General features: G+C 39.7%; 31 protein-coding genes. 14 read left to right on the top strand and 17 right to left on the bottom strand.

Features of this window, described 5'->3' with window-relative positions; translation table 11 throughout:
* The 9 genes from AB7E53_RS03840 to AB7E53_RS03800 all read right to left on the bottom strand — a co-directional run.
* Window positions 1–1129: polysaccharide biosynthesis protein (locus AB7E53_RS03840; RefSeq protein ID WP_446774273.1), on the bottom strand; the 1129-nt coding region annotated here is incomplete at its 3' end.
* A gap of 105 nt (window positions 1130–1234) precedes the next feature.
* Entirely contained in the window at window positions 1235–2437 is a 1203-nt protein-coding gene (locus tag AB7E53_RS03835) for a sugar MFS transporter (protein WP_139376672.1), read from the bottom strand.
* A 107-nt stretch (window positions 2438–2544) separates the two neighbouring features.
* On the bottom strand, window positions 2545–3318 hold the full coding sequence (locus tag AB7E53_RS03830; protein WP_446774271.1) for an NIPSNAP family protein: 774 nt from the start codon (window positions 3316–3318) through the stop codon (window positions 2545–2547).
* 132 nt (window positions 3319–3450) lie between these two features.
* Window positions 3451–3975 carry a DUF1858 domain-containing protein gene (locus tag AB7E53_RS03825; protein ID WP_446774269.1) on the bottom strand — a complete coding sequence of 175 codons (525 nt, stop codon included), beginning with the start codon at window positions 3973–3975 and terminating at the stop codon, window positions 3451–3453.
* 3 nt (window positions 3976–3978) lie between these two features.
* On the bottom strand, window positions 3979–5247 hold the full coding sequence (locus tag AB7E53_RS03820) for a DUF438 domain-containing protein (RefSeq protein ID WP_446774267.1): 1269 nt from the start codon (window positions 5245–5247) through the stop codon (window positions 3979–3981).
* Between the two features lie 199 nt (window positions 5248–5446).
* Window positions 5447–5851 carry a hypothetical protein gene (locus AB7E53_RS03815; RefSeq protein WP_079684486.1) on the bottom strand — a complete coding sequence of 135 codons (405 nt, stop codon included), beginning with the start codon at window positions 5849–5851 and terminating at the stop codon, window positions 5447–5449.
* 26 nt (window positions 5852–5877) lie between these two features.
* Window positions 5878–6252 (bottom strand): hypothetical protein, encoded by a 375-nt coding sequence (locus tag AB7E53_RS03810; protein ID WP_068179539.1) that lies wholly within the window; start codon window positions 6250–6252, stop codon window positions 5878–5880.
* Between the two features lie 115 nt (window positions 6253–6367).
* Window positions 6368–6736 carry a hypothetical protein gene (locus AB7E53_RS03805; protein WP_079684485.1) on the bottom strand — a complete coding sequence of 123 codons (369 nt, stop codon included), beginning with the start codon at window positions 6734–6736 and terminating at the stop codon, window positions 6368–6370.
* A gap of 225 nt (window positions 6737–6961) precedes the next feature.
* The gene (locus tag AB7E53_RS03800; RefSeq protein ID WP_446774265.1) at window positions 6962–8614 is read right to left on the bottom strand and encodes a tetratricopeptide repeat protein; all 1653 of its coding nucleotides are present in this window, start codon (window positions 8612–8614) and stop codon (window positions 6962–6964) included.
* 697 nt (window positions 8615–9311) lie between these two features.
* On the opposite strand from AB7E53_RS03800, the gene AB7E53_RS03795 reads away from it, so the two are divergent.
* From AB7E53_RS03795 to AB7E53_RS03785, 3 genes are all read left to right on the top strand, one after another.
* Window positions 9312–9647: a YegP family protein gene (locus AB7E53_RS03795; protein ID WP_446774263.1), complete on the top strand. Its 336-nt coding sequence runs from the start codon at window positions 9312–9314 to the stop codon at window positions 9645–9647.
* Between the two features lie 454 nt (window positions 9648–10101).
* Window positions 10102–13341, top strand: coding sequence for a SusC/RagA family TonB-linked outer membrane protein (locus AB7E53_RS03790; protein ID WP_421467969.1), 3240 nt, complete (start codon window positions 10102–10104; stop codon window positions 13339–13341).
* 15 nt (window positions 13342–13356) lie between these two features.
* On the top strand, window positions 13357–15363 hold the full coding sequence (locus AB7E53_RS03785) for a RagB/SusD family nutrient uptake outer membrane protein (protein WP_350456775.1): 2007 nt from the start codon (window positions 13357–13359) through the stop codon (window positions 15361–15363).
* Between the two features lie 657 nt (window positions 15364–16020).
* Here the strand turns inward: AB7E53_RS03785 and AB7E53_RS03780 are convergent.
* Window positions 16021–19113 carry a glycoside hydrolase family 2 TIM barrel-domain containing protein gene (locus tag AB7E53_RS03780; RefSeq protein ID WP_446774261.1) on the bottom strand — a complete coding sequence of 1031 codons (3093 nt, stop codon included), beginning with the start codon at window positions 19111–19113 and terminating at the stop codon, window positions 16021–16023.
* Window positions 19114–19461: 348 nt separating this feature from the next.
* Between AB7E53_RS03780 and AB7E53_RS03775 the strand changes: the two genes are divergently transcribed.
* From AB7E53_RS03775 to AB7E53_RS03760, 4 genes are all read left to right on the top strand, one after another.
* Window positions 19462–21297 carry a ligand-binding sensor domain-containing protein gene (locus tag AB7E53_RS03775; RefSeq protein ID WP_446774260.1) on the top strand — a complete coding sequence of 612 codons (1836 nt, stop codon included), beginning with the start codon at window positions 19462–19464 and terminating at the stop codon, window positions 21295–21297.
* 150 nt (window positions 21298–21447) lie between these two features.
* Window positions 21448–23445, top strand: a complete 1998-nt coding sequence (locus tag AB7E53_RS03770; RefSeq protein WP_446774257.1) for a hybrid sensor histidine kinase/response regulator transcription factor — start codon at window positions 21448–21450, stop codon at window positions 23443–23445.
* Between the two features lie 129 nt (window positions 23446–23574).
* Window positions 23575–25029: a carbon starvation protein A gene (locus AB7E53_RS03765; protein WP_371689004.1), complete on the top strand. Its 1455-nt coding sequence runs from the start codon at window positions 23575–23577 to the stop codon at window positions 25027–25029.
* Between the two features lie 219 nt (window positions 25030–25248).
* A complete protein-coding gene (locus AB7E53_RS03760) occupies window positions 25249–26229 on the top strand; it encodes an Acg family FMN-binding oxidoreductase (protein WP_446774255.1) in 981 nt (326 codons plus the stop codon).
* Window positions 26230–26232: 3 nt separating this feature from the next.
* Here the strand turns inward: AB7E53_RS03760 and AB7E53_RS03755 are convergent, their stop codons facing one another.
* From AB7E53_RS03755 to AB7E53_RS03740, 4 genes are all read right to left on the bottom strand, one after another.
* Complete coding sequence (locus AB7E53_RS03755) at window positions 26233–26835, bottom strand: nitroreductase family protein (RefSeq protein ID WP_446774253.1); 603 nt, start codon at window positions 26833–26835, stop codon at window positions 26233–26235.
* A 56-nt stretch (window positions 26836–26891) separates the two neighbouring features.
* Complete coding sequence (locus tag AB7E53_RS03750; protein ID WP_446774251.1) at window positions 26892–27836, bottom strand: hypothetical protein; 945 nt, start codon at window positions 27834–27836, stop codon at window positions 26892–26894.
* A 140-nt stretch (window positions 27837–27976) separates the two neighbouring features.
* A complete protein-coding gene (locus AB7E53_RS03745; protein WP_446774249.1) occupies window positions 27977–28939 on the bottom strand; it encodes a hypothetical protein in 963 nt (320 codons plus the stop codon).
* Window positions 28940–28943: 4 nt separating this feature from the next.
* The gene (locus tag AB7E53_RS03740) at window positions 28944–30413 is read right to left on the bottom strand and encodes an MBOAT family O-acyltransferase (protein WP_446774247.1); all 1470 of its coding nucleotides are present in this window, start codon (window positions 30411–30413) and stop codon (window positions 28944–28946) included.
* Between the two features lie 275 nt (window positions 30414–30688).
* On the opposite strand from AB7E53_RS03740, the gene AB7E53_RS03735 reads away from it, so the two are divergent.
* From AB7E53_RS03735 to AB7E53_RS03715, 5 genes are all read left to right on the top strand, one after another.
* Window positions 30689–31600, top strand: a complete 912-nt coding sequence (locus AB7E53_RS03735) for a helix-turn-helix domain-containing protein (protein WP_446774246.1) — start codon at window positions 30689–30691, stop codon at window positions 31598–31600.
* A 571-nt stretch (window positions 31601–32171) separates the two neighbouring features.
* Entirely contained in the window at window positions 32172–34556 is a 2385-nt protein-coding gene (locus AB7E53_RS03730) for a TonB-dependent receptor domain-containing protein (protein ID WP_446774244.1), read from the top strand.
* Between the two features lie 49 nt (window positions 34557–34605).
* The gene (locus tag AB7E53_RS03725; protein ID WP_079683600.1) at window positions 34606–35655 is read left to right on the top strand and encodes a sensor histidine kinase; all 1050 of its coding nucleotides are present in this window, start codon (window positions 34606–34608) and stop codon (window positions 35653–35655) included.
* Window positions 35652–36359 carry a LytR/AlgR family response regulator transcription factor gene (locus AB7E53_RS03720; RefSeq protein WP_446774242.1) on the top strand — a complete coding sequence of 236 codons (708 nt, stop codon included), beginning with the start codon at window positions 35652–35654 and terminating at the stop codon, window positions 36357–36359. Before AB7E53_RS03725 ends, AB7E53_RS03720 begins: the two co-directional genes overlap by 4 nt.
* 70 nt (window positions 36360–36429) lie before the next feature.
* Window positions 36430–39285, top strand: a complete 2856-nt coding sequence (locus AB7E53_RS03715) for a bifunctional fucokinase/fucose-1-phosphate guanylyltransferase (RefSeq protein ID WP_446774275.1) — start codon at window positions 36430–36432, stop codon at window positions 39283–39285.
* A 166-nt stretch (window positions 39286–39451) separates the two neighbouring features.
* On the opposite strand, the gene AB7E53_RS03710 is transcribed toward AB7E53_RS03715, so the two are convergent.
* A complete protein-coding gene (locus tag AB7E53_RS03710) occupies window positions 39452–41968 on the bottom strand; it encodes a glutaminase domain-containing protein (protein WP_446774240.1) in 2517 nt (838 codons plus the stop codon).
* 6 nt (window positions 41969–41974) lie between these two features.
* On the bottom strand, window positions 41975–44251 hold the full coding sequence (locus tag AB7E53_RS03705; protein WP_446774238.1) for a GH92 family glycosyl hydrolase: 2277 nt from the start codon (window positions 44249–44251) through the stop codon (window positions 41975–41977).
* Window positions 44252–44768: 517 nt separating this feature from the next.
* On the opposite strand from AB7E53_RS03705, the gene AB7E53_RS03700 reads away from it, so the two are divergent.
* Window positions 44769–47831 carry a SusC/RagA family TonB-linked outer membrane protein gene (locus AB7E53_RS03700; RefSeq protein WP_446774236.1) on the top strand — a complete coding sequence of 1021 codons (3063 nt, stop codon included), beginning with the start codon at window positions 44769–44771 and terminating at the stop codon, window positions 47829–47831.
* Window positions 47832–47851: 20 nt separating this feature from the next.
* Window positions 47852–49447 carry a RagB/SusD family nutrient uptake outer membrane protein gene (locus AB7E53_RS03695; protein WP_446774234.1) on the top strand — a complete coding sequence of 532 codons (1596 nt, stop codon included), beginning with the start codon at window positions 47852–47854 and terminating at the stop codon, window positions 49445–49447.
* A gap of 74 nt (window positions 49448–49521) precedes the next feature.
* Here AB7E53_RS03695 and AB7E53_RS03690 read toward each other — a convergent pair.
* On the bottom strand, window positions 49522–50372 hold an 851-nt coding region (locus AB7E53_RS03690; protein ID WP_446774232.1), incomplete at its 5' end, for a GDP-L-fucose synthase family protein.

The following is a 50372-nucleotide window of genomic DNA, read 5'->3' as shown; positions in this document are numbered from 1 at the left end:
CCGTTGGAACATATTTAGTGAAAACGAACTCCAATCTTGACTTAATACGTACATCTCCTATGATAGGTACAAAACTTTGCATGGGGTACCTATCTTGTATCTCGAGTCTTAAATCATGCATGGGGGTCTCTGCATTATCAAATAAAATAAGTTGCTTCACTCGGATACTTGCCAGCAACCTGCATATCTCGCTTCCAATAGAACCGGCGGCTCCAGTAACAAGTATCACCTCCTCCTTAAGTACTGATGAAATTTCATCCATATTGATGGATATTTGTTCTCGTCCGAGCAAATCTTCTATTTTAATTTCCCTCATATGCTCGCGAGCCTTCTCCGGATTATCAAGTAATTCTACCGGAGGAGCTACAAGCAGTTCAATATTGGATTGAAGGCATACTTCAACAAATCGATTACGTTCGTGCTGCACTGTGGCATAATCCGGAAACATCACCGTTTGCAACCTCACATGAGTGAGAAGTTTCCGAAATGAATCAGGTGTACTAATAGCAAAAACGGGAAGTCCACCTATTCGCAATCCGCTTTGTGACATATCTGTAGACAGTAAACCCACAGCTACATAGGGGTGTAATGCACCGCTTCTAACCCAATTTATTAATGCTATGCTATGATTATCAGTGCCGTATATAAATAAAAGGCGATTTCCATTTAAATTACCTCCAACAAGAGTAAAATAGATACTAACCAACAAGGCCCTTACGCTGATTACCAAGAAGAAAGAGATTAGCAAATCCAGCAATACGATAGCAAGCCACTGTGAAGAAAATCCCGAATAAAGCAGGATAGCAATCAACAATATCAGTTCTTTACAAAATAATGCAGCAAGCAATCTGCTGGCTTCCTGAATTGAAGCGTGACGGATTATACCACGGTATAGTTTAAAGACAAGTTGAATAAGCAGACCTGCTCCTAAAGCAAAACAAACAAAACGATAAAGCTCTCCCCTATTAAATTGAATTTGAAGAAATGCCAAAACAAGCAAGTAAGATACAACTGCCGAAAGGAGAGATAGAGACAAATCGAGTACCAATACAATCCATCGGTTCAGATACTTCATTGTAGAGAGCCATCTTACTAACGACGAAACATAACGAACCATTCGCTGTCTCATACTTTCCTAAATTGTATTAATAGATACCGGCAGATTCGAAGTGGTATCCTCTACTAAAATAACAATATAGAACAAGAATTGTTAGTCAGCTTCAGTATACGAAAATCAAATCTTTCGGTAGCCTCGAAATGCATACAAAGCTACTACCACAAAGCAAATCAAGGGAATCAAGAAACCATTCGCCATCTCGTTTTCTCCTAAAATTCCCATGCCAACGGGAGCAATAGCTCCACCAACTATGGACATAATAAGGAAGGAAGAGGCCTTTTCCGTGTGCTTACCCAAGCTCCGTATAGCCAAAGCAAATATGGTGGGGAACATAATCGATTCAAAAAGGTAACAAGCAAACAGTGCACCTACAGAAATCCACTGCAGCTGCATCATTACAAGCACCATAGTAATGATAGCACCTAAAGCACAGGATGCAAGAAGCTTTGCTGCCTGCATACGACGCATCAACCAGCTGCCAATAATCCGGCCGGTCATAAACAATCCCATCCCTCCCAGGGAGAGTAATAAAGCCGCATCACGATTCGTTATATCAGGAACCTCTTCCGTCACATAATTGATAAAGAAGCTATTGATTCCGGTCTGAGCTGCCACATAAAAGAACAATGCGACGACACCCCATACAAAATGAGGATAATGCCACAACGAAGCTTTCCCATCATTGTCTTTTGATGAAGTGACAGATGTACTTATTACAGGCAAAGGCAATTTCATAAACAATATTGCAAGCACTAAAACGACTACTCCTATAACCAGATAAGGCAACGCAATATCTCCAGCAGAACCATCTTCCGGGAAAATAACAAGTCCCCCTACAAATGGCCCCACAATCCAACCTAATCCATTAAAGGATTGAGAGAGATTAAGCCTGCTGGCACTCGTTTCGGGCTCACCCAGAATAGTGACATATGGATTAGCCGCTGTTTCCAGACAAGTTAATCCACATCCGATTATAAACAGGGAAAACAGGAAAAAATTAAATGACATCAAAAAACTACCCGGGTAAAACATGAGAGCGCCGATTCCATAGAGTACTAATCCTAGTATTACTCCCCACCGATACCCAAACCGTTTCATAAATATTCCTGCCGGGAGTGCCATCAGGAAGTAACCACCATAGACTACGGCCTGTACCAAAGCAGAACGGGCTTTAGATATCACAAGAACTTCCTGAAAATGTTTATTTAAAACGTCTAGAATACTATGTGCAAATCCCCACAAAAAAAACAACGAGGTGATAACAATAAATGGATATAGATAAGAGACTCCTGTCTTAGTACGAACAATAGAATTTTTCATTTGGCAAATTAAATCGATTAAAGTTGGCTGTTATACCTTATATATACAGCCAACCTAAGTTATGAGGGCAAAGATAGTTTTTTAAATTTTAATAACCGAATTGTTTCTTATATTTGCGAGTATGCAAGCGGAGCAAGATAAATACTCTCCACCTTGGTTGCAGTATACGCATATTCTGGCTTAACCTTCATCTTATTCCACTCCTCACTAGATCCGAATGCTTTCCATGCTGCATCCCTGGATTCCTGATTCTTATTCCATGTAAGATACATCAAAGCCGGCATTTCGGGACCGGATAAGATATCTCCATAGCAAACTGACTGGATTCCTTTTTTATGGAAAAGATCTATTTCCTCTACATTAAACATACGGACTTTACGTCTGTTGGCATCTTCATTCGGACTTTTATAGATACGTAGCTCGTATAGCAAGCTATTCTTTTCTGCTGGTAACATAACCGGTAGCCGGTCGAAAGCTTCACATAGATAAGTATCGAAATGAGAATATACCGGAGCAGAAGCTGTTTGATCAAAATAAGTTTTGGAAGCAGCCAGATAAGTCTTATCCTCCCATATCTTTTTCTGTACCTGATGGTAAGTTTCGATGGATGGGTATACGAACAGATAGAATCGTTTTACAGCCGACTCCTCCTTAAATAATTTAAAAGCTCCAACTTTAACCTTGTATTTATTTAATGCAGGTATCAAAGCCTTTTCAAGATAGGTATCCTGAATCGAAGCATCACCCGTCATGTTATAAATACGCCATTCGTAAATCTCTTTTTTAAGTTTATTACCGGAAACAGGTAACGCATTAACTCCTTTTGCTCCTGCCAACAGTCCTGCCAGAGCCGATAGTCTGATAAAGTTTCTTCTTTTCATTAAATTAGGTTTTTTACATGATCTAATTCATGCAAAGTAAACATTAATTTCAATTAAAAAAGAACATTTTGATTCTATTATTAAATAAAAAAATCAGATACGGGATGATTCATATCTGATTTTCCTTCTGGGCTATTTCCGCATAAAATAGGTATTTACTATATCCGGGGTCACCTTTTTACTCCACGAACTATATCCTTTTTTTCTCAATGTATCTATAATCGGTGCCGGATAAAATGGGGTAAGCAATTCAAATACCTCACCAGACTTTAGGTCATCCATCGCTTTAAGGATTTTGGGCATGGGAGTATCTCCGGAATCGATAAGAGGTCTCGCATCAAAAATTACTGAAATCGGAAGTCCCTCAAAACACTCCGGGCAATCTCCAAAGTCGCCCTCTTCTTTATCAGTTACAGCCTCAGTGTCCGAAATTCCGGCTGCCCTTCTAAGCTCTTGAATCAGGTAGCCGGCATTGAGTCCCCCTACTTTAGCCGCTTGCTGTAACGTTGTAACACGGGCTACTGTTTTCCTTAGTACTGGATTTCTTAATTTTGCAAACGCCGGTGATAAAGAAAGCAGTGTATCCTCAATTTCAGGATAATCATTCAATAGTTCGGCAACCTTCATTTGAAGGGTTATAGGCAGGCGATCTTCCATATATTATCTCTTTTCGTAGGATAACAGCCGCTGATCACCCTCTAGTGCTCTTAACTGTGTAATATCCTGAGTAACTTCTATAACGCCTAGGTACTCATTATCTTTACCTCTTAATGCAGTATATTCAATATATACAAAACGGCCTTTAAAGGATGAAATCCAAAATGCAGCTTTGTTTTCTTTGCCAGATTTAAAATCGCTAATAATCTGCTCGACAATATGTACGCTTCCGGGAGGGTGACATAAACGCACATCCCTGCCAAGAATTGCTCTGTTACGCTCGAATACCCGGTTCGGACTATGGGAGAAAAATTTAACTTTATCATCTTTGTCTACAAACGTAATATCGACAGGCAATGTTACAAACAATGCCTCCAGTTCTTTGAGGGAGTAACTTCCGGAAGACAGTCGTATCGCCTCTCCTTGTATATAATTTGCACTTTTAGACCCGGTTGAATCTTGTTCTGCTTTCAACATACTTTCAGTAAGTGTTGGCGTCCATTCGTCCTGTGGGTCATATAAACAAAATCCGAATTCGGGAGTTTCAGTATAAATCTGATACCAGTTTTCGTCGGTCAGTTTATCCAGACACATCGGTAACAAAATCTCCTCTTCCTTCATTATCATACCTTCGATAGCATCTATGGCAGGTCTTAATACAAGATCGGCAACTGTTTGTACCTCTGATAAAGTAATAGAATCGCCGGTTTGCAACACCTCGTGAGCCGACTTCAGTAACAACCTTGTTTCGTCGTGTTTACCCCACATAACGGTTGGAGGACCTGTTATACCGTATTTTTCAAGAAACGGGAACAGCAAATATTCTTTACGTTTATAATGTTTGTCGACATCAGACAGACTGTTAAACAAGCCCTTTATCTTTAAGAAGTAAGTGGGAATATCTTCCGTTTTCCACTGAGAAAAATCAGACAGAATAGCATGTAGCTTCTCTGTACACTTTCTCAATTCCATATTTTCTTTTTTGAAAGTATCGACCGGATGCCCCGGAGGGTATGATTTTGCAGCAGAAACATCAATACTGCCATCCAATACCGCCGTATGTATATCGCAAAAACGAAGCACCTCTTCTTCTGGAAGTCCTTCCATAATAAGTTCCTGCTCTACTTCAACCACTTCATTATAGGGAATAGATCGTAACAAGTCTACCAGTCTGTTTCTTACCTCACCTGGAGCTTCCCCCTGATGCAATTGTAGAATCATATGCTTAAGCAACTCTTTTCTTTTTTCGGAATTATTTATCAGCTCACTCATAATAAAAGGTTTTATTGATTTATTTAACAAAAGTAGGTAATAGTATATATGCAAATAGTCTCCTATGTTACAACCGTGTAAATATAAAACACGCCGATATGTGAAATGTTGATAATAACAAGCTAAACAATCATTTAAACAACAAAAAGCACCAGTACCCCGGGGTATCTGGTGCTTTTGAAGAAGCTAACATAAAATATTAGTATGATGCAAATAAAACGGTGCAACCTCTAACGGCAAAAAAAGCTGCCGATAATGATGTAACAAGATAAACAATACAGAAAAAATTACTCATCCACCTTGCGGTTTGGGGCATCTTCTCAATTTCTTTCAATATAGAACGATAACGTTCATGTCTACCATAATATAATGTATTAAAAATAAGAATGGCACCTGTCAGAAACATTCCGCCTAAGTTTACATATATATTAATTTCGTCTAAAGAATCAAATGCCATTAAAATACATAGGCAAATAGTAAATATATTTAATACCTGATAGAACGATATCCCAACAATGGAAGGAAATACCGGAATTCTTAGATTCTGGGCAACAGAACCACTCAGGCTGTATAGTTTGCAAAACAAATAATTGAAGAATTTCATATTAGTTTCTTTTAGTCATTTTTTATTTACGACCACGCACGGGTCTCTATGGCGTTTTTCTTAGCGATTATATGAATCGTGCTTCCAGCAGGAAGCAAGTGAATTTCGTAGGAAATCAGGTCGGAAATGATTCTTTGTCCCAACACCGGATTCCAAACATCAAAAAAATCTTTATCTTTTTCCTGAATACATCCTTTAACAACGTAATTAACCACATCTCCGGCAACAATACCAAAGTTCATCTTCATATCCACTTTATATACATCATTAAAATGTACACTATAAACAACACCATCAACCGTTAGTTTCATCAAAAAAGAATCAACTACACCTGCGGCGCGTCTGTCGATATAAAACTCATTTATAATTGCCTTATGTTTTAATACATCATTAATATCCATACCTTGTTTGTTTTAGTATAGTAAGATCGTTTTTTAAGTAAACTGCCTCCGGAAAGGATTTCCGGAGGACAGCTCTCCAGTGAACACTATTTAGTAACGGGTTAGTGCCTTTTTTTTATAAGTCTGCTAAAGTGAATACTGTGTACAACATTCCTTCGCTGTTTTCAATCATCAATAAATACATATCTGATGAATTTAATGTGGCAGGAAGAACAAATGAACCATTGGATACTTGTGGATACCCGTTATATAAAGTTTGTCCATCCATTGTTGAGATTGTAAATACCGAACCAACCAATGACTGATCGTACGATACTTTCATTATTCCATTTGCATAGCTAACAGTCATTACAACTGGTTGATCATCTCCTGCTCTTAGATTTTGTAAGTTAGCTCTTGTTAAAGCTAAAATTCCATTTTCAGCAAAAGCTGAAACCGACAGCATCATTGCCATAAACAGTAATAAAAATTTCACTTGTTTCATTTTACATCTAAATTTTATACGTTAATATTTTATGTTCAGACGAACCCACCGCAGATTCATCCATTACAAAATTAGTCTGGACAGGGGCTGAAACCTAATAAAATAGCAAAAAGAGTGTCTACAAGACAAAAACATAAAGCCATGATATTCAATAGAATACATGGCTCAAAAAAACAAAAGTGTCTACAAGGGGTAAAAAGACTCAAAAAAGAGCTCTTTTTTTGGCTACAGATTACATAAAAATTCTTCTAAAGTAGTTTGCGCATTGGTCAACCCGGCCTTAGCACGGATACGCATTTTACGCTGACGGATGGAAGATGGGTTAATAGATAAGACCACAGAAAGTTCCTTTGTTTCTAATCCAACAAGTAATAAACAGCAAAAGCGGATATCCTCGAAGGTCAGCTCGGGCACAGCCTGTTGAAGAGAAGTAGTAAATGATTTGTAGACTGCATTCACCTCATTCAACAAAGAGGTCCAGTCGGCTTCCGAGAGCAATGACTTTCCGTCGTCCGTCCCCACCGTTACCTTCTGGGCGCATTTGATAATCTTTTTGGAAATCGCCGTATTTTGAAGCACTTTGAGTTTTAGCGAGTTCACATCGTTCTTTAACGCCTCTACCTCTTTTTCCTGCAAACGGAGCTCTTCTTCCTGTTTTTCTATCTCATGCTCACGAAGTTCCAAGGCTGAGTTTTGTTTTTCAAGCAGGGTGTGATGCTCCTGCATCACCTTTCTTCTGTTAAGCAGCTCGTATTCCTTCTTACTTAATTCGGTTTCCATCTGCCGTAACTCAAGCTGTTGCTTTACCAGGAACATATCCTTTTGATGCAGCACCTGCTCCTGTAGTCGTATTTTCTTATCTTTACGACGCATAATCAGCTGGAAAACAACAACTAGCAAAAGCGTGATAGCTATAATGAGAACCAGTGACAAGAAATAACGCTGACTTTTCAATCTTAACAAGTTATTTTCGTTACGAATCTTTTCAGTAGTATATTTCTTCTCTATTTCCAACAAATCGGTTTTTGACTGTGCACTTCGAATAGAATCTACATAAGCCATGGATTCCTCGTAGTATTCCAATGCTTTGCTCCAATTTTTTGCTTCTTTTTCAAGCAAGTATTGCTGATAAATAATTCCACCTTTGGCTTCAGGATTATCTTCTGATTTTAAGATTTCATGCAATAATTCTCTAGATTTGTCTATTTTACCTTGAAGTCCATATATATTACTTAGGGTTATATAGTTTGGGATAATATCTATTTTTGAAAATTCAATAGATTTTAATAAGTATGTTTCAGCTAAATCATATTTTCCCTGTACCCTATAAAATAATGCAATTCTATTATTCACCATACATGATACAACCGAATCCTTTAATTCCATAGCCAATGAATCAGAAAAAGTATATTGATTCAACACTGATTCGGCATCTTCATTTAATAAAAAGCTCATTAATCCAATATTCGTTACAGCAATAACCCTACTTCTTAAGTTATTTGCTTTTTCAAAATAAACAGATGCCTCTTTATATTTATCTTTTGCTTGTGAATATTTTTCTTCAGCTTTATATAGATCTGCCAAGTAAGTATTAATATATCCTGCTAGGTTGTAATCTTGTGAACGGTCTGCTAAATCAAGGGCAACCAGATAAATATTCATGGCTTTATCTCGTTGTTGACTCGCATTGTAAGCGTGTCCTAAAAACATCCCGATTCGGGCTTGTTCATTTATCCGCCCCTTGTTTTTAAAATAATTAAATGCACGAAGCATATATTCCGTAGAAAGTGGTTCTTTAAATAATATATCTCGTACATTGGCATTTGCTAAACACCAAGCTGCAAATGTTTCGTCCGATAAAACATCCAACTCTTCCACCGACTCAAGTAATGTAAATGCGCTGTCCGGATTACTCTGAAGCAGAGCATCCGATTTTGATAGAATATCCTTAACGTCTTTGTCCGAACCACAAGATATCCAAAGGAATATAGAGATACAAATAAGGAAATATCGTGTAAATTTCATATAAGCAGACTTAATCAGCAATTAACGTCCAATAACAAGAAACGCTCTTGAAAGTTCAAAAATAGTATTTCTTTTTTTATTAACCGACAAATATTATCTTTATTTTAGAATTAAGAATGAAAAAAGCGTTTATATGTATAGAATTTGGTGATAAGTGGTAGAAACACTATTGTTGGGTAATTATTTTACATTAGTAAATAAATAAAAACTATATAAGAAAACTTCACTCTTATTAGAGTTACATCTGCCTTTATATAAGGGATATAATCTTTTCCTAACGGAGATCTATTCAGTATGCAGCTGTCAAACGTAAAGTATCCAATTGTCAAACGCAAGTTATCCATATGTTGAACTAACAGTATCCAGCTGCCTACTGAATAGATGCTCGTTATGTATGGAATAATAGATAGGATTATGAATTGTTTTTCATCGTATATGACAAAGTAGTCTTATAAGGTAAGATTTTAATATTGATCCTTAAACCTACATCTACTTCTAATTGTTTAATAATCAAGAAGAAATACTAATCACACCTAAAAAAAATACAATTATGGGGAAATTTATTATTTCAAAACGAACAAACGATGAGTTTCAATTTAACCTGAAAGCATCAAATGGCGAGATCATCCTTTCAAGTGAAGGCTATAAAACAAAAGTATCATGTAAAAACGGGATTGAATCAGTTCAAAAAAATTCGCCCGAAATCAAGATGTACGAAATTAAAGAGGCAAAGAATGGTAAATTCCACTTTAATTTGAAAGCATCCAACGGACAAGTAATCGGAACAAGTCAGCTTTATGCTTCCGAAGCATCATGTAAAAACGGTATTGAATCTGTAATGAAAAATGCTCCCACTGCAACTATTGTAGACGAAACGGAAAAATAGACAACCATTACACACCAACACACAGATTAGCTTCCTACATTTTAAGACGTTTATTTGTAAAGAAAGGCCTCCGACTGGAGGCCTTTCTTTATTCTATTTTGTATATAAAATACATTTTTTATACACTAGAGAGGTATTTGTTAAAAATAACGAATAGAGTAATTCTAGTTATTTATCAAATAATCCATGTATCATCAACGTACTTATTTCAATGTTTTTAGACAATTCTGTAAAACAATTAGACGAAATCAAATCTTAAATCTGGCTTTTAAACCTTCCTTTGCAATGTGTAAAATATAGTTAACACACGAAGTGTTATGAAATATATTAAATTAATCCATGTGCAACACAATTATTATTTAAACAAGAGAAATAAATCACCCCACCTTCAATCAATAAACAAGAAACATTTTTATTAATAATTAAAATCAATATTTGTTAGTAAACTAATTTTATGAATTTAAAATCAAACACAAAGAAGAGAGAGTATGCCTTCAAATTAGGAAATTGGCCATTAGGTCTGGCGTTCCTGGCATTACTTTCGTCGACCTCTGTTTTCGCAGAAAACGGGTCAGAATTAAAAGCCGGTGTTACTGTTACGCAACAAAATTCGCGTACGGTTTCCGGTATTGTTAAAGACGCCAGCGGAGAAACCATTATTGGAGCCAACGTTTCGGTAAAAGGTACTACAACCGGTACAATTACCGATATTGATGGTAAATTTTCACTGAATGTACCTGTAGGAAGTACCATAAAGATTTCTTACATCGGTTATCAGGATTTCGAAACCGTTATTACAACACAATCAACACTGGATGTTGTACTAAAAGTTGATTCTAAAACACTTGACGAAGTTGTTGTTGTAGGTTTCGGTTCACAAAAGAAAGTGAACGTAACCGGTGCTGTTAGCATGGTTGGATCTGAAGTGATCGAATCGCGTCCGGTTCAGAACGTATCTCAAGCTTTGCAAGGGGTTGTTCCCGGTTTGAACTTTTCTGTAAACACATCAGGCGGTGCCCTGGATAACAGTTTAAATGTAAACATTCGTGGAGCAGGTACGATTGGCTCCGGTTCAAATTCTTCTCCATTAGTATTGATCGATGGTGTAGAAGGAAACATGAATGCCATCAACCCGCAGGATATCGAAAGTATTTCGGTTCTTAAAGATGCTGCTTCGGCTTCAATCTATGGTGCCAGAGGAGCTTTCGGGGTAATTTTGATTACTACTAAGTCCGGTAAATCAGGAAGAACCAATGTAAACTATTCGGGTAACGTTCGCTTTACAGATGCGTTGGCAATTCCTGAGATGTTGGATTCATACAAATTCGCCCAGTATTTCAACGAAGCAGCTAAGAACTCGGGTCAGGGAGCTGTATTCAGCGAAACACAGATGCAGCGTATTTTAGCTTACCAAAAGGGAGAAATTACGGATGGTGCTACAATAAACACAACAAACAATCGCTGGAACAACTATACCGGTGCTAATGCTGATACAGACTGGTTCAAGGAAATGTATAAGGATTGGGTTCCTTCGCACGAACACAATCTAAGCGTGAGTGGTGGTAGCGATAAAATTACTTACCTTGTTAGTGGTAACTTTTTGGATCAGAACGGTCTAATTGCCCACGGTAAAGATAAGTTCAACCGCTACACTTTGAACGGGAAGATTAATGCGACTCTTTCAGAATACGTAAAACTGAACTACAGCTCAAAGTGGATTCGTGAAGATTACAAACGTCCTTCCTATATGACTGGCCTGTTCTTCCACAACATTGCCCGTCGTTGGCCGGTTAATCCAGTATATGATCCTAATGGATACTATATGGAAGGAAATGAAGTTATTCAGATGGAAGATGGTGGTATTCAGAAGAACCAAAAGGACTATTCTTACCAACAATTGCAATTGGTTATTGAACCGATTAAAGATTGGAAAATCTACGCTGAAGGAAACCTAAATACAATTACAAATTTCCAGCATTGGGAAGTACTTCCAGTATATGCACACGACGTAAATGGAGATCAATATGCATTTTCATGGGACGGACGTGCAGTGGGTTCAACTACTGTAAATGAGTATGGTTATAAAGAAAACTTTATGACAACTAATATTTACTCTGATTATTTCAAGCAATTTGATAATGGTCACTTTATTAAAGTGATGGGAGGTTTCAATGCAGAAGTAATGAAAACAAGAAGCTTGAGTGCTCAGGGTGATGGACTTATCACTCCAAGCGTGCCAACAGTAAACACAACAACAACCAATCCATCTGTTGGTGGAGGTTACGCACATTGGTCTACTGCCGGTTTCTTCGGTCGTTTAAACTACAACTACAAAGAGCGTTATTTAGTTGAAGCAAACGTACGCTACGACGGAACATCTCGCTTCGTGGGTGACGAGCGTTGGGGTGTATTCCCATCCTTCTCATTGGGTTGGAACATTGCTCGTGAAGATTTCTTTGCAGATTATACAGATAAGGTCAGCACTTTGAAATTAAGAGGCTCATGGGGTCAGCTTGGAAATATGAATACTAAGCTTTGGTATCCTTTCTATCAAACCATGAGCGTTGGAACAAACAATGGTTTGTGGCTGATTGACGGTGAAAAGACAAATACAGCCTATGCTCCAGGTATTGTTAGCTCATTGATGACATGGGAAACAATCGAATCGTGGAACATAGGTTTGGACTGGGGTGCATTTAACAACCGTCTGACTGGTACATTCGACTACTTTAAGCGTTCTACAAAAGACATGGTAGGTCCTGCTCCCGAATTATCTTCGGTATTAGGTACAGGAGTTCCTAAAATCAACAATTCAGATATGGAATCGTATGGTTTCGAACTTGAATTATCCTGGAGAGACCGCATCGGAGATTTTTCTTACGGAGTGAAAGCCGTGGTATCTGACGCTCAACAGAAAGTAACCCGTTATCCAAACAAAAGCTACAGCTTAGGTACTTGGTACAACGGAAGAATGAATGGCGACATCTGGGGTTATACAACGCTTGGTATTGCAAAATCACAGGAAGAGATGGATGCACACTTGGCTAAGGTAAATCAGAGCCGTCTGGGTAATCAGTGGGGAGCTGGCGATGTTATGTATGCCGACCTGAATGGTGATGGCGAAATCAGCAACGGAGCTAATACGTTAGAAGACCATGGTGATATGAAGATTATCGGTAACAATACGCCTCGTTACAACTATGGTATCACATTGGATGCTGCCTACAAAGGGTTCGACTTCAGCGTATTCTTCCAGGGTATCGGTAAAAGAGACTACTGGGTAAGTGGCGCTTACTTCTGGGGAGCAACTGGTGGTATGTGGCAATCGGCAGGATTTACAGAACATTGGGACTTCTTCCGTGGAGAAGACAACCCTCTGGGTGCTAATCTGAATGCCTACTATCCACGTCCATTGTTTACTTCAGGTAAAAATATGCAAACACAGTCTCGTTACTTGCAAGATGCATCCTACCTGCGTATGAAGAATATTCAGTTGGGTTATACCCTTCCTAAAAGCATAACGAGCAAGGCAGGTATGCAATCTGTTCGTGTATATGTTTCGGGCGACAACCTTGCAACTATCAGCAGTATGTCTAAAATCTTTGACCCCGAAACAATCGGAGGTGCATGGGGTGATGGTAAACTGTATCCATTAAGCAAAACGATTTCTGTTGGTTTGAATGTTAATTTCTAATTTATTTACGATCTTATGAAACTTAAAATAAGCAAAAACATAGCACTTTCATGTATTGCAATGGGTGGTTTGTTATTGAGCTCCTGTAACGATTTCCTTGACAGAGAGCCATTAGACCAGGTAACACCTACACAATACTTTAATGCAGAGGCAGATTTGGCAACCTATACAGTATCCTATTATAGCTTTCCGGTTCACAGCGGATGGGGTGTAGGAACATTGAGTCTGGACAATGGAACAGACAATCAGGCTACCAGTAATGCAAATTACAATCTATATGTAAAAGGAAACTGGAAAGTTCCTGAAAATGCTGGCGGGAACTGGGACTTCTCAAGAATTCGCGCATTCAACTATTTCTTTGAACAGGTTTTGCCAAAATACGAAGCAAAATCAATTCAAGGTTCTGAGAAGAATATCAAACATTATATTGGCGAGATGTATTTCCTTCGTGCATTGGAATACTTTAACAAGCTAAAAATGTTTGGCGACTTCCCAATTGTTACATCTACATTGGTTGATCAGCACAATGTATTGATGGAGGCAAGCAAACGTCGTCCTCGTAACGAAGTTGCCCGTTTCATTATCGAAGACCTGGATAAGGCAATTGATTTGATGCAGGAAAGCTTTAAGAATAAAAACAGATTGACTAAGAATGCAGCATTGTTACTTAAAAGCCGTGTTGCTTTGTATGAAGCAAGTTTTCTGACTTACCACAGAGGTACTCCTCGTGTTCCGGGTGAAGCAGGATGGCCGGGTGCAAACATGGATTACAACAAAGGATTTTCAATCAATCTGGATGCGGAAATTGATTATTTCCTTACACAAGCCATGGAGTCTTCTAAACTGGTTGCTGATCAGATTGATCTTACACCCAATTCTGGAAACTTAAACCCAGCCGGAACTTCATTTGCAAACTGGAATCCATATTTTGAAATGTTTTCGGCTGTAGATATGTCGAAATTCGATGAGGTTATCTTCTGGAAGTCTTATAATGCAGATTACACTACTCACGGTGTAAGTGTTTATATTCGTAACGGTGGTAACTATGGCTTGACCAAAGGTTTTGTTGATGGATTCGTAATGAAAAACGGTTTACCGATCTACGCGACAGGTTCTGGTTATTCAGGAGATGAATCAATTATGAAGACTAAAACAGGCCGTGACGATCGTTTACAATTGTTCCTTGCGGGAGAAGAAGATCGTTTGTCAACAACCAACGATACAACATTCTTTGGAGCTCCCAACATTATCGGTCTTGAAGAAGTGCGTGATGTAACTGGTTATCGCATGCGTAAATGTTTCTCATATGATCCTACGCAGGCTCCGGGTTCTGAGTTGATGTGTACCTATGGATCTATTGTTTATCGTGGTGTTGAAGCTTACTTGAACTATATAGAAGCTTCTTACATGAAAAACAAATCAATAAATGCAACTGCAGCTAACTATTGGAGAGCAATCCGCGAAAGAGCAGGTGTAGATACTGATTTCAATAAAACAATCAATGCAACCAATTTAGCTTTGGAAAATGACTTAGGCAAATATTCCGGCGAAAAACTGGTTGATGCTACTTTGTTCAACATTCGTCGTGAACGCAGAAATGAATTCATGGGTGAAGGAATGCGTATGGACGACCTGAAACGTTGGAGATCGATGGATATGGTTAAAGACTATGTAGTTGAAGGTTTCAACTTGTGGGATGAAGCATATAAAGCTAAGAATTATTACGAAGAGGTAAAAGTTAACGGTGTACCAACCGGAGAAATCAAAAATCTTCTAATTTCTGATGGTAGTGCTAAAGCCAACGTAAGTAATAAGAGCCTTAGCAAATATCTTCGTCCGTATCAGAAAGTGAAAGCTAATAATGAAGTTTACAACGGTTATAACTGGAGCAAAGCAAACTATTTGTATCCGATCGGTGTAAGAGAGCTTCAATTGGCTTCTCCAAATCAGGATGACGCTTCTCAATCTACAATTTATCAGAATCCTTATTGGCCAATTACATCTGGTCCGGCTGCTGAATAAATATTGATTACTGATAGCTGATTAAAATTAGCTGACTAATAAAAAGGACTTAGTTACTATCCATCCGGATAGTCGACTAAGTCCTTTGCTATTTAAGCGGATTCTATCTATTCATCTATTGTATTGTATAGATATCTATATCCCAGCCTGTTGCTTAAACCAATTCCTACCCTATCACAGTCAAGACAAGGAACGTGCAGGACTTAGGTCCCAGTCTATTGCTTTTACCAATTCCGACCCATACAAACAGCCTCTAAACACACCTAATTACAGGGCTTCTTACCAAGGGATATGTACACACTTCAGATCGGATAAAACGAAACAAGATTCAACAAACAGGAAGTTACTACCAAACAAATAGAACAGTGTATATACATATTTATAATCCTTCATAAAAAGGCAAAGAAAGATTGAAATTAATAACAAAAAATTAATTAAAGCAGAACCCAGATTATAACACCTTATCCACATAGGGGATATCATCTATTAAGGATACTCTTTTAAAGAATATCACAACTTGATAAAGTTTATTTCATATGGGTAAATCAAAGGGCTATACTTCCCCAATTAAGAGATGCATAATCAAAAAAATGAGGATGAAACTTTTCAGGTTTCATCCTCATTTTATAATATCTACCACCGAAATAAGTATTTATCTCATCTGGGTTGTAAAGTGAATTCGAAAGTATGAGTCTTTAATGGAACACGATAAGATTCCTGTACACCAGGTCCGCATGTAGCTGTTCCAACACCCGACTGAACTGCATCGAGGTGAACGGTTACTGTACCATCTTCAACTAAATAATTCAAATGTGTAGCATTATCAATTACACGATCGTTATATGGTAAAGCACTGAATTCGAAAGGCTTTATGCTGTTTATATAAAGTCCCCTACCCTGTTCGTCCGACAAATTCACCCAACGGGTATCTGTTCTGTTTCCGGTTGCCTGAGGTGTTATATAGGCATGATACATGGCAGGTACGGTTGTTTCATAAACTCCGATACGCCCCGATTGTTTTCGGCCGGCATAGGTCTCATGTTCTCCGCGCCCAAGATAAGATACCTGATAGAATCGATCAGGCATTGCAAATGTAATTCCTACTCTAGCCAGAGATTTTACGACCGAAGTATCCGGTGTATAGGTAGCGCCAATGTGCAATGTTCCATCTTTCTTGATTGTATATATAAAGGAAGATGTACCGGTCTTAACATTCTTAGAATTAATTAAATCAACGGTTGTTTCTACCACCCGGTTATTACCGGTTCCTGTTACCTTAATATCTTTTACTTGTTGTGTCAGGCTATCTAAGCCTGCGGCATACCAATGTTTGCTTCCGAACCGGTCGCGGTTATCATTATCTGTTGGTGCACGGAACAGGTCTAGTCTGATTGGCGAGGTAAGCATTTCCTCTCCTTTAAAAACAAAAGAGGTTAATTCGCCTGTTTTATCCGAGATAGTTGCAGAAACCAGATCATTGGTTATCGTATATCCATTCACATTTAATTTTTTACCTGCAATTCTATTTTTTGCATTATTCATTCCCTTTGTTCCTTCCAGAACAAATTGATCGTACGCAACCTCGTAGTCGGTCGACAAAAACTCAGTTTCTTTTACAGGCGTCCAACGAAGGTTTAAAAATGCTTCACTTACGGAATTGGGCAATATCACTTTCCCGATAGTTATTAATGTTGTATCGTGAGGTGCACAAGCTAAAGACATAGTTCCGTTCTTTAATACTACGCCCTGGTCGCTGGTAATATCCCAATGTAATGTATATGCACTTAGATCGGTAAAATCATTCCAGTTCTTAATCTTCACAGTAAGATTTTCTTTGGCTACCAACGTTGTTTTGATATATTGATAGATTTTTTTCACCTCCATCAGATGTGGATGAGGCTCGCGGATTGCATTTACAAGTCCGTTTCCGCAAAAATTCCCAAAACTAGGTACATCCTTTGGTCCGTAATCTCCACCATAGCTCCAGAACCATTTACCGTTGGCATCTACTTCCCTGAAGGACTGGTCCACCCAATCCCAGACACATCCTCCCTGGGCCATGGGTTCGTTTTCAAAAACATCCCAATATTCTTTTAAACCTCCTACGCTATTTCCCATTGCATGCACGTATTCACAAAGAATAAACGGACGATAGGGCTTTGGATTGGTCTGGGTAAGGTAGGCCTTGATTTCGTCAACACTACGATACATCCTACAGTAAATGTCAGTATTATAATTTTGTTCGGCACGCTCATACTGAACCAATCTGTGTTTCTCGACCGATTTCAACCAATCGTATGTCCTTTCAAAATTAATTCCGTTTCCGGCCTCGTTACCCAGTGACCAGATTACAATGCTTGGATGATTTTTCGACCGCTCGTACATGCGCTTTGTTCTGTCCATGTGTGCATCCAGCCAGGTTGAGTCTTTCGCCAGCGATGCAGCACCATATCCCATTCCGTGGGATTCGATATTTGCCTCATCTATTACATAAAGGCCATATTGATTACACAGTTCGTACCATAACGGGTCTGTAGGATAATGAGAATTACGAACTGTATTGATATTGTTTTGTTTCATCAGCTTGATATCTTGTAACATCAGCTCCTTAGTAACAGTTCGTCCTGCCTGAGAATGCTCATGACGATTTGTTCCTTTTACCAAAACCGGTACTCCGTTGATACAGAATCGTCCGTTCTTGATTTCTGAAGTTTTAAATCCAACCTGACATCCGGTGTATTGGACAACTTCTCCCTTTTCATCCAGTAACGAGATGATAAGCGAATAAAGTGTTGGCGATTCTGCACTCCAGGGTTTCACTCCGGGTATATTTTTCTTACTGAAAACGATGGCTTGATTTCCCTGCTCTTTAGATATTTTCTTTGTTTCGGAAAGTATCATATTCATTCCAGCATCCAACAATTCGTATTTTACAGATGATGAAGTGGCAGCTTTGGCAACATTTACAGTCAAATCAAACTGACAGGTTTTATAATCAACAGTATCCAAAGTAGAGATCACTTTATAGTCGGAAACATACTGCTTCGGGGTGCTATACAAATAAACAGAACGCTCTATTCCTGATATACGCCAGAAATCCTGGCATTCAAGATAAGATCCTGCACTCCATCTGTATACTTCAAGTGCAATGATATTCTCTCCATCTTTCAATTCCTTAGTAATATCCCATTCGGCGGCAGTTTTAGACCCTTGATTATATCCCATCAATTTACCATTGATCCAGACATAATAAAAAGAATTTACTCCTTCAAGACATAAAACGACCCTACGATCTTTCCATGTTGCAGGAATGGTAAAAGTCCGTCTATACGATCCTACCTCGTTTTCGGCATGAGGTACTACCGGAGGTGTCGGTTTACCGAACTCATACGTCTCATTTACATAAATTGCCGTTCCATATCCCTGACGTTCCCAGTTTCCGGGTACTTTTATATCAGCCCAGTTACCTACATAATAAGATGGTTTGTAAAAATCTTTCGGTCGGTTATCAGGGTTTTTAACCCAATGGAATTTCCATTTCCCATCCAGACTTTGATAAAAAGGAGAGGAGGTGTGATCACGCCGAATTACTGATTCTCTTGTTTCATAAGGCCACACGTATGTGTGAGGCGCTAGTTTGTTGAGTCCGATGGCATGCTGACTTTGCCATTCGGGTAGCCCGTTTTCTGATTGGGCAGATAATCCGGAACAAAGCAGCATAAAGCCTAAGGCAGCAATAGTCTTTTTCATGAATTCATATTTAATGTTGAAATGTGTCTGGTGTAGAATCCAGATATCCACTCCTTCTGTTTGGTTAAAATCCGAAGACATTACCAAACAGAAGAGAGCGAACATCCTCTTGTTGTGTTTTTCTTATGTATTATAAATCTAGCTTTGGTAACGTATATCTTTTACCGTAAAACTTGTTACGGTCTGTTTTTCAGCGTATTGTTTTAATATTGGCAAAGATAGCACTCCTAGTTCTTCAAAAAGTGTGTTTTTGTCTATTCTTATTACATTTTTGTTTATAATAGAATGAATGAAGTGTGGTTTTTTAATTTTCCAAAATAAAACTGTACTTTTACATTTATATAATTCATGTATATGACAACTAGTATGTATTATAAACGTTTCATCTGTTTCGTTGCCTTATTTATTTTTTTTACTGTATCTGGCAATGCAATTCCAGAATATTATTTCAAACAAATTTCATTGCAAGAGGGATTGTCACAGTCAACCGTTTATTGCATGTTGAAAGACAATAAAGGAATGATCTGGATTGGGACTAAATTCGGATTAAACAGATATAACCAGTCGGAGGTAAAATCCTATTACAACGAAATAAACAACAACCGGTCGCTCCCGGGGAATTATATCTACTTTATAGCGGAAGATTCTCTTAAGAACATCTGGATTGGAACCGACAGAGGGTTGGCAACCTACAACAGGGAGACTGATGACTTTACAACTGTTACATTCGAAAAGCAGCGTATTAATCCTCAAAGTTTTGTTACAATGCACGATCGTATTCTTTTTGGAGAATCCGGTCGTCTTTTCAGCTTTGATTATAAGTCTGAGAAACTATCGATGTTGGAAGCTACAGATAATCCCATAAAAAACGAGATGATAAATAATCTGGCACTTTGGCGATCTGGAGAATCAGAATACACGGGTAAGGTTATTATTACGTGTAAATGGAAAGGCATGTGGATGTTCGATCTGCAGGATCAAACACTAAAAAAAATATCATCTATAAATGAAAGTAATATTTCCAGTTCTTATATTGATTCCTCTGATAGGATATGGGTGGCTCCTTATGGTCAAGGACTAAAATGTTATTCGAAAGAAGGGAAACTCATTCATCAGTTTTCAACCAGTAATTCGGGCTTAAGTAATAATGTTGTTCTTCGCATGGTTGAAAAAAACAATCAACTATGGATAGCTACAGACGGAGGAGGATTATCTGTACTTGATTTAAACAACTTTTCTTTCCGTGTTATTGAGCACAGACCAGGCGATCCTTATTCAATTCCAGTCAATTCCATTGTCAGTCTTTACAATGATGATGAAGATTATATGTGGGCCGGAAGTATTCGAAACGGGTTAATCGGAATTAAAGAGATATACATCAAAACTTACAAGGAAGCTCCGATGAATACACCTTATGGTTTGTCGGACAAAACGGTAACCAGCCTTTTTGAAGATCCATCCGGAATTATCTGGATCGGAACAGATGGAGGTGGAATTAACAGGTTTGATTCCACGAACAAGACTTTTAAACATTACCCCTCCACGTATGGTAATAAAATTATTTCACTTTCGCAATACAGCAGCAACGAGTTGGTTTGCTCTGTTTTCAGTAAAGGGTTATTTCTGTTCGATAAACGTAATGGCAGTTTTCGTAAATTGGAAATATGGAATGCAACAGAAAGCAACCGGATCTTCAATAGTGGATATTCCGTCAATATTGCATTATTGGACAAAGAAAACCTTCTATTGTTAGCCGACACTCCCTACTTCTATAATTACAAAAGCAAAAAAGTAGAAATACTTCCTTCAGTAAACCAAGAAGTTGCAATTTGGTATCCTCAGAAATTTCATTTTAATGAAACACAAACACATCTCATTGCAGGAAATTCGATTGTTGAAATTGATAACAGACGAAAAACGATTCGGACACTCATAACGCTTCCGGATTCTATAAGAAACATCGAAGCATTTTGTAAAGATGATGAAAATTATTTCTGGATTGGCACATCCGACAACGGATTATTTCAAATCAACGCTACCACAAAGAAGATAAAGAAAATTCAGACGCAGCTATTCAGCGGTGTAACATCTCTAACTTCCGATTCGAACGGAATGATATGGGTAGGTACACACAATTCATTATTTGCCTATCTCCCTTCCGAGAACAAATTTGTTGCTTTCTGAGAATCTGATGGCGTTTACGCCAATGAATATGTAAATAAATCCACCCTTCTTACTCGTTCGGGAGATTTATTTATCGGAGGAGTAAACGGTCTGGTTCAGATAAAAAACACAATTCCTTTCAATGATTTTCCGGAACCTGTTATCAGTCTGATGAGTGTGGAACTGGACGGAGCTATTTGCAATATTGAAAAAGGTGAGAACACTTTATCCATCCCTTGGAATTATTCAACATTAAGTCTTAATGTGATCGCCCAAGAGAAAGATCCAATGAGAAAAAAGATATTTCGTTACGAAATTATTGGTGAATCTCATGAATTGATCTCCTCACAAAGCAACTCTTTAACATTACACACACTACCTAGTGGTAAATATCGAATTATGGCTTCTTGTTTAGGACGCGATGGTAATTGGAGTGCTCCTGTTGAGGTACTTAATTTACACGTAAAAGGGCCCTGGTGGAAAAGCGGATGGTTTACCGCTCTTTACTTATTGTTTTTCGTTACTTTAGCCTATGTATTATTCCGTTATAGTATTCTCAGAAAAGAGAATAAATTAAAATGGAAACTAAAAGAACAAGAACAACTCATCTATGAAGAAAAAATAAGTTTCTTAATTAACATCAGTCATGAACTAAGAACCCCACTCACCTTAATTTATGCCCCCTTAAAACGAATGCTTGATAAAAGCAATCTTGAGGAAACTGTAAGTAGTCAGCTAAGCTCCATTTACAAACAAGTGCATAAAATGAAAAATACAATAAACATGGTTCTTGATGCACATAAGATGGATGAAGGACAGAACTCGCTTTCTTTAAAACAGCACGATCTCAACAATTGGATTGTATCAATCGCCGATGATTTCCGGATGGAATATAAATCCTCTGGAATTGAGTTGTCTTACGATTTGGACCCAACGGTTGGATGTATCTCGTTTGATGAAGTTAAGATAGAGATTGTCCTTTCCAATCTGCTGATTAATGCATTGAAATTTAGTGAATCCGGAACTAAAACGATTGTTTCTACACAAAAGAAAGATAATAGTGTGCGGATCAGCATCTCTGATGAGGGAATTGGATTAAATAATGTAGATCCCAATAAACTCTTCAACAGATTATATCAAGGTGTACACGATCGAAGCGGTAGTGGGATTGGCCTTTCTTACGCTAAAGCTCTTGTAAAAATGCATGGGGGCTTCATTGGTGCAGAAAATAATCCCTCAAAAGGAGCTACCTTCTTTATAGAGTTACCTCTATCTCTAAAAGAAACTCAGGTGATAAGCAATAAAACGGGCATGATGAATGAGTTTATTTTCAACAGTTCAGAAGATAAAGCTCCTGTAATAACAGACTCCTTTGAATTAAATAAGTATACTATTTTAATTGTTGAAGATGAACCCGACCTTAGAAACTATCTGAAGCAAACATTAAAGGAGTACTTTAATCAGGTTTATGTGGCAGAAAATGGAGTTAGCGCCCTTAGTATTATAGCACAAAAACATCCTGATATAATTGCGTCGGATGTTATGATGCCTCAAATGGATGGTTTTGAATTATGTAAAAAAATTAAAGAAGATATTGAAATAAGCCATATACCGGTTATTCTTCTTACAGCTTTGAGCGGTCAGGAAAGTTCCGATTTGGGATATAAGTTAGGTGCGGATGTCTATATTTCTAAACCTTTTGAAATTGATTTACTGGTTGCGGTAGCCAAAAACATTATCAGAGGAAGAGAACTTACAAAAATCAGGCATAAGGAAACATCTGTTGTGATTTCACCTATAGAATCGACTTACAGCAATGCAGATGAAAAATTTATGATAAATTTAAATGCTTTGATAAACAAAAACCTAAGTAATTCCACCCTCGACGTTCAGTTTATTGCAGACAATCTGGCAATGAGCCGTGCCTCGATATACAACAAAATGAAAGAACTGGTAGGTATAGGCATAAAAGATTATATTAACAAAATCAGGCTAACGGAAGCTACTCATTTATTAGTCAATACAGATTTAACGATTATGGAAATTGCAGATAAAACAGGTTTCTCCAATCAGCAATACTTTAGTACTGTATTTAAACAGGCATACGGTACATCTCCGTCCAAGTATCGATCAGAGCAGACCGGAATGAATGAAAAAAATGAAAGCTGATTGTATTGATAAAAATAGGTCCGTATTAAAAAATAATGATAGCAACAGTGCCATAATTATAAAAAAACCACGTAATTTGCCGGGAAAAATATAACACTTTATCTAAAAACTATTAAAACTCAGAATTGTATGATTACATTTATTTGTTCAATCGTCTTATTAATTGGTGGTTATTTTATTTATGGTACTTTTGTGGAGAAACAGTTCGGAGCTGACGGGAACAGGAAGACTCCAGCCTATGAAAGTGAAGATGGGGTTGATTACGTACCCATGAGTTGGAGTAAAATTTTTTTGATTCAGTTTCTTAATATTGCAGGTCTCGGACCTATTTTTGGAGCAGTCTTAGGCGCTGTTTATGGACCATCTGCTTTTATATGGATTGTTTTAGGAAGTATTTTTGGAGGGGCCACTCACGATTATATATCCGGAATGATGTCGTTGCGTAACAATGGTATGAGTTTACCAGAAATAGCCGGCAGGTATATGGGAAACGGATTCAAACAATTAATGAGGGCATTCACATTAATGCTTATGATTTTGGTCGGTGTTGTTTTCGTTGCTGGTCCGGCCAAGTTACTGGCAAACATGACTCCCGAAGTATTAGATTATACATTCTGGATTATTACAATTTTCATATACTATATACTTGCTACAATTCTTCCGATCGACAAATTAATTGGAAGAATCTATCCTTTTTTTGGATTTGCTTTATTATTTATGGCGGTAGGTATTGGTATTTCAATATTTATTCAGGGTGCTCCAATCCCTGAAGCCAGTTTATCCAATTTACATAATATGAATGCCGATCCTGATAAATTTCCAATCTTCCCGATGCTTTTTATTTCTATAGCCTGCGGTGCTATCTCCGGATTTCATGCAACTCAGTCGCCTTTGATGGCTCGTTGTCTCAAAAATGAGAAACAAGGAAGAAGAGTTTTTTACGGAGCAATGATAGCAGAAGCAATTGTCGCACTTATATGGGCTGCTGCAGCCATGAGCTTCTTTGGAAATGTAGGTGGGTTACAACAATTTTTAGCAGATAACGGAAATAATGCTGCTGTCGTAGTAGATAAGATTTCTCATTCCTGGCTCGGTAAATTTGGCGGATTATTAGCGATTATTGGAGTTATTGCCGCCCCCATTACATCCGGAGATACGGCATTTCGTTCTGCAAGATTGATTGTTGCCGATTTCCTGAAGTATAAGCAAAAAAAGGTAATCAACCGCATTATCCTTTCGGCTCCCATTTTTATAGCCGGTTTTTTCATTCTTCAAGTCAATTTTGATGTTATCTGGCGCTATTTCGCATGGTCTAATCAAACATTGGCAGCCTTTACATTATGGATGATTACAATCTATTTTGTCAGAATGAACAAGAATTATTGGATAACCCTGCTTCCGGCGCTGTTTATGACAATGGTTACCACTACTTATCTGATCGTTGCCCCCGAAGGATTCCGTCTACCTCTGAATTACGGATATGCTATTGGATTTATAACAACAACGTCATTATTGCTTTGTTTTGCTTATTGGGCAACCAAATTAAGAAAAACCGAGTCAATAAAAATAAATTCAGAAGACTGATATCTACAATACCTCTGCAAATACTATTACTTTGTCAGTATATGCAGAGGTATTATATTTATTTATCAGAAAAAAACATCCTTACATACTATTTTAACAATCATTTCGTTTATTGTTTCAATATTTAATAATTATATTTGACCGTTTATTTACATTAAATTGACTATTTATTAATTTATTGCACTAATTAGTAACAACCTATTAACATTATCCCAATTTATGGAAAAGCATCTTTCTGATTTGTATACGATGTCTGCTTATGCAATTAAAGCACCATCCAGTCACAACACTCAACCCTGGATTATTTTTATTAAGGACAACGGCTTCGAAATTTATCCAGATTTTAGTAATCCTCTTACTATAGCCGACAACTTGAATCGAGAGTTATATATAAGTCTGGGATGTGCTATTGAAAACATATGCCTTGCAGCTAACGAAAAAGGATATGGGGAAGCATTAACATTTATTCTAAATGAAAATCAACAAGTAAACGTTCGAATTGATTTATCCAAGGGGACAGCTAATCCTAGTGCCTTATTTTCGCAAATTAACAAAAGACAAACTAACCGATCGGTGTTTTTTGACCGGGAGATTCCGGATAAAGAAATAACAAAGTTAACTAATCTGAAACTGGATGAAGGTGTAAAGCATTTTATCTATAAGTATAACGCTACAGAATTTAACCTGATACGATCTTTCGTAAGAGAAGCCAATGAGATACAATTGGCAGACGATCGATATAAAGACGAACTCTTGAGTTGGATTCGATTTTCTAATAGTCAAATAAATCAATTCCAAAACGGATTATCATATAAAACATTAGGAGTCTCAATAATTCCACCTTTTCTACGTAAAATTATAATTAAGTCTCAACTCAAGGCATCTGCTCAAAACAAAGCCGACGAAAAAAGGATGCAGACTTCATCTCATTTCGTTCTGTTTACGTGCGAAAAGAATACACCAGAAGAGTGGATCAAGCTAGGGCGTTCACTTCAACGTTTTTTACTCCAGACATGCAAAATGAAAATTGCATCCGGATTCTTAAACCAACCCTGCGAAGTAGAAGTTATTGCAGATAAAATGAAAGATTGTCTCCAAATTGAAAACAGACATCCAGCTATTCTGCTTAGAATAGGTTATGCCCATCCCGTAGCCTATTCGCCACGGAAACAGGCATCGTCCATTATATTCAATAAATAATAATTATTTATAAACCTTAAAGCGGTCTGTCAATGGTTTGAATTCCTTTTCACCTGGTTTTTGTACCGGTACCCCAAATGGCATCTCGGCAATTAGCTTCCAGGAAGAGGATAAATTCCATTCCTCTTGTACGGCCTGATCTATTAGTGGATTGTAATGTTGTAAGGATGCTCCGAAGCCGGCTTCCTCAAGAAGCGTCCAGACACCCAGTTGGTGCATTCCGGATGTATGCTGAGACCATACAGGGAAATTATCCGCATAGGAAGGAAATGCATCTTGTAATCCTTTAACAACTGATTGATCTTCAAAAAACAGTACAGAACCATATCCAGACGCAAAAGCTCCTTCAATCTTCGATTCGGTTGCAGCAAAAGATTCTGCCGGAACGATCTTTTTTAGAGCATCTTTTGTTATCTGCCATAGTTTTTTATGATTCTCGCCCAATAAAAGAACAATACGTGTAGACTGAGAATTAAATGGAGAGGGTGTATGTAATAATACATGAGAAATAATATCTTCTATCTCCTGATCACCTATTAGCGATTTATTACTCAGTGCGTAATATGTTCTTCTTAGCTTAAGAGCATCTTTAAAATTAGCAGCCATAGTTATTTATTTTAATTATTACACTTATAAAACAATCAACTATGGAAAATGTTTATTCAATTCAATTTACGAAGATAAAACTCCAGATACATATATAACAAAATAAACATGACCAGTACGCAAGCCATATACAACCACCGGTAAGGAAAGAGAATAAAATAACCAGCAACTATCAGGGATTGAACAGATGCATACAAGAATGAAACGATGATTGGAGGAATATTACCTCTTGAAACAAGCAACTGATAGATATGTCTACCTTCGGATTCAAAGATATTTTCTCGCCGAAAAATCCTATAAACTACAGTAACAATACTATCAATAACACAAACAACCATCAGAATTAAATAAGAAACATCATTTGTGAGCAGGATAAGTTTCCAAAGGGCAAACAGTACAATTACGGCCAACATCCCTGCTCCGGCCTCGCCCCCCAGTGCCCGGCTACGGTATTTAATATTAAAAAATATCAATAAAAAGGATAAAACGATCGCTATCCATAAGTACATTTCGTCAATAAAGGGAACCATCCGTGAATTAATAAAGGCAAGCGTCAGTAATACCACAAAAGAAGTAGCACCACTTATTCGATTAACCCCATCAATTGCACGAAACGAATACATTATTAACACTGAAACAATTAAGACAAGTGAAAAAGAACAACATATACTGTCGTTGTATATATCAAGATCATTAAACATAAACAACAACGATCCCCACAAAGCCAGATGCTGAATGAGTTTAGAAATTGGCTTTACATTATTCCACAAACCAACTACGGCCAATAAGGTTATAGCAAAAAAGAAACCAGGATATACAAAACCATGGATAACACTAAAAAACAACATGCCAAGGTACAAAAGAAGTCCCGCTCCACTCCATACAGGACGTTGATCCTTTTCCCTTTCATGTATAGCCGCAAAAAAAGATGTTTTATTTACCAACCGTATATAAAACATTTCGGTTAGTATTAAAACAATCGCAATCATCACATAGACCATTTCACCCCTATTTAATTGAAATATAATCCTAAGATAAAGCAACCGATACTTATGCAGCAAATATACTATTATTTCACTAAACAGACAATTTAAGATCTCAATTTTAACAATATCAATGAAATAAGATCACGCATCAAGCTCTATCGGGAATATTCATTTCCCATCAATTTCAAATCAGAACATACTATTTTCGTAAATTGTTCGGCTCCGTCTAAAGTCAGGTGAGTGGAATTATAGAAGCATGATTTATCATAACAAATCGGATGCGATGAATAATCAAGAAAAGGAACACTCATTTTATTGGATATATCCCTGTAAATCTTAACAATTGAATCTCTATTTAATATAAGTTTCTGTCCCTCTATATATTCTGGAGAATATACCATTACAACCCGTATGCCTTCGCCTGCTGTCTGCCTGAGGAAGGAAGTTAAATCTTCAATTACATTCTTATCAACTGGCATTTTTTTCCCCATTGGATATTGAGCTTTGAACTGTTCGAAAGTTCCGTCCCATTTATAGTTTTCATTTATAAAACCTTTATACCTCTCTACACCCGATTCCGGAATACCAATAAAGGAAAAAAGGCCCTGTTTCATTGCCTCAAAACAACGATTGTATTTTGTGACCGGATTATAATAGTCGAACCACTGAAAACCATTTTTATAACCCTTTAGCCCCTTTTGAATTTCCGGCTCATTTAAGATTGGAATAAACTGCTGTCTGTCCGGGATACCATCTTCAGTATGTAGCGTTGTTCCTGCATCAACAGATAAAATTACAACAGATGGTTTATCTGCGAAACGTCTGTAATAATTATACCTTAATCGTTGGAACGGGAACGTAGCATTTGTCGCTCCTAAATTATAACTATCAACCCGCAGAAGCGAATCAATTATCTGAGTTGAAAAATGCCGGTAGGCTCTTGAATTTCCAAGGATAATCCAATTTGAATGAATAGAATCGGTACGATACCGGTTCCATTCTCCAAATTCACCCTTCCTCAGCGATCGTAATCCATGATCCGCCAACAGTCCGAAAATGATTCCCAGCACAATCAACAAAGCAGAAAAGAGTCCTATTTTAAGTAAAAAATTTCTCATCAGATTAAAATTGGAAATAAATAAATGTTTCTTCACCGCCACCAAAGAGGAAAATAGCCATCAACAGAAATAGATAAATTGACCATCTCCAAATCCGGGATTTGATTTTATCCAAAACCAAGCCATGCAATTCAAAACGTTGAACCCATTCTACCGTAAGCATAAAAAGAATAAACATGATGCATTTGGTCGAAAGATAAAACAAGTCAGGGATTTCAAAAAGCGAACCTGTAAACATGGCATTCAAATATTGAACTGCAGCATTGATATTTTTTGAGCGGAAAAATATCCATCCAAGTAAAACCAAAAAGAAGGTAGAAAGCATTTGGAAAATCTCTTTTCCTGAAGGAAAGAATCTATTCTCAGCAACAACATCAGTAAACCGACGATTCTTTTTTAACAGCAACAAAGGCAAAAACAATAATCCATGATAGCTACCCCAGGCAAGAAATGTCCAGTTTGCACCATGCCAAAATCCGCTCACAACGAATACAGTCAGCGTATTTCTAATGTTAAACAATAAATTACTCCTGCTCCCGCCCATCGGTATATATACATAATCGCGAAACCAGGTAGAAAGAGATATATGCCACCGTCGCCAGAATTCAGCAATATCTCTTGAAAAATAAGGGTAATTAAAATTTCGCATTAATGAGAACCCAAACAACCGGGCTGTTCCTATTGCTATATCCGAATATCCGGAAAAATCACCATAAATCTGAAAAGCAAAAAACAGAGCACCCAACAACAGTGCACTGCCAGACTGGTAACCAACCCCGTCAAACACCTGATTTGCATATATAGCACAAGTATCAGCGACGACCATTTTCTTAAACAGTCCCCATAAAATTTGTCTCATTCCGTCAACGGCTTTGTCTGAATCAAAAGTTCGTTTCCTATAAAATTGTGGAAGAAGATTGGTTGCTCTTTCGATAGGACCTGCAACTAACTGGGGGAAAAAACTTACATAAGCTAAAAAAGAAATCAGATTGGTTGCCGGTTGTAATTTTCTACGATAGACATCTATGGAGTAACTTAAAGCCTGAAATGTGTAAAAGCTAATTCCTACTGGAAGAATAACTTTCATCGTATGAATATCAAATTCTTTTCCGAACAGGCGAAAAGCTTCAACAAAACTATCCACAAAGAAATTATAGTATTTGAATCCGGCCAGTAATAAAACATTAATAAGGATATTGATGGCAGACACGTACCATGATGGAGAAAAACGCATTGTACTCCGTGATTCAAAATTTTCTGTCCGAAACCTTACAATCAATTGCCCGGCTACAAAACTACATACAGAGGTAAATCCAATAAGTAATAAAAAACGCCAATTCCACCAACCATAAAAAATATAGCTGACACAAACAATGAAAAGATTTTGCCATTTTAGATTTGAATTAAATACAAACCAATAAAGCAAAAAAACGATGGGGAGAAAGAATGCAAACTCCAATGAATTAAATAACATCTGCGTATTAGATTCGTTCCATGCAAAAATAGTAAATCAAGCCGAAAGGATAAAACATTTCAATCGTTTTGCAATCTTATATTAATAATTCTAAATTTGTTATACAAAACTTCCTGAAATCAAAATCTATTTTGTTTCTTTGCTAGTACTTATGAATTAAATACTCAATATTCATTTTGAATATTTGATTCCTTACATGATGCGCTGACTAATTTATTCGTTTTATCTTACTTCTCAGGAAGGTTAAGTAATAAAATAAACATAATTCCAAAATTATGAATAAATTAGTATATCGTTCCTATAAAGAGAGTGACATTTTGAAAGATTTAAGTGAATTCGAGATTAACAATGATTTCGGATGCAACAACTATGTAGCACGAAGTAATTCATTGTTTCGCAGTTTCAGCTTTAATAAAGGTGAGCAAGTCAGTATTGAGCTTATAGAAGAAAATTCAATCATCATTATTGCTGAAGGGACGTTTCTGGCAAGTGGCCAAACCCATCAATCAAAGATTTTAAATTCCGGACAGATGTTTTTAAGGACGAAAGACTCCGGCAATTTGGAAGGTGAAGCAGCCGAAGATTTATCCTTAATCTGCATTCAGTTCAATAATATTATTAGCACTTGTGAGAAAACCGCTCTTGACAAAATTTCAATTTATTGCCCCGCTAAAGCCGATGAATTTGAAATATTGGAAATAAATGAGGCCATGAAGCTGTATATAAACGGAATATCTCTTTTGTTCAAATCAGGAGCCTTCTGTAATTTCATGTATGAATTAAAGAAAAGAGAACTTATTTTTATTTTATACACATTTTATGACAAGGTAAATTCCGCTCGTTTTCTACTTCCCTTAATTGAAAATCAAAACAATTTCATCAGTTTGGTTCTAAACAAATTTTCAATCAACTGTAATGTTATCGAGCTTGCCGATAGATGCAATATGTCACCCAAAACACTTACCAGAAAATTCAAGGAACATTTCAATGATACCCCCTATCAATGGATTATTCAACAAAAAAATAAGAACATATTAAGCAGATTGGCACAACCCAACGTAAACATACAAGCAATCTCTGAAGAGTTTGGTTTTTCATCTTCTGCTCATTTTATCAGTTACTGCAAAAGATATCTTAAACAGACACCGTTGGTTATTCATAAAGAAATAAGGAAAAAGGCTATTTAACTTAACGCATCTTTTTATCCAATCTTTGTCTCATTTGTATAATTATCAGTCTGCGATTTGCATTTTGTTCCAAAACATTATAAATAATTTTGCAGTCTATTTTACACGATACACAGAGAGAACCATCATGCTTCGGTTACTTAATTAATATAGATACAATTGCTTCGGTTTACTAATTTAAAGAGTTAAAAATGAAGAATAAGCATTATTTTGAAGATAAAAAGGCCTATGATGCATACATCAGGAAATGGAGAATCATTCAGACAATATGTGTAGTCATATTTATAGTTATTTTCTTGTTTTTAATTTATCTTGTTTATCAGGAAGTCGTTTGTAATAAGCCGGTACTGAACTGGCTGTAAATCGACCTCGCATTTAAACGACTCCATTCAACTATCATCTTGATTTTCTTTCTTCACTTAATCCAATCTCTGCAACTCAACCTCAGTTTTTTGCAGTTCGTCAAATAAATTTGACTGTCCACGTTTTCGTTTCATAGATTTGTCTCAAAAACAAATCATATGAAACGACAACCTATATTCATTTCCCTTTTTATGCTAAGTACGCTTATATGTTTTGCTCAGCAACAATCTTAATAACTGGTAGTGTATTTACAAACGACTATTTACCAGCCGAAGGAGCCAACATCGTACTATTATCAGCCACCGATTCGGCATTTATAACCGGAACTGCAGCTAATAAGAATGGAAATTTTCAACTCAAAGAGATAGCCAAGGGTTTGTATTACGTACAGGTATCTATGCTTGGATATCAAAAAAACTCCTGCAAAGCCAATGTTTTGGCAGGAAAATCTTTTATGCTTGACACCATTTACCTACAACCGGAGGCAATTGGTCTTAATACAATTGTAGTCACGGCAAAGAAACCTGCGATCCAAATAGAAGCCGACAAAACGACAATCAATATGGAAGCCACCATTGTCAATACCGGAGGAAATGCATTCAGTGTATTGGAGACTCTGCCCGGAGTATATATTAACAGCAACGGAGCTGTTTCATTGAATGGAAAGAACGGAACTAAAGTCTTGATTGACGGAAAACCCGCTTATTTGCAAGGAGAAGAACTGGTAAGCTTTCTTAAATCCACACCGGCCACATCCTTAGATAAAATAGAATTAATTACCAATCCTTCGGCCCGATACGATGCAAGCGGTAATTCCGGACTTATTAATATACGGACTAAAAAAACAAGAATAATGGGATTTAATCTGGGGATTACATCCAACTTTATGCAAGGAAAATATGAAAAGAGTAACCATTCTGTCTATTTCAACCATCGAAAAGGAAAATTCAACCTTTTTGGGATGTATGGGTATTATAGTGGCAGAAATTACGTTGATCTGCAAGTGATACGTGAATTTAAAGAGGAAAATCCTTCAGAACAAACTACATTCAACCAATTAAGCTATAGGAAGCGGAATGAAGATTCCCATTATTACAAAGGGGGCATACACTATTTTGCATCGTCTAAAACCACATTCGAACTGGCTCTAAACGGTTATACATCCAACCAGGCAGAATCCGGATCTTTAAATTCCAACTTTATCAACCACATTGGAAAACGGGATTCATCCATTAAATCGTCGACAATTAACGACAACATGCGAAACAATATCTCGGGTACCATTGGATTGATACATAAAATAGACAGTACTGGGAAAGAGGTTAGTCTGTCGGCCGACTATCTTCACCATGCTGTAGACAATGATCAGTACCATAATGACCTTTTCCTGTATACCTCTCAAAATGAGATTATGCCAGAATCGGCTGGAACTAAAAAAGGAACTATCGATTTATTATCCATGAGAAGCGACTTCACCTATCCGGTAAATGAAAAACTGCTTTTGGAAAGTGGTATTAAATCGGAATATGTGAACATAGATAATACATCCGACTATAAAAACAGGGAACAACAGGAATGGGAGCCTGATTACGGACTAAGCTCTCATTTTATCTATAAAGAAAACATCAACGCACTCTATTTTAACTCTCGAATTGCACGTTATAAATTTGTATTGGAAGCTGGATTACGTATAGAAAACACAAACATAAAAGGACAGTTGCCGGGTAACAGGTTGCAAGCCGACTCTTCCTTTTCCAAATCCTATATCAATCTATTTCCATCGGTTACGTTAAGTTATCAGGCAGGAAAGAATCACACACTGAATCTATCCTACCGACGCAGGATAGATCGGCCTAATTACCAGGATATGAATCCTTTCGTATATATTTTCGACACCTATACCTACGAACAGGGTAATACCACCCTGCAACCCCAATTCTCAGACAATCTGGAACTCTCATATCTTCTGGCAAATAACTATAAAGTGGCAGTTTTTTATAATCAGACTAACGACGTAATCGCTAAATCTTTTATTCTGAGCGAAAACAGCAAACGAGTATATGTGATGCCTAAAAACCTTGCTACTTACAGATCTTGCGGAATCCGATTAAGTGCCGGTAATCTCTCGCCTGTAAAGTATATGCAGTCTACCGCCAGTATCGGCTTAACACACAATCAATATGAATGGAGTCTGATACAAGACGCAAACAAAACTGCACAAACAACGCTGATGTTTCACGTAGGGAACCGCTTTTTGCTAGGTAAGGGTTGGTTGGCAGAGCTGACAGGATATTATAATGGGCGAATGGCAATGGGGCAAATGAAAATAGCCTCCTTCGGACAGCTTACTGCCGGTATTCAAAAAAAGTTATGGAACGACAGAGCCAGCATATCCCTTTATTCCAACGACCTGTTCCATACCAACCGGGTAAATATGACCACCCGTATCGGCAACAGTACGGCCCGGATCTTTGAAAAGGAAGATCATTGCATTCTGGGAATTTCATTTACATGGAAATTCAGTAAAGGATTCGAATCAAAAGAATTCAAACGAAAAGGTGAAGCTTTTGACACAAAACGTATAAATTTGTAATATTCCTACAATTAGTTTATAAAGCATCGGTATAATAAATAAATCTGATATGAAACGTTTTGAAAAATGGTTTTGGATTATCCCTCTATTTGTTGCATTAATTGTAATGACAGGGATACGTCTTGTTACCGACACCCCCAATGGATACAAATTCTGGGAAAGACCTATCAGTCAGAATCTGATAGAATGGATAGGAGCCTCCATTATGGCCTACCTGTTTCAGGCCTTTATGTATTACCTTTTAAAGCGGAATGAAAAGTATACGGATAAATTGAATTTAAAAAGACTATTGATCGAATACCTGATCATTGTCGTTGTAGGGTTACTATTTATAAATCCGTGTGTTATGATAATCCACCACTTTATTAATGACCCGGTGGATCTGGATGATCTTGTTATTGCCAGTGTCATTTTCACCCTGGTTCTCATTTTCATCTATTCCTTTTACAGAGGAAGTCAGATTCTGGATGCATATATCGAACAACGGCTTCAAAATGAAAAGGTAAAAAGCATTCAAGCCGAAACGGAACTCAAGTACCTGAAAGCTCAATTCCGGCCTCATTTCTTATTCAACACGCTGAACACCATCTACTTTCAGATAGATGAGCAAAATGAGGCTCCACGTCGTACTATAGAAAAACTTTCGGAACTTCTCCGCTACCAACTATACGATGTAAATCATTCGGTTACGGTAGAACAGGAATTTCAATTTATCGAAACCTATATGGAGGTACAAAGGTTACGAATGAAAGAGAGTCTTAAACTTGAAACCTTTTTCGATCCGGCTTTAAAACCATACCATATTCAGTCGCTTCTGTTATTACCTCTGGTAGAAAATGCATTTAAATATGTAGGAGGCGATTACTGGATACAGATAGACGCCCGACTTGAAAAAGGAAACCGGATGACGTTGGAAGTCAGGAATTCCATCCCCGCTAACACTGTAAATAACAGCAAGAAGGGAATAGGTCTTGAAAACCTTCAACGGCAGCTTGAGTTACTTTATGCCGGCAAACACAAACTTCAATATATAAAATCCAATGGAACATATGTAGCTCATATGGAAATTGAATTGGTTAAAAAAACAACAATCGGATGAAACTAAAATGCATCATAACAGACGATGAACCTATTGCAAGAAAGGGACTGCAAAACTATGTGGAAAGAATTGATTTTCTCGAATTGGTAGGCGTTTGCGAAGACGCCATCCAGTTAAACAATCAACTCAAAAGTCAGCAAGCCGATCTGTTATTTCTAGATATAGAAATGCCATATATGACAGGAATCGAGCTGTTGAACAGTTTGAGCAACCCTCCTAAAGTAATTATAACCAGCGCATATGCCGAATATGCGATCAAGGGGTACGATCTCGAAGTAAGCGACTACCTGCTAAAGCCTATCTCTTTCGATCGTTTTCTAAAGGCTGTAAACAAAGTATACGATCAGTTGATCTCTTCGCAGACTCCGGTTGTGCAGGACTATCTATTCGTAAAAACCAGCCTGAAACTGGAGAAAATACGGTTTAATGATATGCGTTTTATCGAAGGTGTCGAAAATTATGTAGCCATCTATACCAGCGATGGGAAAATAATAACGCACACCACCCTGCGTACCATTCTCCAAAAATTGCCCGCTGAGCGATTTGTTCAGGTACATAAATCCTATCTTGTTAATATCGATAAAATTGATTCCATCGAGGGGAATCTTTTAGGCATCGGGAAAAATAAAATCCCCCTTTCGCGTACCTACAAAGAAACCGCACTGGAAATTATCCTGAAAAACAAACTCCTCAAAGATGGTTAATTTCTTCGTTCTTCCAATTTAAGGAATAATAATGTACATTTGCCATTGGAAAAACAAAAAACAACCTATGATACGTAAACTGCTCTCACTGCCCCCCAACCTGGTGGAAAGTTTTCATGACCTGGAAAATGCTTCACGCGAAGAATGGTTCTGCACCTCAGATCCTGTAGGATCCAAACTTGGATCGGGAGGTGGAACCGCGTGGCTGCTGGAATCTTGCCGAAAAGAGGAAAACAATTATACAGAACGAAAAGCATGGCTTGCTGCCGAAAAGCGGATTCTGCTACATGCAGGCGGACAAAGCAGGCGACTGCCGGGCTATGCTCCGTCAGGTAAAATATTAACCCCTGTCCCCGTTTTCAGATGGGAAAGAGGACAGCGTCTGGGACAAAAGCTCCTTGACCTCCAACTTCCGCTCTACGAACGGATCATGAAAATGGCTCCCGATTCATTACATACCCTGATTGCCAGTGGAGATGTATATATCCGTTCCGAAAAAGCACTGCAACCTATACCTGAAGCAGATGTGGTATGCTACGGATTGTGGGTAGAACCGTCGCTGGCCACTCACCACGGAGTGTTTGTTTCAGATCGAAAACATCCTGATGCACTCGACTTTATGTTGCAAAAGCCCTCCCTCGATGAATTGGGAGCTCTGGCAAAAACACATCTGTTCCTGATGGATATAGGAATCTGGATATTAAGCGACCGGGCTGTAGAGCTATTAATGAAGCGCTCGGAAGGAGAAGGCGAATACGGATTAAAATACTATGATCTGTATTCCGACTTCGGTCGTGCTCTGGGTTGTAACCCAAGCGTTAAAGATCCGGAACTAAATTCGCTTTCCGTAGCTATCCTTCCGCTTCAGGGGGGGGAATTCTATCATTACGGTACCAGTAAGGAGCTCATATCCTCTACCCTTTCCGTACAGAATCTGGTTCGGGACCAACGTGAAATCATGCACCGCAAAGTTAAGCCCAATCCGGCTATGTTTGTGCAAAATTCCATAATGAAAAAGCCTCTTACGGCAGAGAATGAAAATATTTGGATAGAAAACAGCTACGTAGGTACTGGTTGGAAAATCAGCAGGAACAATATTCTGACCGGGATACCGGCCAACGACTGGCAACTTTCTGTTCCGCCGGGCATTTGTGTGGATGTAATTCCGTTAAGAGACAAGGGATGGGTGGCCCGCCCCTACGGATTAAACGATGCTTTTAAAGGAGATCTCTTCCATGCTGAGACCCATTGGATGGGTAAAGCCGTAGCCGACTGGTTCTCTGCACGAAAAATAGACATGTCGGCAACGATGAGCGGACAAACAGGCGATTTACAATCGGCCCCACTATTCCCCTATTGCGAATCCATTGAACAATTGGGCATGCTCCTTCGCTGGATGATATGCGAGCCCCAACTGGAAGAGGGAAAAACACTTTGGCTAAATGCCCCCAGATTATCGGCCGACGAGATATCTGCCTCAGCCAACCTGTCCAGACTCTATGCCCAACGAACTCTGTTCCGACAGGAAAACTGGGTCCAATTGGCATCCAATTATGAGCGGAGTGTATTCTATCAGCTCAATCTGGCTGATGCAGCCGGCGAATTTGCCAAAGGCGGCATACCATTACCTCCCCCGCTGCCCGAGGATGCAACACTGCTCAATCGGATGCACAACCATATGTTCCGTGCCAGAACCCTTCGTTTGCTTGGCGACAACCAGTATATAACCGACGAGAAAGCCTCGTTTTCATTGCTTCGCGAAGGGCTTGTAGGATCAATTTCCGAAACAAAGCAGGAACCTCGTCTCAACGTCTATTCCGACCAGATCGTATGGGGAAGAAGTCCGGTTCGTATCGACCTTGCCGGAGGATGGACAGACACTCCTCCATTCTGCCTTTATTCCGGAGGAAATGTCGTGAACATGGCCATCGAATTAAACGGTCAGCCTCCCCTGCAGGTATACATCAAACCCAGCAAAACATTTCAGATTGTTCTGCGCTCTATCGATCTGGGAGCTATGGAGATAATCACTACATACGACGAGCTGAGCGACTTTTCGAAAGTAGGCTCCCCCTTCTCCATACCCAAAGCAGCTCTTTCTTTAGCTGGATTCGCACCCCAATTTGGTCAAGGTAATTATTCCACTCTCGAAGAAAGACTTAAAGCCTTCGGATCCGGCATTGAAGTCACCCTGTTGGCAGCCATCCCTGCGGGCTCGGGACTAGGGACCAGTTCTGTACTTGCGGCAACCGTATTAGGAGCAGTTAACGACTTCTGTGGATTGGCATGGGATAAAAACGAAATCTGCCGGCGTACGTTGGTGCTCGAACAACTTCTCACCACAGGAGGAGGATGGCAGGATCAGTTCGGAGGTGTGCTGCAGGGAGTGAAACTGCTTCAGACAGGCCGGGGCTTCGACCAATTGCCATTGGTACGTTGGTTGCCCGATTTCATCTTCAGTAGTCCGGAATATAAACCCTGCCATCTGCTCTATTACACCGGGATTACACGTACCGCCAAGGGAATTCTGGCCGAAATTGTAAGCAGCATGTTTCTTAATTCCACCGAACACCTCGATCTTTTACAGGAAATGAAGTTACACGCGCTCGACACCTACGAAGCTATCCAAAGGGGTAACTTTACCGAAGTGGCTGCTTTAGTCGGCAAAACATGGCAACAGAATAAAGCACTCGACAGCGGGACAAATCCTCCGGCCATCGAGGCGATTATCAACCAGATTAAAGACTATACACTTGGATACAAATTACCGGGAGCAGGAGGAGGAGGTTATCTGTACATGATTGCTAAAGATCCGGTTGCCGCAAGCCGAATAAAAGAAATACTTGTCCAAAATCCGCCCAATGTTAATGCGCGCTTCGTAGATATGAGTTTATCGGACAAGGGGCTTCAGATCAGCCGCTCCTGATTAAATAAGTTCTAAGCACAAAATAGCTTTATAGCTCAAAAAAAGTAGGTCACGAAAACGTTTAAAACGTCCGTGACCTACTACACAAAACAAAGTACAAACTTCTTAAGAGAGGAATCTTATTACTCTTAAGCGTTTAAAACTGATCCATATTAATTGAGAACACTTATTTCATTAATTTCTTTTCCAGCATACGCATAAAGTAACCACCTACAACCGAACGGGCCTGGAAACCACGCTGAGATCCGTTTGACGTCATATGCCAATCACTCAAAGGTACACGGGTAGATGTTTCATTCGCATACTTCCATACCGGATTCACCAATGCATCGAAATCGGCCTGTGAACCGGTAAGACAAGCAGTCCAGATAATCCAGTCGGACTTCGTATAATCTTCGCGGTTATCCAGCGGCAGGCCATAAGCATTTTGCTTTGTCTTATAAAATGCAAGTTCGGTTGCAGCAACCTCTGTGGGGAAAATATTGAATCCAAGCAAGCGGTCCCAAACAAGGTTGTACTTCTGACTCCAGGTTCCCGATTTATCAAATGTAAGTTTGTAATGATCGCCATCCTTGGCCATCTCTACCCATTTGGCAGCCATGTCTCGGGCAGTCTGCATATATTTTGCCTCCACATCCTTCTTTCCAAGCATACCAGCCAATTTTCCGTAACCTGCAACCCCCATGATTGCCTTGATTGAAAGATTGGTGTTATGGGCAAAGTGGCCGGCAAAATCATCTGTACACAACTGATTCTCCGGATCTAATCCCTCTTTTTGCAGGTAATCGGCCCAAGTAGTAAGCACATCCCAGTGTTTCGCAGCATAATCAGCATTACCCTCCACACAAGCGATTGCGGTTGTAAGGATCAACATATTGCCCGATTCCTCTACCGGCATATCGCCTCCGTAAGTCTGACCGTTAGCCAACGGATAAGTACCTACATCGTGGGCGGCAAAGGGTTTTGTCCATTTACCGCTTTCACTGTAATAGAAAATCGGATTAAGCATCCCCTTCAATAAATCAGGATTATACACCAGGAACAAAGGAGCCGAAGGGTAAGTTACATCCACCGTACCGATAGATCCGTTGCTAAAATTTTCTTTGGACAGGAATAACAGATTACCCTCTTTATCGGTAACCAATTTATGAGCTGCTATTGCCTGTCTGTAGGCCAAAGCACACAATTCGGCATACGACTTGCCTCCGGCAGCAGCAGCGTCGGTCATCATCTGCTTATCGAATTCGCCGCAACGCTTCATCAGCTCCGGATACAACCTTTCTCCATCTTCAAATGCTTTCATTATATCCACTTTACCCTCCTGTTTCCAGTAGGCCATTCGGTTATCATTAAAGTACTGAATGGAATACAAATCATCGTACCCGATCATCAGGAGGCCTCCAGTCTTTTTGTCGCCCACTCTTCCTAAATTATCGGTAAATGCCAACACCGTCATCTCTTTTTGCATATCACCGGATGTACGTCCGCCGTCCGCACTCAAGGTTCCGGTTTCCATAAACTCCTTCTTGCTATCGTAGTACGCATTCATCTTTAGCGCTGTACGATCACTTTCGGCAGCCGCCAGATAGAAATACCCCCAATCAATCCGTAAATCATCACCTTTCTTACCTAAAACAGCCTGTTCGGCAGTACCCGTCTTAAGGTAACCGATACCTTTTTTACTTCCCCGTTCAAATGTAACCGGCTGTTCCACCTTGTCAACCGCCCACTGAGGGGTGGCCTCCACATAGATCTGCACATCGTGCGAAGCACCATCTGTAGAGCGAACCTGATAAGTCAGGTAGTTAAACGGAGATGAAAGAATATTCAGATCGTCCATCAATGCCGGTGCCGTAAAAATTACGTCCAAATCAACGGGTCCGCAACGGAACGTATAGAATGTCTGCGTAGGTAACACCTGAGCCGAAAGCTGTTCGGCAACCGCTTCAAAGGTATCACCACGTTTCACCTTCTTCATAATACCGAAATCCACATATCCTCCGCCCACGTCATTCAAGCAATGCGCAGCAATCACATTCCCGGTAGGCTTAAGAGAGGCGATTACCTCGGCCGGAATCTCCTTTATCAGGTCATAATTCAATCCACGTCCGGTGGTGGCAACCTCCATTCCATTGATATAGATTTCGATATTATCATCGTGTGAGAATTTCAGATAGAGAGTCTCTTTACTTACATCTTCACCCAGATCAAAACTGCGACGCACCCAGATGTCACGTGTATTCCAGGGTGTTTCACGGTTGGGATTACCATCTGTACCGAAGGCTCCCACCCCCTTCTTCCATCCTGCCGGCTGATAATCGGCTGCCATCCAGTTGCCTGTTGGTTTTGTTTCTGTATATACACCTTCCCACTTCATACTTGCCGCTGTTTCCAGCACAGGAAGCAAAGGTATCTCCTCCCTGCCCATGAACCGATAAGATTTTCCATCCACCCGTATCCCACCCAACAACGGGAAAGGTTTGCCGGTCCAATGTTTAGTCTCTTCCTCATTCAGTTTGTCAGAAAACGACCAGGCACTGGTATAAGGATCAATGGTTACCAGCGGATAAGCCGGTGCACGTAATGAATTCGTTTCCATAGGTTCGTAAACAGCGGTCGGCTTCGACATGTTTCCGCATCCTGTAGCTACGATCAATACAGAAAGTAAAGCTAAATTCTTCATGAATAATTATTTAAGTTTGGTTGAAACAGAATAGGGCCTGTCAGAAGAAGCTACACCCCAGGCCCGGTTGGGTTTACTGCCCATCTTAAAACGGATGATACCTCCCTCTGTAAGTTCCTTATAGGTTAACCACGTACGGGTAAAGCTTTTTCCGTTGAGGGAAGCCGACTGAATATAGCGGTTCTCTAAAGAATTACCTGCAGCCTCCAATATGAGTGTTTTGCCATTCTCCAGATGAATTGTCATTTTAGGAAATACAGGCGATCCAATAACATACTGGTCGGTACCCGGACAAACGGAATACAATCCCATGGCACTGATAACATACCACGACGATGTCTGTCCCTGATCCTCATCCCCGGGATAGCCATCCGGTCCCGAGCTATACAGCTTATTCATCACCTCTCTTGCCCAATACTGCGTTTTCCAGGGAGCACCCGCATAGTTATATAGATAAATCAGATGCTGAATAGGTTGATTACCATGGGCATACTGACCCATATTGATCATAGCCATCTCCGTCATCTCATGTATCACCCTGCCGTATGTTCCCACCTTAAAAGTGTTGGGAACCGAAAATACCGAGTCAAGTTTGGCTACAAAATTACGGTCTCCGTCCATCAGGTTGATCAATCCCTGCACATCATGAAAAACCGACCAGTGATAATGCCATGCCGAGCCTTCGGTGTAGGGACCACCCCATTCGGTAGGATCAAAGTTGCCCACCCAACTTCCATCTTTCTTCCGGCCTCTCATAAACCGGGTTCCTGTATCGTACACTTGTTTGTAATTAAAGATCTGACGGCCAAAAATTGTTTCATAATAACGGTTTCCCGTAAGCTTGGCCAACTGCATCGCACAGAAATCATCGTAACAAAATTCCAGTGTTTTCGCAACCGACTCGCCATATTCGGGATAGGGTACATAACCCAACTGAAAATATTCACGCCATCCATCACGTCCGTTAGACGGACCATGGGGCCCTTTATTCGTTGCTTCATGATACATGGCCGCCAAGGCTTTTTCGGGATCGAAGGTGCGAATACCCTTCACCCAGGCATCAGCCAACAACGAAGCAGCATGGTTACCAACCATTCCGCAACTGTGTCCCGGAAACGACCACGATGGCAACCATCCGCTTTGGTCGTATGCATCAATGAGCGATTTAACATATCGTCCGTGCATTTGCGGATGTAGCAACACATTAAGCGGAAACTGAGCTCTGAAGGTATCCCAGAAACCATTGTCGGTATACATGTATCCTTCATGAAGCTGTCCGTCGTACGGACTATAATAGATAGGATTGTTGTTCGCATCCAATTCATAAAATTTGCGGGGAAAAAGCATAGACCGGAAGAAACAGGAATAAAAAGTAGCCACCTCTTCGTCCGTTCCGCCTTCCACCTCCACTTTCCCTAATTGCTCATTCCATGCATTCTGAGCATTTGTTTTAGCCTGCTCTAAAGTCTGCAAACCTTCCAGCTCCTTTGCAAAGCTTAGCTCTGCCTGCTCAATGCTTATAAACGACGAAATTACCTTGGCCTCCACGGTCTCACCGGGTGTAAACTGAATGTATGAACCAACATAATCTCCAAAAGCCTCTTTACTGCCGGGAGTAACATCTCCGGCGGCATTACGCCATACTCCATGGGCCATAAACGGCTTATTGAATTTCACCACAAAGTAATTGGTAAAACCTTTCGGCACCGAATGGTTTGCGTTTCTGCAATAACCAACAATTTTTTGTTCTTCGGGATAGATGCGCACCATGCTTCCGCCATTGTTGGCATCCAGAACCACATATGCATTATCCTCTTTTGGAAAGGTAAATCGAAAATAGACACCCCTCTCGGTAGGCGACATTTCGGTCGTAATCCGGTTATCAAAAGTAACCTTATAATAGTGTGGCTTAGCCACTTCATTTGCGTGATTAAAGCGCAGCGCCCTGTCGTATTGGTTTACCACCAATTTTCCGGAAACCGGCATCAACGAAAAAGCCGCGTAATCGTTTGTCCACGAACTACACTGATGCGTTTGCCTGAATCCACGTATCGAATCCTTAAAATGCTGGTAAATCCATCCATCCCGATTGATCCCCGTCTGCGGGGTCCAGAAATTCATACCCCAGGGCATGGCCAACGTAGGATAAGTATTTCCCCTTGTCAGCTCAAAACGAGAATTTGTACCCTGTAAAGTGTTTACATGGTTAACAAAGTCCTTCCCGTTGGCAAGCCATATTGCGTTAACAAACAAAAGCAAGGCCAACAACTTTTTACTCTTCATTTTCACTCTTCAAATAATGTATTACAAATCCGATTCTTTCTTCCTATTAAAGGCAACTATCCCTTAAGACGCACGAACCTTACATTCCCCCTAAAAGAATATGTAAATCACCTTTTAATTTATCTTTCTTTCACATTTACAGATCATCCGGCATTGCTCGGGTAGATTTATTTGATAAAATAAATTCCATATGCATTTTTATCGATTTAACTATCAGGCTTTCATAAAGGTATTATACTGAACTATTGCACATTACACATTTCATCCATTTTATTTTGATAAAAGAATAAAAATAGAATGCCCGATTTTAATTTTTATTCATATATTTGCCGTGCTTTTTAACAAAATACATCTAATTATGCAACCACAATTCATGAATTAGACCAAGAAAAAAGCAATTAACGTAAGCGCCGCACTATTATGGGAACATATTAGTTGTAATCTCTCATGAGACAGAAGCGTCTGTCTGATGCACTTAAACGACAAACTTATTATCTATTATCAAAAAACATTCATTATGTTTAAAATCTCTAAGCAGATCAGCTTGATTCTGCTCTCGGGTGTATTGTGTTCTTCCGGGAACCTGTATGCCTCCGCCAAAGCGGAAAAGCAGGGAGTTGCAATCTCTCAGCAAACCTCTACACTGAAGGGTAACGTTCAGGATGCGATGGGTCCAATTATCGGAGCTTCGGTCGTTGTAAAAGGAACAACCAATGGTATGATTACCGACATGGATGGTAACTTTACATTGGAAGTTAAGAAAGGCGACATCATCCAGATTTCTTATGTAGGTTATTTGACCCAGGAAATCAAATACAACGGAGAACCCGTCTTAAACATCACTTTAAAAGACGATACACAAAAACTAGAAGAAATTGTTGTTGTAGGTTACGGTACACAGAAGAAGGTAAACCTTACCGGTTCTGTAGCCAATGTGGACAGCAAATTAATGGAAAGCCGACCGATGACCTCTGTTTCTGCCGGTCTTCAGGGTCTGCTTCCCGGGGTTACGGTTACTCAACGTAGCGGTCAGCCGGGTTCGGACAATGGAACAATCCGTGTGCGTGGTACAGGTACCTTCAATAATGCCAATCCGATGGTAATCGTGGATGGTGTTGAAGCAAGCATGAACGATCTCGATCCCAACGATATTCAATCGGTATCCGTTCTGAAAGATGCTGCCAGCTCGGCTATCTACGGATCTAAGGCAGCCAACGGTGTGATTCTTGTAACTACCAAACGCGGTAAGGCAGGTAAAGCATCTATCAATTATTCGGCTAACTTCGGCTGGCAATCGCCTACAGAGTTGCCGGAATATGTAACTTCGGCTCAATACGCGACATTAACCAACGAAGCACGTGCTTACGCTGGTAAAGCTCCGTTGTATACAGCGGAACAGATTCAGAAATATGCAGACGGATCAGATCCTTACAACTATCCAAACACCAACTGGCAGGATCTGTTGTATACGGAATCAGGTTTCCAACAGCAACACAACATCAGCATCAACGGCGGCGACGAGAAAGTACGCTACATGACTTCGGTTGGTTATCAGGGACAAGACGGTATCATCAAACATGCAAGCAAAGATCAATACAATGTGCGTGTGAACGTAGATGCCAACCCAACCAGCAAACTGGAATCCAACTTCAGCATCTCATATTCAAACATTGCACTTGAAGAACCGACCAACCCCTATGTAGGTGGATTGGCTCAGATCTTCCGTCAGGTTAACATGATCTCTCCGATGGTTCCTTATAAAAAAGCCGACGGTACTTACGGTACAATTGGCGACGGTAACCCCATTGCATGGATCGACATGGATGCAACAACCAACAAGAAACGTCATAACATGTTGGGTGTAGGATCTTTAAAATACAGCTTTCTGCCCGAGCTTTCCATCAAAGGACAGGCTTCTTACAAGTTGTATGCAGAAGACAGCAACGAAATGCGTAAAGACATTCAGTATAACCCCAACAAATACCACGGCCCGAATCAGATGTGGCAAAAAGATACATTTGAAGATCAGGTAATGGGAGACATTATGTTGGAATACAAAAAGAGCTTTGGATTGCATAATCTAAACGTATTGGCCGGTTTCCACTCGGAACTTTACAAGTATAAATACACCATGGCTTACCGCAAGAACTTCCCCAGCAACAATCTGACAGACATCAACGCAGGTTCGTCAGACGGAGCCAAGGCCGAAGGTTATACACGCGAACTTGCCATGCTTTCTTGGTTAGGTCGTGTTAACTACGACTATGCAGGCAAATATCTTTTGGAAGCCAACATCCGTTACGATGGCTCTTCACGTTTTGCCGATGGCAACCGTTGGGGTGCATTCCCTTCATTCTCTGCCGGATGGAGAATCTCGGAAGAAGAATTCTTCGAATCCTATCGTGAAACAGTAAACAGCCTGAAGCTGAGAGCTTCATGGGGTATGTTGGGTAACCAGAACATCAACAGCGATTATTATCCAACCGTATCAACCATGACCTTAGGCAAAAACTACCCTATGGGTGGCAGCCTAGTATCAGGAGCTTATACTCAGTATGCAAAGAATCCGAACCTGAAATGGGAAGAAACAACTACCTACGGTGTAGGTATTGACATTGCACTGATCAACAAGCTGAACGTAACACTAGACTATTACAACAAGTCTACCAGCGGTATCCTTATGAAGGTTCCTACGGCAGAAACCTATGCGTTGGCCGACTTCTACGACAACGTAGGTAAAGTTGAGAATAATGGTTTTGAAATGTCGGTAGATTACAAAGACCGTTTCGGTAAAGTAGATTTCTCAGTAGGTGGTAACATCTCTTACAACCACAATGAAATCAAAAACCTGGGCGGTGTGGATGAAATGATTGAAGGTGGCGACGGCTATGTATCAATCAAAAGAGTTGGCGAAGCAATGAACAGTTTTTATGGTTACAGAACTGCCGGTTTGTACCAATCGCAGGAAGATATCAACAACTGGGCGACTTATGGAATCAGAAATGCCAAGATCCTTCCAGGGGATATCCGTTACGTAGATGTTACAGGCGATGGTAAGATCAACGCAGACGACCGTGTTATCCTTAATTCGAGCGATCCTAAATTTACATTCGGGTTCAACTTGTCGGCTCAATACGCCGGATTCGATGTAATGGCATTTTTCCAGGGTGCTGCCGGAGTTAAGGGTTACTTAGGTATCGAAGCCATCGGTTCTATCAACGGTGACGATGCAAAACCTGCTGCATTATGGATGGATCGCTGGACTCCGGAAAACAAGAATGCTAAATACCCACGTGTGGCAGAAACATTGAATGGTCCGAGCATGCCATCTACTACTTCCGATTTCTGGTTGCAGAATGCAAACTACCTGCGTTTGAAAAACCTTCAGGTAGGTTATACATTCAATAAATCACTTCTGCAACGTGTAGGTTTCTCTAAGTTAAGAGTATATTACAGTGCCCAGAACATTCTTACGTTCACCAGCTTCCTGAAAGGTTGGGATCCCGAAGCTCCTTCTGGCCGCGGTAACTTCTACCCACAGACTCAAGTAAACTCGGTGGGCTTAAATCTTACATTCTAATCCAATAAAAAGAAATTAAAATGAAAAAGTTATTATATACATTATTACTGGGACTGCCTTTACTTACAGGTTGTTCCGATTTTCTGGACAGGTATCCGGGTGATGCCTTGTCACCCAGTTCATTCTGGAAAACAGAAGCCGATGCCAAGTTGGCTCTTACAGGTTGCTACAGTCAGTTCACAAGCGGATGGGATATCATGTATTGGGATTGCGCTTCAGACAATGCTTACAACTTCCACATCCACGAAGGTTATCAGGTGTTGGGTAACAGCTCCATGTCTCAAAGTGATCCGGGTGCCGGTATGTTTGGCTTCCTGGATATCCGTGCATGCAACGAATACCTCGAAAACGAAGGAACCATTGCATTTGCCTCAGAAACTACCAGAGCACGTTACAGTGCCGAAGTACGCTGCATCCGTGCATTCCTTTATTTCCAAAAATCGTTCAATTACGGCGATTTTCCTTTCTTTACAAGCAATTTCAAGACACCCGAAGAGGCTAAAGTAGCACGTACTCCACAGTCGGAAATCTATGCTTTTGTAGAAAAAGAGTTGAAAGAAAGCATTCCTTCGTTGCCCGAAACTGCCGAAGCCGGCAGATTCAACAAAGGGGCAGCTCAAGCGTTGCTTATGCGTTTCTATCTTTATACCGGCGATCATGCCAAAGCATTGGCAACAGCCAAGTCTATCGAAGGATATTCTATGCCGGCGCTTTCGTTCGAAGAATCATTCCTGATGGCAAACCAGTATAATTCTGAAATGATCCTTACAACTGAATCGGTAGAAAACAACTATTCTTTCGACTTTACACCGTTCTTACCTAACAGTTCCAGCGGCTGGTCGTCTGTAGTTCCTACCCAATCGTTGGTTGATGCTTACGAAACAGCAGATGGTCTTACTATTCAGGAAGCACAAGCTGCCGGAACATATGATCCTACAAATCCCTATGTTAACCGCGATCCACGTTTGCGTGCCACGATTATCTATCCGGGACAGAACTTCAACGGTGGCATTTTCGACTCGGTAGATCCCAAAAGTCCGGACTTCACAGCAAGTGCTAACAATGCCAGCAAGACTGGTTATAACTTCAAGAAATTCTATTCAAACCTCGAACAGTTCCCGCAGAATTTCTGGAATACAGCTAAAAACTTCCCGGTATTCCGCTATGCCGAAGTACTGCTTACCATTGCAGAATGTAAAGTTGAGCTGAACCAGATCGACAACGAACTGTACGATGCAGTAGACCAGGTACGCACACGTGCAGGCATGCCTAAAGTTGACCGTGTTAAATATGCTACACAGGCGAAGCTTCGCGAATTGGTACGTCGCGAACGTCGTGTTGAATTCGCTTACGAAGGCTTACGTCGTTACGATGTGATCCGTTGGGGCATTGGCGAAATCGCTATGAAGGGCGAGCTGAGAACTTGTCCACGTGGTGAAGTACTGGATGAAGTAGCCGATCCTGCTACTGGCGACCATAAGGTTAATCTGAACAAAGCGTCCGACTTAATTGAAGTTCGCAAATTCCAGAATGGTAAAAGCGAATTGTTACCAATTCCTCAAAGCTCTTTGGATAAGAATGAAAATCTGACTCAGAATCCTGGTTACGATTTATAAGATATAAATTACAAAAAAGAGGCGGACCCCGATGGTATCCGCCTCTTTTGTTTCGTATATTTTGCAATAAATATTTACTCGCAGGAAATATACCAGCTGTACATCTTGTCAATTCCTTCTTGTATCTCTATCTGATGACGCCATCCCAGGGCATTGAGTTTGGATACATCGGTAAGCTTCCGCATCGTACCATCGGGCTTGTCGGCATTAAAACGGATCTCACCCTTATAGCCCACCCTTTGGGCAATCAGTTGAGCTGCCTCGCCGATGGATATCTCCTTCCCTGTTCCGATATTGATATGGCAATTGCGTACCTCGGGGCTTGTACCTTTCAGGTCGGCAAAATCCACTTTCTCCATAATGAAAACCGAGGCATCTGCCATCTCTTCACTCCAGAGGAATTCACGCAAAGGCTTGCCGGTACCCCACAATTCCACAAATGAATCGTGGATGCCATACTTGGTCAGCTTATCCAGGATATCACGCTGATCGGATTGTCCGGATACTCCTTCCACCGGCAGGCGGTCCAGATCCTTGCGCAGTGCGGTCCAGTCCCCCTGCAACAGACAATGCCCCAGATGTATCTTGCGGATCATGGCCGGCAGCACGTGACTCTTCTCCAGGTCGAAATTATCGTTCGGACCGTACAGGTTGGTGGGCATCACCGCAATATAGTTGGTACCATACTGCAAGTTGTAGCTTTCGCACATCTTCAACCCGGCAATCTTGGCTATGGCATAGGGTTCGTTGGTGTATTCCAGCGGACCGGTAAGCAGCGCCTCCTCCTTCATAGGTTGAGCGGCATCCCTGGGATAGATACAGGTGCTTCCTAAAAACAGGAGCTTCTTTACACCGTGACGGAAACTTTCGCCTATTACATGCTGCTGAATCTGCAGATTGTCTGCTATAAAATCGGCACGGTACA

The organism is Macellibacteroides sp. (assembly GCF_050251695.1).
Lineage (GTDB): Bacteria > Bacteroidota > Bacteroidia > Bacteroidales > Tannerellaceae > Macellibacteroides > Macellibacteroides fermentans.
The sequence above is the reverse complement of the archived record's forward strand: the minus strand, read 5'-3'. Positions and strand labels throughout refer to the sequence as shown.

Excerpts from the sequence above, each read along its gene's own strand:
- AB7E53_RS03835 (WP_139376672.1), bottom strand. The coding sequence starts at position 2,437 with ATGAAAAATTCTATTGTTCGTACTAAGACAGGAGTCTCTTATCTATAT.
- AB7E53_RS03830 (WP_446774271.1), bottom strand. The coding sequence starts at position 3,318 with ATGAAAAGAAGAAACTTTATCAGACTATCGGCTCTGGCAGGACTGTTG.
- AB7E53_RS03825 (WP_446774269.1), bottom strand. The coding sequence starts at position 3,975 with ATGGAAGATCGCCTGCCTATAACCCTTCAAATGAAGGTTGCCGAACTA.
- AB7E53_RS03820 (WP_446774267.1), bottom strand. The coding sequence starts at position 5,247 with ATGAGTGAGCTGATAAATAATTCCGAAAAAAGAAAAGAGTTGCTTAAG.
- AB7E53_RS03815 (WP_079684486.1), bottom strand. The coding sequence starts at position 5,851 with ATGAAATTCTTCAATTATTTGTTTTGCAAACTATACAGCCTGAGTGGT.
- AB7E53_RS03810 (WP_068179539.1), bottom strand. The coding sequence starts at position 6,252 with ATGGATATTAATGATGTATTAAAACATAAGGCAATTATAAATGAGTTT.
- AB7E53_RS03805 (WP_079684485.1), bottom strand. The coding sequence starts at position 6,736 with ATGAAACAAGTGAAATTTTTATTACTGTTTATGGCAATGATGCTGTCG.
- AB7E53_RS03795 (WP_446774263.1), top strand. The coding sequence starts at position 9,312 with ATGGGGAAATTTATTATTTCAAAACGAACAAACGATGAGTTTCAATTT.
- AB7E53_RS03790 (WP_421467969.1), top strand. The coding sequence starts at position 10,102 with ATGAATTTAAAATCAAACACAAAGAAGAGAGAGTATGCCTTCAAATTA.
- AB7E53_RS03785 (WP_350456775.1), top strand. The coding sequence starts at position 13,357 with ATGAAACTTAAAATAAGCAAAAACATAGCACTTTCATGTATTGCAATG.
- AB7E53_RS03780 (WP_446774261.1), bottom strand. The coding sequence starts at position 19,113 with ATGAAAAAGACTATTGCTGCCTTAGGCTTTATGCTGCTTTGTTCCGGA.
- AB7E53_RS03775 (WP_446774260.1), top strand. The coding sequence starts at position 19,462 with ATGTATATGACAACTAGTATGTATTATAAACGTTTCATCTGTTTCGTT.
- AB7E53_RS03770 (WP_446774257.1), top strand. The coding sequence starts at position 21,448 with ATGAGTGTGGAACTGGACGGAGCTATTTGCAATATTGAAAAAGGTGAG.
- AB7E53_RS03765 (WP_371689004.1), top strand. The coding sequence starts at position 23,575 with ATGATTACATTTATTTGTTCAATCGTCTTATTAATTGGTGGTTATTTT.
- AB7E53_RS03760 (WP_446774255.1), top strand. The coding sequence starts at position 25,249 with ATGGAAAAGCATCTTTCTGATTTGTATACGATGTCTGCTTATGCAATT.
- AB7E53_RS03755 (WP_446774253.1), bottom strand. The coding sequence starts at position 26,835 with ATGGCTGCTAATTTTAAAGATGCTCTTAAGCTAAGAAGAACATATTAC.
- AB7E53_RS03750 (WP_446774251.1), bottom strand. The coding sequence starts at position 27,836 with ATGGTCTATGTGATGATTGCGATTGTTTTAATACTAACCGAAATGTTT.
- AB7E53_RS03745 (WP_446774249.1), bottom strand. The coding sequence starts at position 28,939 with ATGAGAAATTTTTTACTTAAAATAGGACTCTTTTCTGCTTTGTTGATT.
- AB7E53_RS03740 (WP_446774247.1), bottom strand. The coding sequence starts at position 30,413 with ATGTTATTTAATTCATTGGAGTTTGCATTCTTTCTCCCCATCGTTTTT.
- AB7E53_RS03735 (WP_446774246.1), top strand. The coding sequence starts at position 30,689 with ATGAATAAATTAGTATATCGTTCCTATAAAGAGAGTGACATTTTGAAA.
- AB7E53_RS03730 (WP_446774244.1), top strand. The coding sequence starts at position 32,172 with ATGTTTTGCTCAGCAACAATCTTAATAACTGGTAGTGTATTTACAAAC.
- AB7E53_RS03725 (WP_079683600.1), top strand. The coding sequence starts at position 34,606 with ATGAAACGTTTTGAAAAATGGTTTTGGATTATCCCTCTATTTGTTGCA.
- AB7E53_RS03720 (WP_446774242.1), top strand. The coding sequence starts at position 35,652 with ATGAAACTAAAATGCATCATAACAGACGATGAACCTATTGCAAGAAAG.
- AB7E53_RS03710 (WP_446774240.1), bottom strand. The coding sequence starts at position 41,968 with ATGAAGAATTTAGCTTTACTTTCTGTATTGATCGTAGCTACAGGATGC.
- AB7E53_RS03705 (WP_446774238.1), bottom strand. The coding sequence starts at position 44,251 with ATGAAGAGTAAAAAGTTGTTGGCCTTGCTTTTGTTTGTTAACGCAATA.
- AB7E53_RS03700 (WP_446774236.1), top strand. The coding sequence starts at position 44,769 with ATGTTTAAAATCTCTAAGCAGATCAGCTTGATTCTGCTCTCGGGTGTA.
- AB7E53_RS03695 (WP_446774234.1), top strand. The coding sequence starts at position 47,852 with ATGAAAAAGTTATTATATACATTATTACTGGGACTGCCTTTACTTACA.